57 protein-coding genes (2 of these 57 cut by a window edge) are annotated in these 53,944 nt (G+C 71.0%); 19 read left to right on the forward strand and 38 right to left on the reverse strand.

The features are described 5' to 3' along the window. On the reverse strand, positions 1-1,184 hold the 5' portion of the coding sequence (locus tag H7965_RS09520; protein ID WP_186770338.1) for a serine/threonine-protein kinase. The gene continues 910 nt to the left of window position 1, outside the view; the window shows 1,184 of its 2,094 coding nt (coding positions 1-1,184); the start codon lies at positions 1,182-1,184; its stop codon lies beyond the left edge, outside the window. Between the two features lie 496 nt (positions 1,185-1,680). On the opposite strand from H7965_RS09520, the gene H7965_RS09525 reads away from it, so the two are divergent. Next, entirely contained in the window at positions 1,681-2,661 is a 981-nt protein-coding gene (locus H7965_RS09525; protein ID WP_186770339.1) for a tripartite tricarboxylate transporter substrate binding protein, read from the forward strand. 110 nt (positions 2,662-2,771) lie between these two features. Here H7965_RS09525 and wrbA read toward each other — a convergent pair whose 3' ends face one another. Continuing rightward, on the reverse strand, positions 2,772-3,371 hold the full coding sequence (gene wrbA, locus H7965_RS09530) for an NAD(P)H:quinone oxidoreductase (RefSeq protein WP_186770340.1): 600 nt from the start codon (positions 3,369-3,371) through the stop codon (positions 2,772-2,774). 64 nt (positions 3,372-3,435) lie between these two features. Next, on the reverse strand, positions 3,436-3,840 hold the full coding sequence (locus tag H7965_RS09535) for an ankyrin repeat domain-containing protein (protein ID WP_186770341.1): 405 nt from the start codon (positions 3,838-3,840) through the stop codon (positions 3,436-3,438). Between the two features lie 141 nt (positions 3,841-3,981). On the opposite strand from H7965_RS09535, the gene H7965_RS09540 reads away from it, so the two are divergent. Beyond that, positions 3,982-4,536, forward strand: coding sequence for a pyridoxamine 5'-phosphate oxidase family protein (locus H7965_RS09540; RefSeq protein WP_186770342.1), 555 nt, complete (start codon positions 3,982-3,984; stop codon positions 4,534-4,536). 185 nt (positions 4,537-4,721) lie between these two features. On the opposite strand, the gene H7965_RS09545 is transcribed toward H7965_RS09540, so the two are convergent. From H7965_RS09545 to H7965_RS09570, 6 genes are all read right to left on the reverse strand, one after another. After that, positions 4,722-4,904: a hypothetical protein gene (locus H7965_RS09545; protein WP_186770343.1), complete on the reverse strand. Its 183-nt coding sequence runs from the start codon at positions 4,902-4,904 to the stop codon at positions 4,722-4,724. 65 nt (positions 4,905-4,969) lie between these two features. Beyond that, positions 4,970-5,974 carry an MBL fold metallo-hydrolase gene (locus H7965_RS09550; RefSeq protein ID WP_229682556.1) on the reverse strand — a complete coding sequence of 335 codons (1,005 nt, stop codon included), beginning with the start codon at positions 5,972-5,974 and terminating at the stop codon, positions 4,970-4,972. After that, on the reverse strand, positions 5,971-6,345 hold the full coding sequence (locus tag H7965_RS09555) for a DUF2155 domain-containing protein (protein ID WP_229682557.1): 375 nt from the start codon (positions 6,343-6,345) through the stop codon (positions 5,971-5,973). The genes H7965_RS09550 and H7965_RS09555 overlap by 4 nt, the downstream gene beginning before the upstream one ends. Next, positions 6,342-6,563: a hypothetical protein gene (locus tag H7965_RS09560; protein WP_186770344.1), complete on the reverse strand. Its 222-nt coding sequence runs from the start codon at positions 6,561-6,563 to the stop codon at positions 6,342-6,344. Before H7965_RS09560 ends, H7965_RS09555 begins: the two co-directional genes overlap by 4 nt. After that, positions 6,560-7,075, reverse strand: coding sequence for an outer membrane lipid asymmetry maintenance protein MlaD (gene mlaD / locus H7965_RS09565; RefSeq protein WP_186770345.1), 516 nt, complete (start codon positions 7,073-7,075; stop codon positions 6,560-6,562). Before mlaD ends, H7965_RS09560 begins: the two co-directional genes overlap by 4 nt. Positions 7,076-7,115: 40 nt before the next feature. After that, on the reverse strand, positions 7,116-7,472 hold the full coding sequence (locus H7965_RS09570) for an NADH:ubiquinone oxidoreductase subunit NDUFA12 (protein ID WP_186770346.1): 357 nt from the start codon (positions 7,470-7,472) through the stop codon (positions 7,116-7,118). A 221-nt stretch (positions 7,473-7,693) separates the two neighbouring features. Between H7965_RS09570 and H7965_RS09575 the strand changes: the two genes are divergently transcribed. Beyond that, the gene (locus H7965_RS09575; protein ID WP_186770347.1) at positions 7,694-9,226 is read left to right on the forward strand and encodes a TSCPD domain-containing protein; all 1,533 of its coding nucleotides are present in this window, start codon (positions 7,694-7,696) and stop codon (positions 9,224-9,226) included. Between the two features lie 228 nt (positions 9,227-9,454). Here the strand turns inward: H7965_RS09575 and H7965_RS09580 are convergent, their stop codons facing one another. The 4 genes from H7965_RS09580 to H7965_RS09595 form a co-directional block, all read right to left on the reverse strand. Continuing rightward, on the reverse strand, positions 9,455-10,372 hold the full coding sequence (locus H7965_RS09580) for a dihydrodipicolinate synthase family protein (RefSeq protein WP_186770348.1): 918 nt from the start codon (positions 10,370-10,372) through the stop codon (positions 9,455-9,457). Then, positions 10,372-11,799 (reverse strand): M20 family metallopeptidase, encoded by a 1,428-nt coding sequence (locus H7965_RS09585; RefSeq protein WP_186770349.1) that lies wholly within the window; start codon positions 11,797-11,799, stop codon positions 10,372-10,374. The genes H7965_RS09580 and H7965_RS09585 overlap by 1 nt, the downstream gene beginning before the upstream one ends. 35 nt (positions 11,800-11,834) lie before the next feature. Beyond that, positions 11,835-12,182 carry a Rossmann-fold NAD(P)-binding domain-containing protein gene (locus H7965_RS09590; protein WP_186770350.1) on the reverse strand — a complete coding sequence of 116 codons (348 nt, stop codon included), beginning with the start codon at positions 12,180-12,182 and terminating at the stop codon, positions 11,835-11,837. Positions 12,183-12,387: 205 nt separating this feature from the next. Next, positions 12,388-13,362, reverse strand: coding sequence for a Bug family tripartite tricarboxylate transporter substrate binding protein (locus H7965_RS09595; RefSeq protein WP_186770351.1), 975 nt, complete (start codon positions 13,360-13,362; stop codon positions 12,388-12,390). Between the two features lie 141 nt (positions 13,363-13,503). On the opposite strand from H7965_RS09595, the gene H7965_RS09600 reads away from it, so the two are divergent. Then, positions 13,504-14,049, forward strand: a complete 546-nt coding sequence (locus H7965_RS09600; protein WP_229682558.1) for an ANTAR domain-containing response regulator — start codon at positions 13,504-13,506, stop codon at positions 14,047-14,049. Positions 14,050-14,270: 221 nt separating this feature from the next. Beyond that, positions 14,271-15,389 (forward strand): CmpA/NrtA family ABC transporter substrate-binding protein, encoded by a 1,119-nt coding sequence (locus H7965_RS09605; RefSeq protein ID WP_186770352.1) that lies wholly within the window; start codon positions 14,271-14,273, stop codon positions 15,387-15,389. Between the two features lie 3 nt (positions 15,390-15,392). On the opposite strand, the gene cnbZ is transcribed toward H7965_RS09605, so the two are convergent. Next, on the reverse strand, positions 15,393-16,148 hold the full coding sequence (cnbZ, locus tag H7965_RS09610) for a 2-amino-5-chloromuconate deaminase CnbZ (protein WP_186770353.1): 756 nt from the start codon (positions 16,146-16,148) through the stop codon (positions 15,393-15,395). Between the two features lie 210 nt (positions 16,149-16,358). After that, positions 16,359-18,086 (reverse strand): cation:proton antiporter, encoded by a 1,728-nt coding sequence (locus tag H7965_RS09615; RefSeq protein ID WP_186770354.1) that lies wholly within the window; start codon positions 18,084-18,086, stop codon positions 16,359-16,361. A 111-nt stretch (positions 18,087-18,197) separates the two neighbouring features. Between H7965_RS09615 and H7965_RS09620 the strand changes: the two genes are divergently transcribed. The 3 genes from H7965_RS09620 to H7965_RS09630 all read left to right on the forward strand — a co-directional run bounded on the left by H7965_RS09620 (position 18,198) and on the right by H7965_RS09630 (position 21,318). Beyond that, entirely contained in the window at positions 18,198-19,073 is an 876-nt protein-coding gene (locus H7965_RS09620; RefSeq protein WP_186770355.1) for an MBL fold metallo-hydrolase, read from the forward strand. 3 nt (positions 19,074-19,076) lie between these two features. Continuing rightward, the gene (locus H7965_RS09625; RefSeq protein ID WP_186770356.1) at positions 19,077-20,036 is read left to right on the forward strand and encodes a glutathione S-transferase family protein; all 960 of its coding nucleotides are present in this window, start codon (positions 19,077-19,079) and stop codon (positions 20,034-20,036) included. Between the two features lie 103 nt (positions 20,037-20,139). Next, positions 20,140-21,318 (forward strand): FAD-dependent oxidoreductase, encoded by a 1,179-nt coding sequence (locus H7965_RS09630; protein WP_186770357.1) that lies wholly within the window; start codon positions 20,140-20,142, stop codon positions 21,316-21,318. A 152-nt stretch (positions 21,319-21,470) separates the two neighbouring features. Here the strand turns inward: H7965_RS09630 and H7965_RS09635 are convergent, their stop codons facing one another. Genes H7965_RS09635 through H7965_RS09645 form a run of 3 tightly spaced genes read right to left on the reverse strand, consistent with a single transcriptional unit; the run spans position 21,471 to position 25,782 of the window. Further along, positions 21,471-22,823 carry an LLM class flavin-dependent oxidoreductase gene (locus H7965_RS09635; RefSeq protein ID WP_186770358.1) on the reverse strand — a complete coding sequence of 451 codons (1,353 nt, stop codon included), beginning with the start codon at positions 22,821-22,823 and terminating at the stop codon, positions 21,471-21,473. A gap of 29 nt (positions 22,824-22,852) precedes the next feature. Then, entirely contained in the window at positions 22,853-24,418 is a 1,566-nt protein-coding gene (locus tag H7965_RS09640) for an ABC transporter substrate-binding protein (protein ID WP_186770359.1), read from the reverse strand. An 11-nt stretch (positions 24,419-24,429) separates the two neighbouring features. Then, positions 24,430-25,782, reverse strand: coding sequence for an LLM class flavin-dependent oxidoreductase (locus tag H7965_RS09645; protein WP_186770360.1), 1,353 nt, complete (start codon positions 25,780-25,782; stop codon positions 24,430-24,432). Between the two features lie 115 nt (positions 25,783-25,897). Here H7965_RS09645 and H7965_RS09650 point away from each other — a divergent pair, with 115 nt between their 5' ends. The 4 genes from H7965_RS09650 to H7965_RS09665 are packed head-to-tail and all read left to right on the forward strand — an operon-like array spanning position 25,898 to position 30,543. Continuing rightward, positions 25,898-27,214, forward strand: a complete 1,317-nt coding sequence (locus H7965_RS09650; RefSeq protein ID WP_186770361.1) for an LLM class flavin-dependent oxidoreductase — start codon at positions 25,898-25,900, stop codon at positions 27,212-27,214. 29 nt (positions 27,215-27,243) lie between these two features. After that, entirely contained in the window at positions 27,244-28,908 is a 1,665-nt protein-coding gene (locus tag H7965_RS09655) for an ABC transporter substrate-binding protein (protein ID WP_222440533.1), read from the forward strand. Between the two features lie 42 nt (positions 28,909-28,950). Continuing rightward, on the forward strand, positions 28,951-29,151 hold the full coding sequence (locus H7965_RS09660; RefSeq protein WP_186770362.1) for a hypothetical protein: 201 nt from the start codon (positions 28,951-28,953) through the stop codon (positions 29,149-29,151). 3 nt (positions 29,152-29,154) lie between these two features. Beyond that, a complete protein-coding gene (locus H7965_RS09665) occupies positions 29,155-30,543 on the forward strand; it encodes an amidase (protein WP_186770363.1) in 1,389 nt (462 codons plus the stop codon). Between the two features lie 104 nt (positions 30,544-30,647). Here H7965_RS09665 and H7965_RS09670 read toward each other — a convergent pair whose 3' ends face one another. The 4 genes from H7965_RS09670 to H7965_RS09685 are packed head-to-tail and all read right to left on the reverse strand — an operon-like array spanning position 30,648 to position 33,678. After that, complete coding sequence (locus H7965_RS09670) at positions 30,648-31,586, reverse strand: HpcH/HpaI aldolase/citrate lyase family protein (protein ID WP_229682559.1); 939 nt, start codon at positions 31,584-31,586, stop codon at positions 30,648-30,650. Beyond that, positions 31,583-32,038 carry a MaoC family dehydratase gene (locus tag H7965_RS09675; RefSeq protein WP_186770364.1) on the reverse strand — a complete coding sequence of 152 codons (456 nt, stop codon included), beginning with the start codon at positions 32,036-32,038 and terminating at the stop codon, positions 31,583-31,585. Before H7965_RS09675 ends, H7965_RS09670 begins: the two co-directional genes overlap by 4 nt. Before the next feature lie 12 nt (positions 32,039-32,050). Continuing rightward, positions 32,051-32,497: a Zn-ribbon domain-containing OB-fold protein gene (locus H7965_RS09680; RefSeq protein ID WP_186770365.1), complete on the reverse strand. Its 447-nt coding sequence runs from the start codon at positions 32,495-32,497 to the stop codon at positions 32,051-32,053. Beyond that, entirely contained in the window at positions 32,494-33,678 is a 1,185-nt protein-coding gene (locus tag H7965_RS09685) for a thiolase C-terminal domain-containing protein (RefSeq protein WP_186770366.1), read from the reverse strand. The genes H7965_RS09680 and H7965_RS09685 overlap by 4 nt, the downstream gene beginning before the upstream one ends. A gap of 233 nt (positions 33,679-33,911) precedes the next feature. Here H7965_RS09685 and H7965_RS09690 point away from each other — a divergent pair, with 233 nt between their 5' ends. The 5 genes from H7965_RS09690 to H7965_RS09710 all read left to right on the forward strand — a co-directional run bounded on the left by H7965_RS09690 (position 33,912) and on the right by H7965_RS09710 (position 38,999). Continuing rightward, positions 33,912-35,078, forward strand: a complete 1,167-nt coding sequence (locus H7965_RS09690) for an acyl-CoA dehydrogenase family protein (RefSeq protein WP_186770367.1) — start codon at positions 33,912-33,914, stop codon at positions 35,076-35,078. Beyond that, the gene (locus H7965_RS09695; RefSeq protein ID WP_186770368.1) at positions 35,078-36,265 is read left to right on the forward strand and encodes a CaiB/BaiF CoA transferase family protein; all 1,188 of its coding nucleotides are present in this window, start codon (positions 35,078-35,080) and stop codon (positions 36,263-36,265) included. Before H7965_RS09690 ends, H7965_RS09695 begins: the two co-directional genes overlap by 1 nt. Before the next feature lie 20 nt (positions 36,266-36,285). After that, the gene (locus H7965_RS09700) at positions 36,286-36,774 is read left to right on the forward strand and encodes a MarR family winged helix-turn-helix transcriptional regulator (RefSeq protein WP_186770369.1); all 489 of its coding nucleotides are present in this window, start codon (positions 36,286-36,288) and stop codon (positions 36,772-36,774) included. A 106-nt stretch (positions 36,775-36,880) separates the two neighbouring features. Next, complete coding sequence (locus tag H7965_RS09705; protein ID WP_186770370.1) at positions 36,881-37,723, forward strand: substrate-binding domain-containing protein; 843 nt, start codon at positions 36,881-36,883, stop codon at positions 37,721-37,723. 58 nt (positions 37,724-37,781) lie between these two features. Next, the gene (locus tag H7965_RS09710; RefSeq protein WP_222440534.1) at positions 37,782-38,999 is read left to right on the forward strand and encodes an ABC transporter substrate-binding protein; all 1,218 of its coding nucleotides are present in this window, start codon (positions 37,782-37,784) and stop codon (positions 38,997-38,999) included. Positions 39,000-39,059: 60 nt separating this feature from the next. Here the strand turns inward: H7965_RS09710 and serS are convergent, their stop codons facing one another. The 11 genes from serS to H7965_RS09765 form a co-directional block, all read right to left on the reverse strand. Next, on the reverse strand, positions 39,060-40,334 hold the full coding sequence (gene serS / locus H7965_RS09715; RefSeq protein ID WP_186770371.1) for a serine--tRNA ligase: 1,275 nt from the start codon (positions 40,332-40,334) through the stop codon (positions 39,060-39,062). Between the two features lie 3 nt (positions 40,335-40,337). After that, positions 40,338-41,141 carry a twin-arginine translocase subunit TatC gene (gene tatC / locus H7965_RS09720; protein ID WP_229682560.1) on the reverse strand — a complete coding sequence of 268 codons (804 nt, stop codon included), beginning with the start codon at positions 41,139-41,141 and terminating at the stop codon, positions 40,338-40,340. 11 nt (positions 41,142-41,152) lie between these two features. Further along, positions 41,153-41,740: a Sec-independent protein translocase protein TatB gene (gene tatB, locus H7965_RS09725; RefSeq protein WP_186770372.1), complete on the reverse strand. Its 588-nt coding sequence runs from the start codon at positions 41,738-41,740 to the stop codon at positions 41,153-41,155. A gap of 111 nt (positions 41,741-41,851) precedes the next feature. Beyond that, complete coding sequence (locus tag H7965_RS09730) at positions 41,852-42,898, reverse strand: ABC transporter ATP-binding protein (RefSeq protein ID WP_186770373.1); 1,047 nt, start codon at positions 42,896-42,898, stop codon at positions 41,852-41,854. Next, the gene (gene scpB, locus H7965_RS09735) at positions 42,895-43,581 is read right to left on the reverse strand and encodes an SMC-Scp complex subunit ScpB (RefSeq protein WP_222440535.1); all 687 of its coding nucleotides are present in this window, start codon (positions 43,579-43,581) and stop codon (positions 42,895-42,897) included. Before scpB ends, H7965_RS09730 begins: the two co-directional genes overlap by 4 nt. Continuing rightward, on the reverse strand, positions 43,565-44,323 hold the full coding sequence (locus tag H7965_RS09740; protein WP_186770374.1) for a segregation and condensation protein A: 759 nt from the start codon (positions 44,321-44,323) through the stop codon (positions 43,565-43,567). Before H7965_RS09740 ends, scpB begins: the two co-directional genes overlap by 17 nt. Beyond that, positions 44,320-45,024 (reverse strand): site-2 protease family protein, encoded by a 705-nt coding sequence (locus H7965_RS09745; RefSeq protein WP_186770375.1) that lies wholly within the window; start codon positions 45,022-45,024, stop codon positions 44,320-44,322. The genes H7965_RS09740 and H7965_RS09745 overlap by 4 nt, the downstream gene beginning before the upstream one ends. Next, positions 45,024-46,022, reverse strand: a complete 999-nt coding sequence (nagZ, locus tag H7965_RS09750) for a beta-N-acetylhexosaminidase (protein ID WP_186770376.1) — start codon at positions 46,020-46,022, stop codon at positions 45,024-45,026. Before nagZ ends, H7965_RS09745 begins: the two co-directional genes overlap by 1 nt. A gap of 7 nt (positions 46,023-46,029) precedes the next feature. Next, a complete protein-coding gene (locus tag H7965_RS09755) occupies positions 46,030-46,803 on the reverse strand; it encodes an SPOR domain-containing protein (protein ID WP_186770377.1) in 774 nt (257 codons plus the stop codon). Further along, positions 46,800-48,572, reverse strand: coding sequence for an arginine--tRNA ligase (gene argS, locus H7965_RS09760; protein WP_186770378.1), 1,773 nt, complete (start codon positions 48,570-48,572; stop codon positions 46,800-46,802). Before argS ends, H7965_RS09755 begins: the two co-directional genes overlap by 4 nt. Positions 48,573-48,628: 56 nt before the next feature. Continuing rightward, complete coding sequence (locus H7965_RS09765; RefSeq protein ID WP_186770379.1) at positions 48,629-49,828, reverse strand: deoxyguanosinetriphosphate triphosphohydrolase; 1,200 nt, start codon at positions 49,826-49,828, stop codon at positions 48,629-48,631. Between the two features lie 111 nt (positions 49,829-49,939). On the opposite strand from H7965_RS09765, the gene H7965_RS09770 reads away from it, so the two are divergent. Both H7965_RS09770 and xth read left to right on the forward strand, forming a co-directional pair. After that, positions 49,940-50,290, forward strand: a complete 351-nt coding sequence (locus H7965_RS09770) for a HesB/IscA family protein (RefSeq protein ID WP_186770380.1) — start codon at positions 49,940-49,942, stop codon at positions 50,288-50,290. A gap of 63 nt (positions 50,291-50,353) precedes the next feature. Further along, the gene (gene xth, locus H7965_RS09775) at positions 50,354-51,124 is read left to right on the forward strand and encodes an exodeoxyribonuclease III (RefSeq protein ID WP_186770381.1); all 771 of its coding nucleotides are present in this window, start codon (positions 50,354-50,356) and stop codon (positions 51,122-51,124) included. Between the two features lie 104 nt (positions 51,125-51,228). Here xth and H7965_RS09780 read toward each other — a convergent pair whose 3' ends face one another. The 5 genes from H7965_RS09780 to H7965_RS09800 all read right to left on the reverse strand — a co-directional run. Beyond that, positions 51,229-51,405, reverse strand: a complete 177-nt coding sequence (locus H7965_RS09780; RefSeq protein ID WP_186770382.1) for a hypothetical protein — start codon at positions 51,403-51,405, stop codon at positions 51,229-51,231. A gap of 99 nt (positions 51,406-51,504) precedes the next feature. Then, positions 51,505-51,735, reverse strand: coding sequence for a hypothetical protein (locus H7965_RS09785; RefSeq protein WP_186770383.1), 231 nt, complete (start codon positions 51,733-51,735; stop codon positions 51,505-51,507). Between the two features lie 123 nt (positions 51,736-51,858). Next, positions 51,859-52,770 carry a glycoside hydrolase family 5 protein gene (locus tag H7965_RS09790; protein WP_186770384.1) on the reverse strand — a complete coding sequence of 304 codons (912 nt, stop codon included), beginning with the start codon at positions 52,768-52,770 and terminating at the stop codon, positions 51,859-51,861. A 238-nt stretch (positions 52,771-53,008) separates the two neighbouring features. Beyond that, entirely contained in the window at positions 53,009-53,284 is a 276-nt protein-coding gene (locus tag H7965_RS09795; protein ID WP_186770385.1) for a hypothetical protein, read from the reverse strand. Between the two features lie 182 nt (positions 53,285-53,466). Next, positions 53,467-53,944 carry the 3' portion of an HlyD family type I secretion periplasmic adaptor subunit gene (locus H7965_RS09800; protein ID WP_186770386.1) on the reverse strand. The gene runs 956 nt beyond the window's last position, so only the last 478 of its 1,434 coding nucleotides appear in the window; its start codon lies off the right edge, out of view; it ends in the stop codon at positions 53,467-53,469.

Raw genomic sequence — 53,944 nt, forward strand, 5'->3', positions numbered from 1 at the left:
GCGGCCTCCTCCTGCGCCCGTTGCTCGGAGGCGAGGTGCTCGGCATCCTGCTGTGGCACCGCCTGAGCGATCTGGTCCGGCGGTACCGGCTGGCCGCCGTTGCCGCTGAGCAGCAGGAAGCCGGCGACCCCGGCGGCGATCAGCGCCGCCACGCCGCCGCCGGCAATCAGCGCGACGGGCGCTTTCCTCTTCGGCGGCGGTGCCGGGGCAGCGGGCGGCTGGGGCGGCGGCACCGCCACCGCCGGCGCGGCATCGAAGGGATCGACCAGCCGTGGCGCGGCGGCCGCTGCCGCCGGCCGCGCCACGGCGACCATCGTCGCCTCGGAGTCCTCCGCCTCGGCCGGCGCATCGGCGGGCACCGCTGAAGCGACGGCGGCGTTGCGGATGGCCTCGGCAAAGGCGATGGCGGTTGGCCAGCGATCCTCCGGCCGCTTGGCCAGCGCCTTGGCGACCACCGCGTCGAAGGCCCGCGGCGTGGTGACGGAAAGCTGGCTCGGCGGCACCGGCTCGGTATGCAGCGCCTTGTGCATCAGCGCCGCGAGGCCGCCGTCGAACGGCTTCTCCCCGGTCAGCAGCTGATAGAGCATGACGCCGGCGGCCCAGATGTCGGCCCGCGCATCCACCGTCTCGCCGCGCAGTTGCTCCGGCGCCATGTAGGAGGGCGTGCCCATGATGGTGCCGACCTGCGTCATGGAGGAGTTCTCCAGACGGGCGATGCCGAAATCGGCCATCTTCACCGTACCGTCATGCGCCAGCATGATGTTGGCCGGCTTGATGTCACGGTGCACCACGCCACGGCCGTGGCTATAGGCCAACGCCGCCAGCACCTGCTCCATCACCCGGACGATCTCGGCGACCGGGAAACGTTCCTTCTTGTCCAGCCGGTCCTTGAGCGAGCCGGCCTCGACCAGTTCCATGACGATCCAGGCGGAGTCGGCGTTCTCGCCGTAATCGTAGACGCCGACGATGTTGTTGTGGGAGAGCCGGCCAGCGGCCTGGGCCTCGCGCCGGAAGCGGCCATGCGCCTCCTCGCCCTCGGGATCCCCGGGTGGCGGCCGCTTCACCACCTTGATGGCGACCCGCCGTTCGATCATGCGGTCGACCGCATCATAGACGGTGCCCATGGCACCGGCCCCGAGCGTGCCGCGCAACTCGTATTTCCCGGCGATCTCGTTCGGTAGCATCCGCGCAGCTATCCCGATCTTGCTCTCATCCGCCCACGGGCCGATGGCCCTGGGCAAGCCGCTCGGGAACCGTTCCGTCCCTGGGCCAGAAGCACTCTACAGCCATTGCGCGGAATGCGCGCGTCCTCTCTGCATTGCTGCGCGATCAGGGCGCGTCGGGACGGGAGACAAAATCCTCGCCTCCGCCCCATGGGCGCCAAGCTTGGGCTTGGCTGAAGGGGCAGGTCCCGGGTGCGGACGGTAGCGTTGCTCGCGGCGCACTGGCCTGAGATGGCTGGAGCCATCCCGCGGCAGAGCCACCAGTACGACCAAGAGCCACCAGTACGACCATTTGCATCGTTACATGATTCCAGACCCGGCGCTCATGCGGCGCGGCGCCTGGCCAATCGCGGCAAGGCCTTGCCAAATGCGCCCACCACCCTTCACCGTTTCTGCCAACGTCCAGCATACTGACCAGAACAACATGCCGAACCGGCCAATAATCCAGGAGGAATAGATGTACCCTGTACGGCTTCTTTTTGCCGTCCTCGCCTTCATCGGCAGCCCGCTCTCCGTCCCGGCGGCAGCAGCGTCGGATTACCCCAGCCGCCCCATCCGCCTCATCGTGCCCTACGCGCCGGGCGGCTCGGCCGATGCCGTGGCCCGGCTGGTGGCGCCCGGCCTGGCGGAGCGGCTGGGGCAGCCAGTGGTGATCGACAATCGCTCCGGCGCCGCCGGCTCCATCGGCACCGAAGCGGTGATCCGCGCCCCGGCGGATGGCTACACCCTGCTGCTGCACACCTCGATTCTCGCCATCGATCCTAGCTTCAAGCCGAACCTCCGCTACGACGTGCAGCGCGACCTGGCGCCGGTGTCGATGCTGGTGACCGGCGCCTATCTGGTGGTGGTCAACCCTGCGCTGCCGGTCCGCTCAATCCCCGAGCTGATCGCCCATGCCAAGGCCCGGCCCGGGGCGCTCGCCTATGGATCGCATGGCGTCGGCTCCTCCACCCAATTGGCCATGGAACTCTTCCGCATCTCCGCCGGGCGGCTCGAGCTGCGCCATATCCCCTTCCGCACTGCCGCCCAACTCGTCACCAGCTTGGTGAGCAATGACATCCAGTTGGCCTTCGACACGGTGCCTGGCTCGCGGGAGCTGGTGCTCAACGGGCAGCTCCGGGCCATCGCCGTCTCCGGCCCCAGCCGAACCGCCGCAATGCCCGAGGTACCGACGATCGCCGAGGCGGCGATCCCCGGCTTCGAGGCCAGTTCCTGGCACGGCCTCTTCGCGCCGCGCGGCACCGATGGCGCGATCATCGGCCGGGTCGGCGCGGCAACCGCCGCCATGCTGGCGAACCCCGATGTGCAGGCAAAGCTCCGCCACATCGGCATGGAGCCCGCGCCGAACACGCCAGAGCAATTCGCCGCCCGCCTCGCGGCCGACATCGCCACCTGGGGGCAGGTGATCCGCCAGGCGAACATCCAGCCAGAGGGCTGACCGGCCTAGCTGCAGCGGATTGCATCAGGTCTGAACGCCACTCCGCTGCAGCCTGTTGCCTGGAGAGTGGATCGACGCTCCGGGGCGTTCACGCCCCGCCGCGAACCGCTCTACCGCATCAGCTTGGCGGTAATCTCCGCCACATGCCGCCCTTGGAAGCGGGCCAGCTCCAGCTCATTCGCGCTCGGCTGGCGCTGGCCTTGGCCGCCGGCGATGGTGGTCGCGCCATAGGGGCTGCCGCCGGTGATCTCGTCGAGCGTCGTCAACCCGGCGGCGCTGTAGGGCAGCCCGACCAGCACCATCCCCTGGTGCAGCATCATCGTGTGCATCGCCATCAGCGTGGTCTCCTGCCCACCGTGCTGCGAGGCGGTGGAGGTGAAGCAACTGCCGACCTTGCCGATCAGCGCGCCGCGCGCCCAGAGCCCGCCGGTCTGGTCCCAGAACTGCGCCATCTGCGCCGCCATCCTGCCGTAGCGGGTCGGGCAGCCAATGATGATGGCGTCGTACTGGTCCAGCTCCTGCGGCGCCGCCTCGGGCGCCGGCTGGTTCAGCTTCGCGCCGGATGCCTCCAGCACCTCGCGCGGCACCAGCTCCGCCACCCGCTTCACCGTCACCTCGGCGCCGACGGAGCGGGCGCCTTCGGCAATAGCGCCGGCCATGGTCTCGATATGGCCGTACATCGAGTAGTAGAGCACCAGGATCCGTGCCATCGACTGTCTCCATCTTCAGTTGGGGATGTGCGGCCCGCAGGCCGGGAGGAACGCCCGCCACGGCCTATCGGATGATCCGCTCGGCCTCGGAATCGGGTGCCAGGCGGCGCGCCAGATCGTGGTGGCCGGCGGCGTCCGCCAGGTCAGCGGCGGTGCGCCCCTCGAGATCGCGCAGCGCCGGGTCGGCGCCGTATTGCAGCAGCAGCGCCACCGCATCGGCCGCGCCGGCGGCGGCCGCCCGCATCAGCGGGGTGGGCGCCTGCCGCGTGTCACCCTCGGGCGGGGCGACGCCGCCGGCTTCGAGCAACAGGCGCAGCACTTCCAACCGGCCATGCTGCGCCGCCAGCGCCACCGGGTCGGTGCCATCGCCGCGGGGCGCGGCGAGCTGTGGATCCTCGGCGAGCCTGGCAGCCACGGTCGCAGCATCGCCGGCGATCACTGCCGCCTGGAACTCCTCGGATCTGTCCATGTGCTACACTCCAACCATGCGCTGCTCTCCTTTGTTCGGGGAGAACGCCTGGACCATCGCCGGGATCATGCGCCGCGGCAGGTTGCGTGGTTGCAGGGCGGGCAGAGCAGCGGGACCACATCCGGCTGCCGGGAGGACGAGATGGCGAAATTCTATCCGACGCTGACCGAGGATCATCGCGGCTTTATCTCCAGGCAGCGCATCTTCTTCGCTGCCTCCGCCGCAGCGACCGGGCGGGTGAACCTCTCGCCGCGCGAGGCCGGGGCCTTGCGGGTGCTGGGCGAGGCCAGCGTCTGCTGGCTGGACCAGACCGGCAGCGGCAGCGAGACCGCGGCGCATCTTCGGGCCGATGGCCGGCTGACCCTGATGTTCTGCGCCTTCGAGGGCGCGCCGCTGATCCTCCGCCTCTACGGCCGCGGGCAGTCGCTGCCGCGTGGCGGGGCGGAGTATGCCGAGGTGCTGGCGGAGCACTACGGCGGCGAGGAACCGCTGGGGGCACGGCAGATCGTGCGCCTGGCGGTGGAGCTGGTGCAGACCTCCTGCGGCTATGGCGTGCCGATGTTCGATTTCGCCGCCGACCGGCCGAACCTGCAGCGCTGGGCGCGGGCCAAGGGCGAGGATGGGCTGGAGGCTTACCGGCGGGAGAAGAACGCGGTCAGCCTGGACGGGCTGCCGACCGGGCTGGTGAAGGCCTAGGCGCGGGCCCCTCACCCGGTCACGGCCGGCTTGATCCATGGCTGCCCAACCTTTTGTTTTCGGGCTCAAATTGGGTGCATGGATCAAGCCTGCGTATGACGAGGGTGGTGCGGCCCGCCCTTCGAACGGGGATCGTCAAATCCAGGCCGGGGCTTCAAGGACCGCGGCAGCGCTCCCGCCACCGCTCAATCATCCGGCCCGCCCTTCGCCTCATCGGTCACGCCAGGCGGGTCGGGGTAGAGGTCGGACGGCACCTTGGCCTTCGGATTCTGCGTCGTCCCGCCCTGCTGCACCTCAGCGGTGGTTGTCTTGGAGTTCGGGTCAGCGGTGTTCATCCGCTCCCGGCTGCCTTTGGGGAGCTCGGCCATGGGGATTCTCCGGTTGGTCATCCCGCAACGCGGCAGCACGGCGAAGGTGCAAGGGCCGCGCGATTTCAGCCGCCGGCTGCCATCTCCAGCGTCGCCCCGAAGGGGATGGTCACGAACTCCTCCGCCGCCACGCCCTGCCGCGCCCGCGCCTCGGCCAGCCAGCGCTCCGGTGCGTCGATCGCCTCATCGGTCAGCCCGGCGAAGGTGCCGAAATGCATGCCGATGCTGCGCCGCGGCCGCAGCACCCGATGCGCCGCCACCGCCTCCTCCGGGTCCATGTGCTGGGTGCGCATGAAGAAGCGCGGCTCAAAGGCGCCGATCGGCAGCAGGGCGAGGTCGATGCGCGGGAAGCGGGCGGCGATCTCGGCGAAATGCGGGCACCAGCCGCTGTCCGCGGCGAAGTAGACGCAGGCATGGGGCGCCTCGATGACGAAGCCACCCCAGAGGCTGCGGTGGCGATCGAAGGGAGTGCGGGCGGAGAAATGCTGCGCCGGCACATAGGTCACCCGCAGCCCGGCGAGTTCGACGCTGTCCCACCAATCCAGCTCCCGCGCGCCATGGATGCCGGCCCTGGCCAGGTGCCGTGCATTGCCGAGCCCGGTCGCCGCCGCCGGCTGCCAGCGTTGCCGCACCTGCCGCAAGGTCGCCAGGTCCATGTGGTCGTAATGGTTGTGGCTGACCAGCAGCAGCTCGACGCCAGGCAGCGCGGCCAGCGGCTGGCCAGGACGCCGCACCCGCCGGGGCCCGGCGAAGCGCAGCGGACTACAGCGCGGCGACCACACCGGGTCCAGCAGCACGCAGCGCCCGCCGATCTGCACCAGGAAGCTGGCGTGGCCGATGAAGGTGGCAGCGATCCGGTCTGGCCCGACCCGCGCCGGGGGCGGCTGCGGCGGATCCTCCACCCAGGCCGGCCAGGGCGCCGGCGTCGCGCTCCGGCGCCAGCGCCAGTCGTCGCGCAGCGTCTTCTCGGTGCGGTCGTGGACATTGTGGAAGACCCGGCCGTCGCAGTGGTCGGAGAGCGGCAGCGCCGGGCCTGGCCGGCCGGTGCCCAACCGGTCGGGCGCGGTCACTTACAGTCGAGCACCCGCAGGTCGTAGACCGGATGCTCCAGCATCGAGACGCCGGGCGCATTGGCGAACATCCAGCCGCGGAACACCTGCCGCCCGCCGGCGCCGCGGCGGCTGTCGCTGATTTCCATCCAGGCCACGGCATCCGGTACCTCGTCCGGCGGCCTGGCGTTGCAGGCGGCGACGCGGATGGTCAGCGTGCCGAAGCCCGCCGGCTCGCCGACGGTGGCGCGCAGCACCGAGATCCGCGCCGTTACCTTGTCGAGTAACTGCAGCTCGGCGACCCGCTTCGGCTCCCACTCCTGCGCCAGCGCCGGGGCGGCGCCCGCCAGCAGCAACGCCAGCGCGCCCCGGATCGCCCGGGCACGCATCATCGGGGCGGCCGTTTCGGGCTGGGCAGCGCCTGCACCATCTCGCCGAGGATGCGGCGCATCGCCTGCTCGTCGACACCCATCAGCACCGCATCCTCGAAGGCGTCGCGCATCACCTGGGCCAGCTCGCGGTGATTCTCCGCCAGCACCTTCAGCTTCTCCCGGCAGGAGAGCGGCGCGCCATCGGCGCCCGGCCAGGTGGCGGGCAGTTCGCTCGTCATCGCGGCGGCGTGGCCGGCGCGGCGCTGCCGCCGCCCTGGTTCTGGCTCGGTTGGCTGTTCATCTGCGTGACCGAGAAGATGAACCGGCCGAGCAGGGATTCAAGGCTGACCGACCCTTGCGTCTCGGTGATCCGGCCATTGTCGCCCAGGATCTGCTCGCTGCCGCCCGGCACCAGCGAGACATACTTGCCCCCGAGCAACCCCTCCGAGGTGACCTCGGCCGAGGTGTCGGAGGGCAGCTTCAGGCTGCGGTCCACCCGAAGGGTGAGCTCCGCCGAGAAGCTCTGCGGGTCGATGCGGGTGTCGGTGACGCTGCCCACCTTCACCCCGGCGATGCGCACATCGGCACCGTTCGAGATGCCGTCGATGCGGTCGAACTTCGCCCGCAGCACCAAGCCGTCCGACAGGGACGCGCTGCGGCCGCTGTGCAGCATGGCGTAAGCAAGGAAGATGGCGGCCACCAGCAGCACCACGGCGCCGGTTGCCACCTCTACCAGGCTGCGTCCCCTCATGCGATGCGGATCCCTTGAACGTTCACGGCCTTGGACAGGATCAAGATCCCGGCGTCCAGGCCTCGTAGTCGCCGCCGGTCACCCGCCGCGTGCCGCCGACATAATCGTGGCCGGCCGGGCGATAGGCGTGCGGTGTGCCGGTGAGGTTGGGCAGATGCTCCTGCTGCCAGGGGTAGCGCTTCTGCTCCGCCAGCGGTTCGGCCACGGTGTGGTGCAGCCAGGCGTGCCATTCCGGCGGCACGGTGGTCGGCTCCTTGCCATGGGCGAAGAGCACCCAGCGGCGCCGCCGGTTGTAGATCGGCTGGTCGCGGCGGCCCTCGAAATAGACGTTGCCGAAACGGTCGGTGCCGACCCGGCGGCCAGTCAGCGATGAGGTCAGGCGCAGCAGGAAGGACATGGGGCCGGAACATCTCCTCGGAGCCAGGAAGTCGGACGCAGGTTTCAGAGCAGGAATCGGGCCGGACAATCGCACGCCGCGTGTTGCGGCGCAAAGCAGCACCGGCCAGCCTCGCCCACTTCCCTGTTCCGGGACGATATCCACAGGATGTTGGGTCCCTGGCGGTGAATTGCCACCAGATACGGCTTCCCCCTCCCTGAGCAGCGCCGTAGCATCCCGGCATGACACGCTTCCTGGGCACTCTTTGGGATGGTCTTGCGCTGCGCCGGCAGCGCGTCGGCGCCGATCCGGACGCTCCGTTGCGCGCGGTGGCGCTGCCACCGGACTGGCCGGCCGAGGCCGCGGCGGCGCTGGCCGCCCTCGCCCCCGGCAAAGGGCCGGCAAGCCTGCCGCGCGCCGCCGAGGCCTGGATCAGCCGCGCCGCCCGCGGCGGCCTCAAGGCCGGTACCTTGGACGCGCCCGGGGCGGAGGCGCTTGCCGAAGGGCTGCGCGCCCTGCTGCTTAGCCGTCGCGGCAGCGCCGGGGCCGAGGCCTGGGGCAGCGGCCGCGACACCCGCTTCGTGCTCAACCTGCCGGCCTTCCTGGATCCTGACGGCGGCTTCGACCTTGAAGCCTATGCCGCAGCCTGCGCCCTGGCCGTCCGCGCCCTGGACGCGCTGGCCGGCGGCCGCGCCACCAGGCTCCGACTCGGCTTCGCCGACCTCGCCGGGCTGCTCTGTGGCCTCGGCCTCGCCTATGATTCGCCGGAGGGGCGGGCCACCGCCGCCGGCATCGCCGCCCTGACGCGCGGCGCGGCGGAGGCCGAGTCGGGCCGGCTGGCCACGCGCCTCGGGGTGCGGGAGCCGGTCGCGCTGCTCTGGCCGGCGCCGCCCGCCGAGACGCCGGTGCCCGGCCTCGCCGCTGCCGCCCGTGCCGCGCTGGATGCCGCCGCCGCCGCACCCGGCCTGCGCCACCAGGGGCTGCTCGCCCTGGCGCCGCCCGATGCGGTGGAGGCGCTGCTCGGCGCCGAAACCGGTGGGCTCGCCCCGGCCGCCGGCAGTACCCGCCCGGTGCTGACCGAGGCCGGCGAATGGGCCGAGGTGCCGACCCAGGCCGCGCTGCGCGTCACCCGGCATTACGCCGATCGTGCCAGCGCGTTGCTGGCGCCGGCCACCGAAGCCGCCCGGGCGGCGATGCGGGCGGCGATCGCGCCCTTCCTGCATGCCGCGCCGCCCGCGCCGGTCGCCCTGCCCGCCCCGGCCCGCCCGGCGCCGCGCAGCGCCACCCCGCCGCTGCGCCGCCACGCCGGCACCACCCTGCATGTCGCGGTCGGCGGCCATCGCGTCGCGCTGCGCACCGCCGAGGATGCGGAGGGGCGGCTGCTGGAGATCGCCTTCAGCCTGTCCAAGGAAGGCGCGGCCTTCCGCAGCCTGATGGACAGCTTCGCCCAGGCGGTCTCGCTCGGGTTGCAGGGCGGCGTGCCGCTTTCGGACTACGTCGAGGCCTTCGCCTATACCCGCTTCGGCCCCTCCGGCACGGTGGACGGCGATCCGGCGATCCCGCGCGCCACCTCGGTACTGGACTGGGCCTTCCGCCGGCTGGCGCTGGATTACCTCGGCCGCAGCGACCTGCCGCAGCCGAGCGAGGAGGATTGCGCCGGGGATACCGTGGGCAGCGCCGCCCAGGTGGCGCCGCTGCTACCGCTGGATTTGCCGGAGTTGCCGGCCGCGGCCAGTCCGCGCGGGCGGAGGCGGGCGTTGCGGCTGGTGGGGTGAAGACGGGGGCTTTGCCCCCGCGTCCCCGCCGGGGCCGAAGCGCGACCCCGGACTCCGCACGTAAGGCAGCATTGGAATTGCGTTTCCGGGTAGCCTCAAGGAACTCGTCGCGTCCACGGCGCTGCATGAGTAGGGAAGAGGCTCCAGGTGCCCCAAGCCAAGGCCGGGGCCTGGGGGGACGCTCGTCCCCCCAGCGAAGGCACGGAGGCAGCGCCCCGTTCTTCCCCCCTACCCTCTCTCACCCCGGCCAAGCCGTTCCAGCAGGAACTCCACCTCCGCCTGCGTCTCCGCCGAGAGCTTCGGACCTGGCGCCCGCAGCGCCGCGCTGGCGATGAAGCCACGCCGTTGCAGCACGTATTTCCGCACCGCGAGGCCGAGGCCCGGCTGCAGCTCGGTGCGGATCAGCGGCAGGTGCGGGTCGAAGGCGTCGTGGGCCGCGGCGCGGTCGCCGGCGGCCATCAGTCGGCAGACCTGCACCAGCATCTCGGGGAAGGCGTAGCCGGTCATGATGCCGTCTGCGCCACGGTGCAGCTCCTCCGGCAGGAATTGGCCACCATTGCCGCCGAGGATGCTGATCCGCCGCATCCGGCCCTCCGCGGTCAGCCGGCGCAAAGCCGAGAGCTTGTCGAGCCCCGGCCAGTCCTCGGCCTTCAGCATCACCAGTCGCGGATCCTCCGCCATGCGGCGGATCATCTCCACCGACATGAAGGTGCCGGTCGCCTGCGGGAAATCCTGCAGCACATAAGGCGCGTCACCGACCACCGCCGCGGCCTGGGCGATGTAGCCGACCACCGCGTCATCGCCGCGCAGCCCGGCGGGCGGAGCGATCATCACCCCGGCGGCGCCGGCGTCCATCGCCCCCGCCGCCAGCGCCTTCATGCTGGCGAAGCCGGGCGAGGAGACGCCGACGATCACCGGCACCCGCCCGGCGACGCGCTTCAGCACCCGGGCGGTGAAAGCAAGCGCCTCGGCGCCGTCGAGCTTCGGCGCCTCGCCCATGATGCCGAGGATGGTCAGGCCCGAGGCGCCGGCGGCGAGGAAGCCATCGACCATGCGGTCGGTGCTCGCCTCGTCCAGCGCACCGGTGTCGGTGAAGGGCGTCGGCGCGATGACGAAGACGCCACGCGCGGTTTCATCGAGGCGCATCAGGCGGCTCCCGTGGACATGTTGAAGGGTGGTTGGACGTCCGGCGACAGCACCGGCTCATAGGGGTTGCCCTCGGTGCGGGCGGCGAGCTCGGCCTTGGCGGCGGCGACCAGTTCCGGGTCGCGCAGCGCATCCACCGCGGTGCCGGCCATCACCTTCGCCACATGCACCATGCCCTTATGCGCCGCCGGCAGCATGCCCTGGGCGGTGAGCTGCCAGGAATGGCCCGGCGTGCCGATGGCATGGGTGGCGCCGCGCGCCTGCACCGTCGGCACCACCCAGGAGACATCGCCGACGTCGGTGGAACCGACCATCGGCGCGCCCTTCACCTCCAGCGGCACCACCACATCGCAGAGGGTCACGCCCTTGCGCACCGGCAGGCCGATCCGTCGCCAGGAGGCGGCGATGTCCTCCTCGCTCAAGGTCGCCTGGAATTCGGCTGCCTTGGCGCGATCGGCTTCGTCGAACGGCGGCGGGCCGAGCCGCTCGAGGTTGGCCTGCATGGCGCGTTCCAGCGGTGCATTGCCGAGCAGGTTGGAGACGCCGCTGACCACCTTCGCGGTGACCTGTGTCTCGGTCATCAGCGCCGCGCCCTCGGCGATCCTGCGGACGCGGGCGATCAGCGCCCGCAGCTCCACCAGGTCCCGGGCGCGGATCAGGTAGCGGACCTTGGCGGTGGGCTGTACCACATTCGGGGCGACGCCGCCGGCATCGAGATAGGCGTAGTGGATGCGCGCGTCGCTCGGCATGTGCTCGCGCATGTAGTTCACGCCGACATTCATCAGCTCCACCGCATCCAGCGCGCTGCGGCCGAGGTGCGGCGCGGCGGCGGCGTGGGAGGCGCGGCCGGTGAAGCCGAAGTCGATGCGGGTATTGGCCAGCGACACCGCTTCCTGCACCGCGGCGAAGGCGGCGGGGTGCCAGGAGATGGCGATGTCGACATCGGCGAAGGCGCCGTCCCGCACCATGAAGCCCTTGGCGGCGCCACCCTCCTCGGCCGGGCAGCCATAGTAGCGCACCCGTCCGGGCAGCATGTTCTCTTCCAGGTATTCCTTCACCGCCGTCGCCGCCAGCAGCGACGCCGAGCCGAGCAGGTTGTGGCCGCAGCCATGGCCGAAGCCCGGCCCCGGCAGCGGCCGCGGCTCGGCCACCCCGGCTTCCTGGCTCAGCCCCGGCAGCGCGTCGTATTCGCCGAGGATGGCGATGACCGGCCCGCCCTCCCCCGCCTCGCCCATGACGGCCGTCGGGATGCCGGCAACCTGCTCGGTGACCCGGAAGCCCTGGTCGCGCAGCATGGCGGTGTGCTCCGCGCAGGAGCGGGTCTCGGTATAGGCGAGTTCCGGCATGCCCCAGATCCGGTCCGATAGCGCGGTGAATTCCGGTGTCCTGGCGTCGACCAGCCGCCACACCGCCTCGGTGTTCCGCATCAAGCCCTCCTTCATGCCGTGGCCACCGCGGGACGTCATCCCCGGCGCGCCCTCAGGCTGTCCAAGTCATAGCCGGCGACGCGCTTGTAGCCAGAGGTGATGGCCAGCATTTCCGCCTGCGACATCACATCCTCGATGCGGTCGAAGGGCTGGTCGCCCGTGCGCTCGAACACCTCGCGCAGGATGGCGTCGGGCGGGGCACGGCGATTGGTCAGCACCACCTGGGTGGTCGCCGGCAACCGCTCCGCTTCATAGGCCCGCAGCGCTACGCGCGGGTCGTCGGCGTGGCGGGCGAGCTGGTCGGCGAGGCAGCGGGCGTCGAGGGGCGCGAACGCCCCGGAGCGTGAAGCCGCTCGACAACGCAGGCTACAGCGGATCGGCATGCAGACGTGAACGCAATCCGCCGCAGCGGGCGTGGCGCGGGGCGGCGCGCCAATCATGCCCGCTGCGGCCAGCCTCATACTGGCGGCATGAATGTTCCATTCATGCCGGTGCCGCGTAGCCAAGTGTTCCGGAGGATCGCGCCTATTGGTGCGACGTCCGGCGATTGCGGCGCGGTTGACCGGTCACGAAGAACCGCCGCCAGTGTCAATCAGCCTTGATGCGGGCGGCGGCCACGACGTCGCGCATCTCGCCGACCTCGCGGCGCAGGAAGGTAGCGAAATCCGCCACCTGCAGCGGCGCCGGGATGGCGCCCTCGGCCGCCAGGTAGCGGCCGAAGCCGGCATCGGCCAGCGCCGCGTTGGTGGCCGCGTTGATGGCGTCCCGCAGCGCCGGCGGCAGGCCGCGCGGGGCGAAGAGGCCCCACCAGATGCCGGCCTCGTAGGGGATGCCGGCCTGCTTCACCGTCGGTGCCGGCGGCGAGCCCTCCGGCCGCTCGTCGCCGGTATAGGCGATGATCCGCAGCAGCCCGCCGCGGATCTGGCCGGCGGCGCTCGCCATGGTGGTGAACATCAGATCGACCCGGCCGGCGGTGAGGTCGGTCAGCGCCGGGGCCGTGCCGCGATAGGGCACGTGCTGCAGCCTGGTGCCGGCCCGCAGGTTGAACAGCTCGGCCATGATATGGGTGGTGCTGCCGGGGCCGGAGCTGGCGTAGTGCAAGGTGCCGGGCCGTGCCCGATCCGCCGCCACCAGCGCGGTGATGCTGTCGATCGGCGAGGCCGGCGGCGTCAGCGCCACCAGCGGCGCCCGGGCGAGCAGCGCCACCGCATCCAGCTCCGCCGCCGGATCGAAGCCGGTGCCCTGCACCGCGCCGATGGCGGCGATGGAGGAGGTGGTGACCAGCAGCGTATGGCCATCCGGCGGCGACTGCGCCAGCACGCCGACACCAACGGCGCTGCCGGCGCCGGGTCGGTTCTCGATGACGAAAGGCTGGCCGAAACGGGCGTGCAGGCGTTCGGCCAGCGGTCGGGCCATGGCGTCGTTGCTGCCGCCCGGGGTGAAGGGGACGATGATGCGCACCGGCCGCGTCGGCCAGCCGGCGGCCTGCGCATCGGCGCGGCGCATGGTCAAGCCGGCTGCCGCCACGGCGGGCAGCAAGCGGCGCGGAATGCCGTTACGCATGGCGTTTCCAGTCTGCTTCCTTGGCTGGCCAGCTTGCCCCAGCGACGCCCACCCGACAATCCGTAACGCGGCACGATCCATGCTTTCTCGCCTGATCGGATGACTCTCGATCAAGGAACAGCCACCCTGCGCGTTCTGCTTGTGGACAGTGACCTGGACCGTGCCGCGGCGGTGGAAGAGGGGCTGGCCGCGGCTGGCTGCACCGTCGTCGCCATCGCCGCCGGCGTCGAGGAGCTGACCCGCCGGGTCCGGGATACCGGCGCCGAGGTGATCGTCTGCGGCCTCGATGATCCCTCGCGCGACGAGCTGGAGGGCATGCGGGCGCTGCATCGAGATGAGCCGCGACCGGTGGTGCTGTTTGCCGAGAAGGCCGCGCCGGAGCAGATCGAGGCGGCTCTGGAGGCCGGCGTCGCCGCCTATGTGGTCGAGGGCTTGGCGCCGTCCCGCGTCCGGCCGGTCATCGAGGTGGCGATCCGCCGCTTCCGTGCCCATCAGGCGCTGCGGCGGCAGCTCGCGCTGGCACAGAGCGACCTCGAAGAACGCAAGCTGGTGGATCGCGCCACCGGCGCGCTGATGCAGCGGCACCGGCTCAGCGAGCCGGAGGCGTATCGGCGGCTGCGGCGGATGGCGATGGACCAAGGGCTGCGGCTGGCGGCGGCAGCCACGATGGTGTTGGAGAAAAAATAGGCGAATCGCCTATATTTGGTCCCAACTCATGGCAATTCTGGCGCATTGCCTACGACATCAGCATTTTCCTTGACCCGCTGTCCTTGGCCTGCTGAGGTTCGCATGGCGCGGTGGTGTGCAACGGTGTGCATCACCGCGGGCCCTTGGCCCGCGACGGCGCCCCCTTCCCCGGCGGTCCAATGGCGGTCCGTGTCTGGCCTGATCGCCGGAGGATCGTCCGCGTGCCCGGAGTTCTGGAATCCCCCTCCCGCCTTGCCCTGAAGCGCCCGGTGCTGCGTACCCTGCGGCTCGGCTTCGTGCCGCTGACCGATGCGGCGCCGCTGCTGGTGGCGGAGGAACTCGGGCTGTTCGACGCGGTCGGCTTGCGGGTCGCGCTCTCGGCCTGCACAGGCTGGGCAGCGGTGCGCGACCGGCTGGCCTTCGGCGCGCTGGATGCCGCGCATCTGCAAGGGCCGATGCCGCTGGCACTCGCCGCCGGGCTGGATGGGGTGCAGGCGCAGCTCATCGTCGGTGCCGGGCTTGGCGCCAATGGCAGCACTCTCACCTTGTCGCAGCCGCTGGCCGCGGCGCTCGGCCGCTTCACCCTGCCGCTGGCGGCCGGCGCCTTCGCCGCGCTGCTGCGCCGGCGGGCCGACGCCGGCCAGCCGCCGCCGACCCTGGCAGTGGCCTTCCCCTATTCCACCCACAACTATCTGCTGCGCCACTGGCTGGCCTCGGCCGGGCTCGACCCGGACCGCGACCTGCGGCTGGTGGTGGTGCCGCCGCCGCTGCTGACGCAGCGGCTGCAGGCCGGGCTGATCGACGGCTTCTGCGCCGCCGAGCCCTGGGGCAGCCATGCCGCGGCGCTTGGTATCGGCACCATCGCGCTGTCCTCCGGCGACATCTGGCCGAACCATCCGGAGAAGGTGCTGGCCTTCGCCGCCGATTACGCCGCGCAGGACCCGGAAAGCGCCATCGCCTGCACCGCCGCCATCATCGCCGCGACCCGCTGGCTGGAGGAGCCGGCGAACCAGGCCGCGGCGGTCGCCATGCTGCGCCGCCGCGCCTTCCCCGGTCTGGCCGCCGCCGAGATCGCCGCCGCCTTCGAGGGCATGGCGCAGGGCCTGCCGCTGGCCGCGCCGCTGCGCTTCCGCACCGCCACTTTGCCGCGTCGCGACCAGGCTGCCTGGTTCCTGCGGCAGATGCGCCGCTGGGGGCACCTGCCGGCCGGCGTCTCCGACAGCGCCGCCCTCGCCCCCTGGCGCCAGGACATCTGGCGCGCCGCGGCGACCCGGCTGCGGGAGGTCGAGCCGCCCATCGCCTCCCAGCCGCCGGCCGATCCGCCAGAAGCAGTAGGTTGATCCTCAGCCCGGCAGCACGCGCTCCAGCGGCAGGCCGCGCACATCCATCTCGTACTCCAAGTCGATCACCGGCGGCCGGCAGAAATGCCAGGTCACACCATGCCGCCCGGCGCCTCGCCGCACGATCTCATTGCCGAGGAAGGGGTGGATGTCGTGCACGCTATAGACCTGCACCGCCGTCGCCATCGACCAGGCGCCGCCGAGCGCCTCCATCCGCCGCTCCATCTCGCCGAGCACGAATGCCGCCTTCCGGCGCAGCCCGGCGGGCGAGAGGTCGCCGAGGGCGATGGTCTTCTCGGCGTAGCTGCCCTTGCCCTCGGTGCTCTCGCCGCTGCCGGCGTTGACGAAGCTCGGCGCCGCATCCGCATCGGGGATGGTGTAGCTGAAGGCATGGAAGCCGGGGGCAGCGGGCGGCGCCAGCTCCGGGCAGACGTTGCTGCGGGCGACCGGGTTCGGCCCGGCGGCGAGGATGCCCCATTCGCCCAGCACCTTGGCGTAGCCGAGGTTGAACTCACGGAAGCCGGCTTCGGTGAACTGCCCGGGGGAGCGCAGCTCGCAGGCGCAGAAGGCGGTCAGCGGCCGGCCGATTGCGGTGAGGTAGGCGGCGATGCGGGCGAAGCCCTCGGCCATCGGCACCGGCTCGGCGAAGCGGGCGCGCTCGATGCGGTGGCCGGGCAGCGCGGAGACGCCGCCGGAATACTGGAAGACGGCGGGGATGAAGCGGTAGCCGTCCGCCGGACGCTCAATGGTCTCGTACATGGGTCTCTCCCGGAACGGCGCGGCTCGCGGAGCGGAGGGTCCGGTCGGCTGGCCTGCCTCTCGATCCTGCCATGGTGCCATCGATTCGGCCGCGCGAAACGTCTTCCTGCGCCGGCGATGCCGGGCTTCACGCTGCCGGGCTCCCAGGCCACTCCGCATTCCGCTGCGGCAGGCTGCAACCGCCCGGCGGCGCATGACCGAAGCGGCGTCCTAATCTGCCATAAGTTCGGCCGGCCCGCCGCGCAGCATCTCAATCGTCCGCTGCACCGCCGATGCCTCGACACCGAGGCGCAGCAGGGCGAAATCGGCGATGCCGAGGGCGATCTCCCGCTCTCCCATCACCGCCAGCCCGACCGGATCGTCGCCGGTCAGCGCCGCCATGGCGTCGTCGTCATGCACCCGCGCCGCGACCAGGATGCCGGGGTTGGCCTGGCGGGCGAGCTGCAGCACCTGCTGCGCCAAGGCCGCATCCGGCAGGGCGAGGATCAGCAGCTCCGCCGTGCCGGGCCTCGCCGCCGCCATCACCTCCGGCCGCGAGGCATCGCCCCAGATGGTCGGCAGGCCGGCAGCCATGGCGGCCTCGGCGACCCGGCGGTCGGCTTCCACCACCACCAGCGGCAGGCGGTGGCGCTGCAGCGCGGCCGCCACCACCCGCCCGACCCTGCCATAGCCCACCACGATGGCCTGGCCGGCGCCGATGCTGCCCTCGAGCGGCCGGATCGCCGGCCCCTGCGTCGCCGCCTGCCAGCTGCGGTAGCCCGGCCGCTGGTCGATCCGCGCCGCACACCACAGCAACATCCGCTGCGACAGCGGAGTCAGCAGGATGGCGCCGAAGGCGGCGGCGATGAGCGGCGCGTTCGCCGCCGTCGGCAGCACCCCCTCCATGATCGCCACCTTGCCAAGCAAGAAGGAGAATTCGCCAATCTGCGCCAGCGCCCCGGCGACGATCGCCGCGGTCGCCGTCTCCACCCGCAGCGCCAGCAGCAGCAGGAAGGTCGCCAGACCGGTGCCCAGCAGCACCGCCAGCAGCGCCGCGGCCGAGACCAGCGGAGTCGCCAGCAGCGCGGCCGGGTCCAGCAGCATGCCGACCGAGACGAAGAACAGCGCGGTGAAGACGCGCTGCAGCGGCATGGCCTCGGCCGCCGCCTCGTGCCCGAGGTCGCTCTCGCCGAGCAGCACGCCAGCAAAGAAGGCGCCGAGCGCGAAGGAGACGCCGAACAGCACCGCGGCGCCGAAGGCGACGCCGAGGGCGGCGACGATGACGCCGAGGGTGAACAGCTCCCGCGACCGGCCACGGGCGAGCGCCGTCAGCAGCCAGGGCAGCCCGCGCCGGCCGAGCAGGAAGACGCAGGCGCCGAAGCCGAGCAATTCCAGCACCACCCGGCCCAGCGCCCGCGGCAGATCCGCCAGCCCCGAGGCCGCCGCGGCCGGCACCACCACCAGCGCGATCACCGCCACCAGATCCTGCATCACCAGCCAGCCGAGTGCGATCCGCCCGGCCTGGGTGCTGAGGTGGCCGCTCTGCTCCAGGGTGCGGGTGGCGACCGCGGTGGAGGCGATGGCCAGCACCAGCCCGAAGGCCAGCGCCGGCCCCATTGCGAGGCCAAAGCCGGAGCTGCCCACCAGGGCGCCGAGCGCGGTGCCCACGGCCACCTGGGCCGCGGCGCCGGGCAGGGCGATGCGCCAGACCGCCAGCAGGTCCTGAAGCCGGAAGTGCAGCCCGACGCCGAACAGCAGCAGCGCCACCCCGACCTCCGCCAGCATGGCAGTCAGTTCGGCATCAGCAATGAAGCCCGGGGTATGGGGCCCGACCAGCACGCCTGCGACCAGGTAGCCGAACAGTGGCGGAAGCCGCAGCGCACGCGCCGCCACCCCGAGGCCGAGGGCGAGCGTCAGGGCGACAACCAGCGTCGCGAGCATCGGCGGGACATGGTGCATGGCTCGCTTTTAGCCGTCGCCGGCAACGGCGTCTCCGGCTGGCGTTGGCGCCCGAGGGCGCTACCATACCCGTGGGCGGTCCCGGCGAGGGCCGCGGAGGAGACGACACCAATGGCAAACGGCTTCCAGCTCGGCGACCTCACCATCCATCGCATCATCGAGGAGGAGCGGCCGCTCTTCGATCCGCTGGAGTTCTTGCCCACGCTGACGCCGGAGCTGCTGGCCGAGAACCGCAGCTGGCTGGAGCCGGATGCGATCGACCCCGCCACCGGCAAGCTGCGGCTCTGCATCCAGAGCTACATCGTGCAGACACCGCACCACAACATCCTGGTCGACACCTGCGTCGGCAACCACAAGGAACGGCCGAACCGCCCCTTCTGGCACCAGAAGACCGACGACACCTGGGAGAAGAACCTGGCAGCGGCCGGCTTCTCGGTGAACGACATCGACTACGTGATGTGCACCCATCTGCATGTCGACCATGTTGGCTGGAACACCAAGCTCGAGAATGGCCGCTGGGTGCCGACCTTCCCGAAGGCCCGCTACATCTTCGGCGAGCGCGAATTCGCCTATTGGAACGCCGAGCACGCCAAGGCGCCGAATCCGGTGATCGAGGACAGCGTGCTGCCGATCGTCGCCGCCGGCAGGGCCGACCTGGTCTCGACCGACCATGCGATGAACGACCATGTCCGGCTGACGCCGACGCCCGGCCATACGCCGGACCACTACGCGGTGGAACTGGGCAAGGGCGAAACCATCGCCGTGCTGAGCGGCGATCTGATCCACTCGCCGATCCAGGCCCGCTACCCGGAGCTGTCGATGCGCGCCGACTCCGATCAGGCGCAATCCGCCGTCACCCGGCGGAAATTCCTGGAATGCCATTGCGACACCGGGCGGCTGATGTGCACGGCGCATTTCCCCTCCCCCTCCACCGGGCATTTCACCCGCTGGGGGGACGGCTTCCGCTTCATGCCGACGAAGAGCTGAACCATGGGGGTGATGCGGGACGGCACCTGGCATGCGGTGGAGCCACCCTCGACAGGCGGCGCCTTCGAGCGGCCGGAGACGCGGTTCCGCGAAGTGATCGCGCCCGGCGGGCGGTTTCCGCCGGAGGCCGGGCGCTATCACCTCTATGTCTCGCTGGCCTGCCCATGGGCGCATCGCACGCTGATCTTCCGGGTGCTGAAGCGGCTGCAGGGCATGATCGGCGTCTCCGTCACCCATTGGCTGATGGCCGACGCCGGCTGGAATTTCGCCCCTGGCGAGGGGGTGGTGCCGGATACGGTGAATGGCGTGCAGGCGATGCACGAGCTCTACCGCCTCGCCGACCCGCGCTATTCCGGCCGGGTCACCGTGCCGGTGCTATGGGACCGGGTGCGGCGCACCATCGTGAACAACGAAAGCGCCGAGATCATCCGCATCCTCAACAGCGGCTTCGACGGCATCGGCGCGGCGCCCGGCGACTGGTACCCGGCGGCGCTGCGGCCGGAGATCGAGGCAGTGAACGCGCGGGTCTATGCGACGCTGAACAACGGCGTCTACCGCGCCGGCTTCGCCCGCAGCCAGGCCGCCTACGACGCCGCGGTGCAGCCGCTGTTCGAGACGCTGGACTGGCTGGAGGCGCGGTTGCAGACCCAGCCCTATCTCTGCGGCACGCGCTGCACCGAGGCGGACTGGCGGCTGTTCACCACGCTGATCCGCTTCGATTCCGTCTACCACACACATTTCAAGTGCAACCGCCGCCGGGTGGTGGACTATCCGGCGCTGTGGGACCACACCCGCTCGCTCTACCAGGTGCCGGGGGTGGCGGAGACGGTCGACCTCGGCCACATCACCCGGCACTACTACGGCAGCCACCGCCAGCTGAACCCCTTCGGGATCCTGCCGATCGGGCCCGTGCTCGACCTCGACCGCCCGGGCGGCCGGGTGCCGTCGCTGCCGCCGGGGTGATGCGGCGCGGCGCTATTTGCTACGCTGTCGTCAAGTCTCGCCGCCCAGGCGGTCAGCCGCCAGCGCGGCCGGCCCCTGGCGCGGCCCGGGGGGAGCGCGGCGGGTGAGGATCGGCATCATCGGCACCGGTGTCGCCGGCTGCGTGCTGGCGGAGATGCTGGCGGCGGAGCCCGGCGTCCAGGTCGACGCCTTCGACCTGCGGCCGGCAGAGGCGGTGGCGGCCGCCGGCACCGGCCTCGCCCTCGCGCCGAATGCGCTGAAGGCGTTGCGGCTGCATCTGCCGGCGCGGCATGCGGTGGTGCGGGCGTCGTCGCTGCCCTGGCGCCGCTGGAGCATCGCGACCGCGACCGGGGACCGGCTCTGCGCACTCGACCTGCTCAGCCTGGCCGAGGAGCCAGGCGCCCGGCTTCGCTGGTCCACGCTCTTTCGGCTGGTGCAGGCGCCGCTGGCCGGCCACAGCCGCCATGGCCTGGCATTGGAGAGCCTGGAGGAAGATGCGATCGGCCGCCTCGTCCCGATCCTGCGCACGCCGAGCGGCGCGGTGGTACGGCCCGCCGCCTATGATCTGCTGGTGGCCGATGACGGGCGCCACTCGCGGCTGCGCGCCATCACCGCCGGGCTGGAGCGGCCGCGCCGGCCGGGCGTGGCGCTGACCCGGCTGCTGGTGCCGGATGCCGAGGACTGCCCCTTCGACGATTACGGCCAATGGTTCAACGGCCAGCGGCAGCTGCTGTCCTACCGCCTGCCGGAGGGCGCGGCGCTGATCGCCGGCACGGTGCCGCTGCCGGAGCCGGAGGCCGAGGTGGCCGAGGCCGCCCGCACCGCCGAGCTGCAGCAGCAGCTCTACGCCCCGGCCAGCGCCGCGCCCTGCGAGGCCGTCGCCTGGATGATCGCGGCGTTGCAGCGGCATGTGACGCGGATCCGCTGGGGCTGGATGCAGGAGTCGCCGCTGCGGCGCAGCGCACTCGGCGGACGGGTGCTGTTCCTGGGCGAAGCGGCGCAGGTGATGGTGCCGACCCTTGGCCAGGGCACGAGCCAGGCGATCGAGGATGGCGTCGTCGCCGGGGCGGTGCTGCGGCGTGGCGGCACCACGGAGGATGTCGCCGCCTGGCGCGACGCGCGGGTGGCGTTCGTCCGGCGCTTCAGCCTGGAGGCCTCGGATACGCTGCTCCCGGGCGGCGACCCGGTGGCCGGCAGCATCGCCAAGGGCAGCGGCGCCTTCCGCGAGCGGCTGCAACGCCTCTACACCGATGTGCCGGAGCCCGCAGATTTCAGGGGGTAGGGCGTTCGGCGGGCCGGCGGAGGAAGCGAGAGGTGCCCCTTTGCGCCTCCCTGTCCGTCAGGCGCGGGCTTGACCCGCGCATCCGAATCAGGTCCGGCCATGACGCTGCGGCGGTACGAGGGAGACACTTCCGAAGTGTGCCGGCAATCCGCTCACGCCGGGGCGTAGCGGTTCCGCGGCACCGGGACGCCAAGGTTCTCCCGCAGCGTCTTCCCCTCATAGGCGGTGCGGTAGATGCCGCGGCGCTGCAGCTCCGGCACCACCATATCGACGAAATCTTCGAGCGGCTTCGGGAAATGCGGGAACATCAGGTTGAAGCCGTCGCAGGCGCCGGCCTCCAGCCATTCCTGCATTCGGTCGGCGATCATCGCCGGTGTGCCAACCTGCAACTGGTGGCCGAGCGAGGTGCCGAGATAGCGCGCCACCTGGCGGATACTGAGCTTCTCCTTCCGCGCGAGATCGACGATCAGCTGTTGCCGCGCCTTGGCGGCGTTGCTCGGCGGCAGGGGCGGCAGCGGGCCGTCGATCGGGAAGGCGTGGATGTCGAGGTCGCCGCAGAGCCGCGCCAGCAGCCGCATCGCCGCCTCATCCGAGATCAGCGCCTGCAGCGAGGCCAGTTTTTCCTGCGCCTCCGCCTCGGTGCGGCCCACGATGGTCATCAGCCCCGGCAGGATCTTGACGTCGTCCGGGTGGCGGCCGTGCCGCACCGCCCGCGCCTTGACGTCGTCGTAGAAAGCCTTGCCCTCCTCCAGCACCGTCTGGGCGGTGAAGACCAGGTCGGCGGTGCGCGCCGCCAGCTCCTTCCCCGCCTCCGAGGACCCGGCTTCCGAGACCACCGGCCTGCCCTGCGGGGTGCGCGGCAGGTTGAGCGGGCCGCGCACCTTGAAGTGCTTGCCCTGGTGGTGCTGGAAATGCAGCTTCGTGCCATCGATGTAGGTGCCGCTCGCCTTGTTGCGCAGCAGCGCGCCATCCTCCCAGCTGTCCCAGAGGCTGGTCACTACATCCCAGAATTCGCCGGCCCGCTCGTAGCGCAGCCCGTGTTCCATGTGCCGTTCGGCGCCGAAATTTCCCGCCTCATCCTCGACCTGGGAGGTGACGAGGTTCCACCCTGCCCGGCCGCCGCTGATGTGATCAATGGTGGCGAAGCGGCGGGCGAGGTCGTAGGGCTCGGCATAGGTGGTGGTGGCGGTGGAGACCAGGCCGATGTTCTCCGTCACCGCCGCCAGGGCGGCGATCAGGCTGACCGGCTCCAGATAGACCTGCCGGCTGACCCGCGGCCGCACCGCGCCGGCGCCGTCGAGGTTGGCGCTGCCGCTGACCGCGGCAGTGTCCTGGAAGAAGACGCAATCGATCAGACCGCGCTCGGCGGTCCGGGCCATATGGACGTACCAGGCGAATTCCATGTCGGTCTCCGGCACCGCATCCGGGTGCCGCCAGCCGGCGGAATGGCTGCCGGGCGTGTAGAGGAAGGCCCCGAGCTTCAGCTGCCTGCGTGATCCGCCCATTCCCGCGCCACCTCCTGCCGCCTGCGGCATCATGGCGCCGCCCTGGTGGTGGTGGCCATGGTGAAGCTGTCGGCTCGCGGCACCATGGTCAGCCCTCGGCGGATGCCCCAGGAGGCGCGGACGAAGAAGATCGGCAGCAGCGCCTGCTGGTCCACCGCGTAGCGCGCCGCGGCCTGGATGCCCTTCTCCCGCGCTGCATCGTCGAAGATGCCCTCGGCTTCTGTCAGCAACCGGTCCAACTCCGGGTTGGAGTAGCGGGTGCGGTTCCAGCCGCCATGGCCGAGCTTCGGGTCAATGGTGCGGATCAGGCTGGTGAGCGACTCGCTGGCGATGCCGAGGGTGGAGCCGAACATCGACAGATGCGCCGAGAGCTCCGGCTCGCCGCCCGGCGCCGATTGCGTGCCACGGCGGAAGTAGACTGCGATCGGCAGCGCCTCGATCGAGGCCTTGATGCCGATGGCGGTCAGCATTTGGCCGATCGCCTGGCAAGTGCGGGCATCGCCGGCGAAACGGTCGCTGGTGCATTGCAGGTTGAGGCCGAAGCCCTGCGGGTAGCCCGCCTCGGCCAGCAGCCGGCGGGCCAGGGCGGGGTCGTAGGCGATGGCCGGCGCAGCCGGGTCATGGCCGATCAGCCCCGGGGCCGCCACCTGATAGGCTGGGGTGGCGCCGCCTTCCATGGCGCGCTCGGCCAGCGCCACGCGATTGATGGCGTGGCTCATCGCCTTCCGCACCCGCTGGTCGCGCAGCGGGTTCTGCGGCAGCGGCTGGCCGTCGGCGCCGGTCGCATTGGCGACGCGGGCCGACATGCTGTCCATGTAGAGGTAGTGGGTGAAGATGCTCTCGGTGGAGACCAGCTTCGTCCGGTCGCTCTCCCGCACCCTCGCGTGCAGCCCGGCCGGGACGGTGTCGATCACGTCGACATCCCCGGCGAGCAGCGCGGCGACGCGGGAGCTGTCGTTGGCCATCGCCCGGAAGGTGACGCGAGCCCAGGGCTCCGGCGTGCCACGCCAGGTGCCGGCGCGTTCAAGTACCACCTCGGTGCCGGGGGTCCAGCGCACCCAGCGATAGGGGCCGGTGCCGATGGCGGCGCGGCCGCCGTTGAAATCGGCCTCCGCCGCATCGGTGGCGGCGCGGGCGGAAACCATGCCGATGGAAGCGATGTGGTGCGGCTGCATCGGCGTCGGCACGCGCATGCGAAGGATCAGCCGGCGGGGATCCGGCGTCTCCACGGAGGCAACGTTGCGCACCGCACTGGCATAGGTGCGGGCGCCGGTCACAGTCTGGGCGCGGCGGATGGAGAAGGCGGCATCCTCGCTGGTGAAGGGCGTGCCATCGTGGAAGCGCACGCCTTCCCGCAGGGTGAACTCCCAGGTCAGCTCATCGATGGCGCGCCAGGATTCCGCGAGGCCAGGGACGGGGCGGAGCGTCGGGTTCAAATCGGTCAGCGTCTCGAAGACATGCAGCCCGACATTGCGGTTGGGTGTGTAGGTCAGGTGCGGATCGGCGCTGTCCACCGCCGCCTTCATGCCGATGCGCAGTTCCTGGGCGGCGGCGGGGGTGGCGAGCATCAGCAGGGCGAGCAGTGGGCGTAGCATGGGCGGGGTCCTCATTCGGCCGCGCGCCGCGCGGCGCCGGCGTGGCGGTTGGGGGCGGGCGCGGCGCCGAGGATGGCGCGCAGGGTTCGGCCCTCGTAGGCGGTGCGGTAGAGGCCGCGGCGCTGCAGTTCCGGCACCACCTGGTCGACCACTTCCTCGAGCCCGCCGGGCAGCCAGGGCGGCAGGATGTTGAAGCTGTCCGCGGCACCCTGGGTGAACCACTCCTCCATCGCATCGGCGATGTCGGCGGGGGTGCCGATGATGGTGCGGTGGCCGTTGCCGCCGGCGATGGCGAGGTAGAGCTGGCGGATGGAGAGGTTGTCGCGCCGCGCCATGTCGAGCAGGATCCTAGCCCGGCTCAGCATCCGCGGATTGGTCGGCTCCGGCACCGGACCATCGAGCGGGAAGGCGGAGAGATCACCGAGCGAGCCGGCGATGGCGGCGAGGCCGACCACCGGATGGATCAACTCCTGCAATATCTCGTAGCGGTCATGCGCTTCCTGCCGGGTGCGGCCGGGGATGGCCATGAGGCCGGGCATGATCTTCAGCGCATCGGGGTGGCGGCCGTATTTCGCCATGCGGCTTTTGACCGAGGCGTAGTAGGCCTGCGCATCCTCCAGTGTCTGCGCCGCGGCGTAGACCACATCGGCGGTCGCCGCCGCCAGTTCCCGCCCCGGCTCGGACGCGCCGGCCTGGACGATCACCGGCGCGCCCTGCGGCGTGCGGGCGACGTTGAGCGGGCCGCGTACGGTGAAATGCCTCCCGCGGTGGTTCAGGATGTGCAGCTTCGATGGGTTGAAATTGATTCCCGACGCCTTGTCGCGCAGGAAGGCATCATCCTCCCACGTATCCCACAGGCCGCGCACCACCTCGACGAATTCCGCGGCGCGGTCGTAACGGTGGTCGTAGTCGGGCGGCGCCTCATGACCGAAATTCTGCGCTTCCTGCGCGGTCACCGAGGTGACGACATTCCACCCTGCCCGGCCGCCGCTGATGTGGTCGAGTGAGGCGAATTTGCGGGCGACGTGATAGGGCTCGTTCCAGGTGGTGCTGGCGGTGGCGATCAACCCAATATGCGTCGTCACCATCGCCAGCGCCGAGAGCAGGGTCAGCGGCTCGAACTGCACGTTCTTCGAGGAGCGGGCGAGCGCGCCGGGCGGCTCGTCGTACATCCGGATGCCGACGCCATCGGCCAGGAAGAACATGTCGAACAGGCCGCGTTCGGCCGCCTGTGCGCTGCGGATGAAATGAGCCAACTCCATATTGCCGCCGGGAGAGGCATCCGGGTGCCGCCAGGCGGCGATGTGGTAGCCCATGCCGATCGCCGATACGCCAAGCCTGATCTGCCGTTTCGGCTCGCCCATCCCGCCCTCGCCACCCCTGCTGCGCGCGGGCTAAGATGCAATCCGCATGCCGGCACGGGCAGGCATGCAATTTGCTGCGTCGCCATCCGTTACGACCACCGAGGAGAATTGCCGCATGCCCGAGTATCCCCGCCAGATACATCTCGGCGTCTTCGTACTGGGCACCGGCAACCACATCGCCGGCTGGCGCTACCCCGGCGCGGCGCAGAGCTTCGAGGATCTGTCGGTGGTGCAGGAGATCGCCCGCATCGCCGAGCGGGGCAAGTTCGACCTCATCTTCCTCGGCGACAACCTGGCCAGCGAGCCGGGCATGCACCCAAGCTTCGCCGCGCGCTTCGAGCCGCTGACCATGCTGGCGGCGCTGGCGGCGACGACGACCCATGTCGGCCTCGGCGCCACCGCCTCCACCACCTATGCCGAGCCTTACAACGTGGCGCGGATGTTCGCCTCGCTCGATCATCTGAGCGGCGGCCGCGCGGCGTGGAATGCGGTGACGAGTTCCGGCGGCAAGGCGGCGGAGAATTTCGGCCGCATCCATCCGGAGCATGACGCACGCTACGAGGTCGCCGAGGAGTTCGTCGATGTGGTGCGCGGCCTTTGGGATTGCTGGGATGACGGCGCGGTGGTGCGCAACCACGCCACCGGCCAGTACATCGATCCCGCCAAGGTCCGTCCGCTGAATCACGAAGGCCGCTTCTTCAAGGTGAAGGGACCGCTGCCCACCAGCCGCACGCCACAGGGCCAGCCAATCATCCTGCAGGCGGGCTCGTCGGAGCCCGGGCTGAACCTCGCCGCCCGCACCGCCGATGTGGTCTTCGCCGTGGTGCAGGATCTGGAGGAGGCGAAGCAGGGCTATGTCGCGCTGAAGTCGCGCATGCCGCGCTTCGGCCGGGAGCCCTGGGAGATTGCGGTGCTGCCCGGCGTCATGCCGGTGGTGGGCCGCACCGAGGCCGAGGCGCGGGCCACGCTGAACACGCTGCAATCCTTCGTGAACCCGGCGAATGCGCGGGCCATGCTGTCCTCGCGCATGGGCATGGATGTCGCCGGCCTGCCGCTGGACGAGTTGGTGCCGAAGGACTTCCCCCTGCCCGATACCTCGCACGGCTTCGCCAAGGCGATGCTGGCCAAGGCCTGGCGCGAGCGCATGACCTGGCGCGACATGCTCAACCTGGCCGGCGCGGCGCGCGGCCATTGGGTGATCTGCGGAACGCCGGTGCAGATCGCCGACACGCTGCAGGAATGGTTCGAGGCCCATGCCTGCGACGGCTTCAACATCCTGCCGCCCTATTTCCCCGGCGGCTTCGACGATTTCGTCGACCTCGTCGTGCCGATCCTGCAGGAGCGCGGCCTCTATCGTGCCGACTACACCGGCACGACCTTGCGGGAGCATCTCGGCCTGGAACGGCCGCGCAGCCGGTTGTTTCACGACTGACCTATTGCGCAGTGCAGCATGGCCGCGCCATGCTGCCGCCCGAGGACCACGCCAGCGCGACGCACGGCCCCACCACCTTGCCGGGGGTGCCCATGCTGCGACGCCATTTCACCACAGGACTGACTGTCGCCACCTTGGCCGGCGCGCTACCGCGCCGTGCCGAAGCTGCGGAGAAGGTGCTGCGCGTCGGCATGACCGCCGCCGACATCCCCTCCACCACCGGCCAGCCGAGCCAGGGCGCCGAAGGCATCCGCTTCGCCGGCATCACCGGCTATGACGGGCTGACCAACTGGGATCTGTCGCGCGGCGACCGCAAGGCGCGGATCCGTCCCGGCCTCGCCGAGAGCTGGTCCACCGATGCGGCCGACCGCAACCGCTGGACCTTCCGGCTGCGCCAGGGCGTCACCTTCCACGACGGCTCCGAGTTCAACGCCGAGGCGGTGGTCTGGAACCTCGACAAGGTGATGAACAAGGACGCGCCGCAATACGACAGCGCCCAGGCGGCGCAGGCGGCGACCTTCGTCGCGCCGATCACCAGCTACCGCGCGGTGGACGGCAGCACCGTGGAGATCACCACCCGCGAGCCGAACGCCAACCTGCCCTGGAAACTGGTCAGCGTGTTCTTCTCCTCGCCGGCGCGCTGGCGCGAGCTGGGCGGCAGCTGGGCCCGCTTCGCACAGAACCCCTCCGGCACCGGCCCGTGGAGGTTCGACAAGGTCGTGCCGCGCGAGCGCATCGAATATGTTCGCAATGCGCATTACTGGGACAGCGCCCGCATTCCGAAATGCGACCGGCTGGTGGTGGTGCCGATGCCGGATCCGCTGACCCGCGGCGCCGCGCTCCTCTCCGGGCAGGTGGATTGGATCGAGGCACCCTCGCCCGACATGATCCCGCGGCTGCGCAACGCCGGGATGAACATCGTCACCAACGGCTACCCACATGTCTGGCCCTATCTGCTCTCCTGCCTGCCGGACAGCCCGTTCCGCGATGTGCGGGTACGCCAGGCGATCAACCTCGGCATCGACCGCGAGGGGCTGGTGGCGCTGCTCGGCGGCACGGCAATGGCAGCGAAGGGCGCGGCGCTGCCCAACGATCCCTGGTTCGGCCAACCGCAATTCCAGCTCCGCCACGACCCGCGGGAGGCGAAGCGGCTGTTGCAGGCCGCCGGCTACGGCCCGCGCAACCCCTGCAACGCGACGGTGCTGATCTCCACCAGCGGCTCCGGCCAGATGCAGCCGCTGCCGATGAACGAGGCGATCAAGCAGGGCCTCGCCGAGATCGGCATCAATCTCCGCCTGGAAGTGCTGGAATGGGAGACGCTGCGGGGGCGGCGGCGCAGCGGCGCGGCGGCGCCGGAGAATCGCGGCATGCATGCGCTGAACAACTCGCTCGGCACTGCCGACCCTTCCTCGCTCATCGATACCACCTGGTCGAAGCGCAATCCGCCGGTCGGCGTCAACTGGGGCCTGTTCAATGACCCGAAGGTCGATGACCTCGCCGCCCGCGCCGAGGTGGAGTTCGACAGCGAGAAGCAGGACCTGCTGCTGGGCGAGCTGCATGCCGCCTTCGTCGACAACGCGCTTTGGGCCTTCATCGTGCACGACCTCAATCCGCGCGCCATGTCGCCACGGGTGAAGGGATTCGTGCAGGCGCAGAGCTGGCAGCAGGACCTGACCACCGTGGACATCGCCTGACCAGCGCCCGCACACTGCCTCACCCCTGACGGAGACACCACCATGACCGCGACCACCGAGGAGGAGTTGCGCCTGCTCGCCGCGAAGGCCGGGCTGGGCGCGCTGCCGGCCGCCTACCAGGGTGAACTGCTCTCGGCCTATCGGCACCTGGAGGTGATGCTCGCCCGCATCGCCCAGGACCGACCGCATGGCGACGAGCCGGCCCATGTCTTCAACGCCGCGACCTTCGCGCGGCAGGGCTGAGCCATGACCGAGTTCCTCAGCCTCGCCGAGGCGGCGCGGCGGATCGAGAGGCGCGACCTCTCGCCGGTGGAATTGCTGGACGCCTGCCTCGCCCGCATCGATGCGGTGGATGCACGGCTCGGCAGCTTCGTCACCCTGACACGGGAGCGCGCACTGGCCGAGGCCAGGGCCGCCGAGGCCGCGATCATGGCCGGGCGCTACCGCGGCCCGCTGCACGGTATCCCCTACAATCTGAAGGACATCTTCGAGACGCGGGGCATCCGCACCACGGCGCAGTCGAAGCTGCTGGCGGACAACATTCCCGCAGCGGACTGCGACGCGCAGGAGAAGCTGTCAGCCGCCGGCGGCGTGCTGCTGGGCAAGGCGGCGACCTGGGAATTCGCCCATGGCGGCCCCTCCTGGGACGTGCTCTTCCCGCCCTGCCGCAATCCCTGGGACCTCGACAAGGATCCGGCCGGATCCTCCTCCGGCTCCGGCGCCTCCATCGCCGCGGGGTTGGTGCTCGGCAGCATGGGGTCGGACACCGGCGGCTCGATCCGCGGGCCGGCGGCGGCGAATGGCGTCGCCGGGCTGAAGCCGACCTATGGAAGGGTCAGCCGCCGCGGCGTACTGCCCAATTGCTTCACCCATGACCACGCCGGACCGCTCGCCTGGACGGTGGAGGATGTGGCGATCCTGATGAACCTCGTCGCCGGCTTCGACCCGCGCGACCCCGGCAGCGTCGAGCTGCCGGTGCCGGACTACACCGCGGCGCTGACCGGCGAGGTGAAGGGGCTCACCATCGGCGTGCCCTATCGCTGGATCGAGGAGGAGGTGCCCGCCTCGGCGCCGACCCGCGCCGCGCTGGATGCCGCGCTCGACACATTCCGCGCCCTGGGCGCCACGCTGCGCCTGGTGGAACTGCCGCCGCTGCACCGCTACGAGGATGCGAAGAAGATCATCGCCATGGCAGAGCTCTACGCCATCCATGGCCCCGATCTGCGCAAGCGCCCGGAGCTGTTCGGCGCCAGCCTGCGCTACCGCATCATCGCCGGCGGGCTGATCCGCGCCGAGGACTACATCCAGGCCATGCGGCTGCGCACCGAACTCGCCCGCGCCATGCAGGCGGTGTTCGCGGAGGTCGACCTGATCATGCTGCCCTCTGGCGAGCCGGCGAAGACGCTGCAGCCGCAGCCGCCGGAAAGCCTGTTCACCAGGATAGGCTACACCACCGCCTTCAATGTCGGCGGCAATCCGGCACTGTCGCTGTGCATGGGCTTCAACGAGGAGGGCATGCCCTTCTCACTGCAAATCGCCGGCCGGCTGTTCGACGAGGCAACGGTACTGCGCGCGGGCGACGCCTATGAGCGTGTCACGCCGTGGCGTGATCGGCGGCCGGCGTTGGTTGGGTGAACATCTTCGGGGGCTTCGCCCCCGAGCCCCTAACGGGGACGAATCTCATCCCCGCCCCCCGCCGTGGGTCGGTTGTTCGAAGGGGTAAGCCCAGACTCGGCGCTTCACCCACCGAACGCCGCATCCATCGCCAGCACCCGCTGCGCCTGGCGTAGATGCGGCATGTCGAGCATTCGCCCATCCATCCCCACCGTGCCGATGCCGGGGTTGGCGGCGAAGGCCTCGACCACGCGGCGGGCGAAGGTCACCTCCTCCGCGGTCGGGCGGAAGCCCTCGTTGATCGGGCCGACCTGGGCCGGGTGGATGGCGACCTTGCCGGTGAAGCCTTCCCGCCGCGCCGCCGCGCAGGCGGCCCGCAGCGCCGCCTCGTTGCGGAAATCCTGCTCCAGCGTATCCACCGGCTGGGCGCCGGCGGCCACCGCGGCGAGCAGGCAGGCGGAGCGGGCATAGCGGTAGGTCAGGGCGAAGCCGCCGCTGGCATCCTGGTTGCCAGTCGCGCCGAGCGCGGCCGGCAAATCCTCCTGCCCCCAGGTCAGTGCCGCCAGCCGCGGCACCGGGGTGCGGGCGTATTCGGCCAGGCGCAGCACCGCCGCGGCAGTCTCCGTCGCCACCGACAGCAGGCGGATGCCGCCCGGCGGCAGCCCGTCCCGCGCCTCCAGCGCATCCAGCCAGTGGGACAGCCGTAGCAGCTCGTCCGGGCCGTTCACTTTCGGTACCACCAGCCCGTCCGGCGCCGCGCGCACCACCGCGGCGGCATCGGCCAGGCCGCCTTCGTCCAGCGGGTTGATGCGGACCCAGAGCTGCGGCCGGCGCGCGGGATGGGCGCGCAGGTACTCCGGCACCATCTCCCGCGCCACCGGCTTGCGGGCCGGTGCGACCGAATCCTCAAGGTCGAGGATCAACGCATCGGCGCCGCTCTCGCCGCCCTTCGCAAGCTTGCGCTCGCTGTCGCCGGGGACGAAGAGCCAGGACCGAACAGGCGTGTTGTTTGGACGCGGCCGATTCACGCTCTCGCTGTCGCTCAAACGATCGGACGCGCTCACTTCGGCTTCCCCAGCATCAGTCCGGAGCGCCGGCAATGCGCCACCAGCTCGTCCTTCTGGTTGTAGGCGCGGTGGTGGAACTCGACGATGCCCTGTCCGGGGCGCGACCTGCTCTCGCGCTTCGACAGCACCTCCGTCTCTACCCGGACGGTGTCGCCGTGGAACAGCGGCTTCGGGAAACGCACCTCATCCCAGCCAAGGTTGGCGACGGTGGTGCCAAGCGTCGTGTCGCCGACGGTGATGCCGACCATCAGCCCCAGGGTGAAGGCGCTGTTGACGATGCGCTGGCCGAACTCCGTCTCGGTGCGGCAGTATTCCTCATCCAGGTGCAGCGCCGCCGGGTTGTGGGTCAGCGCGGAGAAGAAGGTGTTGTCGGCCTCGGTGATGGTCCGCCGCATGCGGTGCTTGAACACCTGGCCGACCTCGAATTCCTCGAAATACAATCCGGACATCTCGCGTCTCCGTCAGCCGACGACCCGCCATTGCACCAGCGTGTAGGGCGGCGTCGCCTCGTCATGCGGCTCGAACACCGCCTCCACCTCGGCGCCGATCCGCACCTCCTGCAATGGATCACCGATGAGGTTGCCGACCATGCGCACATTGTCCGCGCCCGGCAGTTCGACCAGCACGATGATGTAGGGGCCGTGGCCGTTCAGCGCCGGATGCACCGGGTGGTGCGGCCGCTGCCAGCTGTAGATGCGGCCGCGCGGCGCCACCTCCGCCCAGCCAAGGTCGAAGGAATGGCAGCGGTGGCAGACCCATTCCGGGCCCCATTGATGCTTGCCGCAGCCCCGGCATTTCTGGATCACCAGACGACCGGCACGGGTGCCTTCCCAGTACGGCAGGGCGACGGGTTCCTGCGCCGGCGCGGGCAGCCCCGGCGGCAGGACGTGCGAAATATTGGCGCTCACAGGGTTGCCTCCGTGCCGAGGATCAAGCTGCTGACGGGTGTCACCATCGGGCCGCCGATGACCATGGCGACCTGCGGGTCCTTCACCTGGTTGCAGGCGTCGCCGCGCAGCTGGCGCACCGCCTCGTTCACCATTTCGAGCCCATGCATGTAGCATTCGGCGAGGTTGCCGCCGCTGGTGTTCAGCGGCAGCTTGCCGGTGTCGAAGCGCAAATTCTCCGGCACCAGGAAGTCATTCGCCTCCTCGGCGCTGACCATGCCGTGCTCGACCATGCCGAGCAGCACGCCGCCGGTGAAATTCTCATAGGCCTGCAGCACGTCGACGTCCTTCGGCCCGAGCTTCGACATCGCCCAGAGGTTTCGCGCGACGGTCGGGAAATGCGCCGAGGCATAGTCGGGCGCATTGTGCACCGGCGCTGCGCTGCGGTGGTGGCCGCCCTGCGCCGCGCCCAGCAGGTAGGTCGGCTTGTGCGGCAGGTCCTTGGCGCGCTCCGCCGGCACCACCAGCACCGCGCCGGCGCCGTCATTCTCCATGCAGCAGTCGAACAGCCGGTGGAAGGGCTCGATGATCCAGCGGGAGGCCTCGTACTTCTCCACATCCAGCGGCCGCCCGTTCATCACCGCGCGCGGGTTGGTCTGGGCGTGGTGGTAGGAGGTGAGCGCGATGGCCCGCAGCGCCTCATGCCGGATGCCGTGCTCGGTCATGAAGCGGGTGATCTTCATGGCGAAGCGCTGTGCCGGCGACATCAGCCCGTAGGGGGCGAGGAAGGCGTCATCCCCCGCCGCTGCCGCCTGCTGCGCGCCGCGGCCGTAGCGGGCGAACTGCCCCTGGGCGAGGGAGCGGAAGGCGATGACGCAATTCGCCATGCTCGAATGCACCGCCGCCCCGGCATTCGCCACCGCCGCGGCAACGCCGCCGCCGCCGCCGCCCCAATGCATGTTGGAGAAGCGCAATTCCCTGATGCCGAGTGCGGCCGCCAGCCGCGGCGCATCCGACCGGTCATTGCCGTAGGAGGCGAAGCCATCCACCTCGCGCGGGTCGATGCCGGCGTCGCGGCAGGCGGCGAGCACCGCCTGCAGCGCCAGCTTGAACTCGGCATCGGGCGATTTTCCGTGCTTGTAGTAGGTGGTCTCGCCGATCCCGGCGATCGCCACCTTGCCCCGCAATGTGCGCTCACTCATGCGCCCGCGTCCCTCCCCTGCTGCCGGCTGGCCCGGTGGCCAGCGATCTGCGTCATCCTCGCCGCGGCGCCCGATGGTGGCAGCGGGAGACCCTGGTTCATGGCGAGGCGGCGCGACCAGCCGGGCATTCGGCCCCTCCCAGGGTTCCCCCACGGCCGGGCCGCGGGTATTTATTCGCTTGCTTATGGTAAGCCTGTGTACGACCGTTGCGCATTTCCCCGGGGAGGACAAGCATGGATTTCGGCCTCTCGCCTGAGCAGTCGGCGATTGTCGATGGCGTCACCGCCACCGTCCGCCGCTTCGGCGACGACTACTGGCGCGACTGCGAGGCCGAGGCGCGCTTTCCGCGCGAGTTCCACCGTGCCATGGCCGAGGGCGGCTGGCTCGGCATCACCATGCCGCAGGAATATGGCGGCGCCGGCCTCGGCGTGACCGAGGCGGCACTGGTGATGCACAGCGCCGCCCGCCACGGCGGCGGCATGGGTGCCGCCTCCTCGCTGCACATCAACATGTTCGGGCCGCACCCCATCGTGGTGCACGGCACGCAGGAGCAAAAGGCGCGCTTCCTGCCGCCGCTGATCGCCGGCACCGACCAGGCCTGCTTCGGCTTCACCGAGCCGAATGCGGGCCTCGACACCACCAGCATCACCACCTTTGCCACCAAGGTCCCGGGCGGCTACCGGGTGAATGGCCGGAAGATCTGGACCTCCACCGGTCAGGTGGCGAACAAGATCATGCTGCTGACGCGGACCACGAAAAAGGAGGACGCGCGGCGGTCGTCGGATGGCATCACCCTGTTCTACACCGACCTCGACCGCAGCCGGATCGAGGTGCAGCGCATTCCGAAGATGGGCCGCGCCGCCGTCGATTCGAACATGGTCTTCATCGATGACCTCTTCGTCCCGGAGGAGGATCGCATCGGCGAGGAAGGCCGCGGCTTCTCCTATGTGCTCGACAGCCTGAACCCGGAACGCGTGCTGGTCGCCGCCGAGGGGGTGGCGATCGGCCAGGACGCGCTGGAACGCGCCGCCCGCTACGCCCAGGACCGCACGGTGTTCGGCCGGCCGATCGGCCAGAACCAGGCAATCCAGCACCCGCTGGCGGAATGCTGGGCGGCGCTGGAATCCGCCTGGATGATGGTGATGAAGGCGGCCTGGCTCTACGACAACAAGCGGCCCTGCGGCGCCGAGGCGAATGCCGCCAAGCTGCTGGGCGGCCGCGCCGGCTACGAGGCCTGCCTGCGCGCCGTCATGACCCATGGCGGCATGGGCTACGCCAAGGAATATGTGGTGGAGCGGCTGCTGCGGGAGGTGATGATCACCCGCATCGCCCCGGTCTCCGAGCAGCTCATCCTTTCCTTCATCGCCGAGCGGGTGCTCGGCCAGCCGAAATCCTACTGATGCAGCCGCTGGCCGGTGTCCGGGTCCTCGATTTCTCGAAGGTGCTGGCCGGCCCGCTCTGCGGCCAGTGGCTCGGCGACCTCGGCGCCGAGGTATTCAAGATCGAGCCGCCGCAGGGCGACGACACCCGCGGTTGGCCGCCCTTCCGGGGTGGCGAGGGCGCGGTCTACCTCAGCGCCAACCGCAACAAGCGGAGCCTCGTGCTGGACCTCAAGACCGCGGCCGGCCAGGCGGCGGCGCAGCGCATGGCGGCGCAGGCGGATGTGCTGATCGAGAGCTACGCGACCGGCGTCGCCGAACGCCTCGGCATCGGCGCTGAGGCGCTGCGGGCGGCGAATCCGCGGCTCGTCTATTGCAGCATCTCGGGCTTCGGCCGCACCGGGCCGCTGGCCCATGGGCTCGGCTACGATGTGATCCTGCAGGCCTTCAGCGGCATCATGGCGATGACCGGGGAACGCGGCGGCGGGCCGATCCGCAGCCCCTTCTCGCCGATCGACCAGTCAACCGGCCTCAACGCCTTCTCCGGCATCCTCGCCGCCCTGCTGGAACGCCACCGCACCGGCCAGGGCTGCCGGCTGGAGGTCTCGCTGTTCGAGACCGCCGCGGCGATGCTCGGCTACAATGCCCAGATCTTCTGGGAGAAAGGCGCAGTGCCGGAGAAATTCGGCTCCGGCCATGAATCCCTCTGCCCCTACCAGGCCTTCGAGACAGCCGACCGGCCGGTGCTGGTGGGCATCGCCAACGACAACCTCTGGCGGAAGTTCTGTGCCGGCATCGGCCGACCGGAACTCGCGGAGGATCCCCGCTTCCGCACCAACGCCGACCGCGTGGCGCATTTCGCCGAGACGGTGGCGCTGGTGCAGGGCATCATCGCCACCCGCGGCGCCGATGACTGGGTCGCGTTCTGCGGCGGCATCGGCATCCCCTGCGCCGCGGTCAACAGCCTGGCCGACATGCTGGCGCATCCGCATACCGCAGCGCGCGGCATGGTGCTGGAGTACGCGCACCCGACCCTCGGCCCGTTGCGGACCATGGCCCAACCGATCCAGTTCGACGGCGCGACCCGCCGCGTCGCCGCGCCACCGCCACGGCTCGGCGAGCATTCGGCGGAGGTGTTGGCGGCCTTCGGCCATAGCGAGGCGGAGATCGCCGCGCTGCGCGCCGCCGGCGCGCTGGGACCGGCCTGATGCGACCGCGGGCGTAGGGCATGCCGCCGGATGCGCCCCAGCCCGCCGGCCGCCGCGGCAGCAGCGAATTCCGCATTGGCTTCCTGGTGCATGACGTCTCTCGCCTGCGGCAGATCCTGTTCGACCAGGCGATGCGGCCGCATGGGGTGACCCGGGCGCAATGGTGGCTGCTGGCGCAGCTCTCCCGCAGCGGCGAGGGCGGCATGGCGCAGGCCGAGCTGGCCCGGTTGCTCGGCCTCGGCAAGGTCGCCACCGGCAGCATGATCGACCGGCTGGAAGCCGCCGGGCTGGTGCGGCGCGAGGCCGATGCGCTGGACCGCCGGGTCAACCGCATCCTGGTGACGGCGGAGGGCCGGGCGATCCAGGAACGTCTGGTCGAAGTCGGCCGGCAGCTCAACGGCCAGGTCATGGAAGGGCTGTCGCCGAAGGAGCTGGCGACCGCCGACCGGGTGCTGACGGCGCTGAAGCGTAACCTCCGCCGGGCGCTGCGCGAGGAAGAGCCAGGCTGAAAGCGCCGGCAGATTCCGGCAGATGCCGCCACCATGCCGCCGCTGCTGCCGATTGACCCGCTGCCGGGCCCGCCGCATGTCGTGAAGGCCACCGCCGGAGGGTGCCATGCAACGCCGCCTGCTTGTCCTGATCCTGCTCGGCTCCGGCATCGCCTTCGGGCGGCCCGCGGATGTGGCGGCGCAGGAGCGCAGCATCACCGTCGCCTCCACCACCTCCACCGAGCAATCGGGGCTGTTCGGCCACATCCTGCCGGCGTTCACCCGCGCCACCGGTATCGCGGTGCGGGTGGTCGCCCTCGGCACCGGCCAGGCGCTGGATGTCGGGCGGCGCGGCGATGCCGATGTGGTCTTCGTGCATGACCGGGCGGCGGAGGAACGCTTCGTCGCCGAGGGCTTCGGCGGGCCGCGGCGGCATGTGATGTACAACGACTTCATCCTGGCCGGACCCGCCGCCGATCCGGCCGGCATCGCCGGGCTGCGCGACACCGCGGCGGCGCTGCGCCGGATCGCCGCCGCGCGGGCGCCCTTCGTCAGCCGCGGCGACCGATCCGGCACCCATGCGGCGGAGCTGCGGCTGTGGCAGCGCGCCGGCATCGACCCGCTGGCCGGGCGCGGCGCCTGGTACCGCGAGATCGGCCAGAGCATGGGGCCCGCGCTGAACACCGCCGCGGCGCAGGATGCCTATCTGCTGGCCGACCGCGGCACCTGGCTGGCCTTCCGCAATCGCCAGGGGCTGCGCATCCTTGTCGAGGGCGATGCGTCGCTGTTCAACCAATATGGCGTCATGCTGGTGAATCCGCAGCGCCACCCGCAGGTGAAGGCGGTGGAGGGCCAGGCCTTCATCGACTGGCTGGTCTCGCCAGCCGGGCAGACCGCCATTGGCGGCTTCAGGCTCGGTGGCGAGGCGCTGTTCTTCCCCAACGCGACGCAGCCTGAACCGACAGCCTGATTGCCGCAACATTGCCGCTCAACGGCGGAATGCTATCTTGGCGCCTGGAGGAAATTCCATGCACCGTAGAATGTTACTCGCCGGCGCCGCCGCGCTGCCGCTGTTCCGCATCCTGCCCGGCCGGGCCCAGGGCGCCATCTCGGACGGCGTGATCAGGATCGGCGTGCTGAACGACATGACCGGTGTCTTTTCCGACCAGCAGGGCATGGGCGAGGTCGTCTCCGCCCAACTCGCGGTGGAGGATGCCGGCGGCAAGGTTCTCGGCGCCCCGGTCGAGATCCTGCATGGCGACCTGCTGAACCGCCCCGATGTCGGCATGGGCATCGCCCGCCGCTGGTTCGACCAGGAGAAGGTCGACATCATCACCGGCGTTGGCAATTCGGCGGTGGCGCTGGCGGTGCAGAACCTGTCGCGTGAGCGGCAGAAGATCACCATCCCGATGTCGGCCGGCACCACGGATCTGACCGGCAAGGAGTGCTCGCCCTACACCGCGCATTGGGTCTACGACAATTACTCGGCGGCCAAGGCGCCGGTGACCGCACTGGTGCGGGACGGCAAGACGAAGTGGTTCTTCATCACCTCCGACTACGCCTTCGGTCATTCGCTCGAAGCCAATGCGATGGCGATGGTGCGCAGCCTCGGCGGGACGGTGCTCGGCAGCGCGCGGGCGCCCTTCGGCGAGAGTGACTACTCCTCCTACGTGCTGCGCGCGGCCGCCTCGGGCGCCCAGGCGGTCGGCATCTGCGCCGGCGGCGGGGACATGATCAACATCGCCAAGCAGATGGGCGAGTTCGGTCTGATCCGCCGCGGCATCGTGGCAGCGGGGCTCGCCAGCTCGCTGACCAATGTCCGTTCCGTCGGGCTGGAGACCGGCCAGGGCATGGTCCATGCCGAGAGCTACTACTGGGACCAGAATGACGCGACCCGGGCCTTCTCCGAGCGCTTCGCCCGCATCCACGGCCGCCCGCCGACCGCCTTCCAGGCCGGCAGCTACGGCGCCGTCGCGCATTACCTGAAAGCGGTCGAAGCCGCCGGCACGGATGCGACCATCCCGGTGATGGCGAAGATGCGAGAACTGCCGATCAACGACTTCATGACCTCGGGCGGCCGCATCCGCGCGGATGGCCGGGTGATCCGCGACGTCTATCTGATGCAGGTGAAGGCGCCGCGGGAATCGCGCGGCGAATGGGACCTGCTGAAGGTGACCCAGACCATCAAGGGCGAGGATGCCTTCCGCCCGCTGGCCGAGGGCGGCTGTCCGCTGGTCCGCGGGTAATCCCGGCGGCCCTGAAGCCTGACCGCTTCAGGGCCCCTAGGACGCCGGGCGTCGCCCGGCTCAGGCGGGGCCGATACGCTCCGCCCCGCCCATCCAGTGCATCAGCACCTCGGGGATCAGCACGCTGCCATCGGCCTGCTGATGCGTCTCCAGCACCGCAATCAGGGCACGGCCCACGGCAACGCCGCTGCCGTTCAGCGTGTGGAGGAGGAGGTTGCCCTTTCCCTCGGCTGGCTTCATCCGGGCGTTCATCCGCCGCGCCTGGAAATCCCGGCAGTTGGAGCAGGAGGAGATCTCGCGCCAGGCCTGCTGGCCGGGCAGCCAGACCTCCAGGTCATAGGTCCGCGCCGCGCCGAAGCCGGTGTCGCCGGCGCAGAGGAAGACGCGGCGCCAGACCAGCCCCAGCTCGGTCAGCACCCGCTCGGCGCAGCCGGTCATCCGCTCATGCTCGGCGTCGCTGTCCTGCGGCCGGGTGATGGAGACCAGCTCCACCTTCTGGAACTGATGCTGGCGCAGCATGCCGCGGGTGTCGCGCCCGGCGCTGCCGGCTTCCGAGCGGAAGCAGGGGGTCAGCGCGGTGAAGCGGTAGGGCAGCGCGGCCTCAGGGATGATCTCGTCGCGCGCGAGGTTGGTCAGCGGCACCTCGGCGGTCGGGATCAGGTAGCGGCCATCGGTGGTGCGGAACAGGTCTTCCTCGAATTTCGGCAGCTGGCCGGTGCCGTAGACCGTCGCGGCATTCACCAGATAGGGCACGGTATGCTCGACATAGCCGTGCTGCTCGGTGTGCAGGTTGAGCATCCACTGGCCGAGCGCGCGTTCCAGCCGGGCCAGCGCGCCGCGCAGCACGGTGAAGCGGCTGCCGGCCAGCTTCGCCGCGCTGGCGAAATCCATCAGCCCGAGCGCCTCGCCGATCTCGAAATGCTGGCGCGGGGTGAAATCGGGGCGGGACGGCTCGCCATGCTGGTGCAGCACCACATTGGCGCTCTCGTCGCGGCCCTCGGGGACATCGGCGTCGAGGATGTTGGGGTAGCCTTCCAGCACGCCCTTCATCGCCGCATCCAACGCCTGCGCCTCGGCCTCCAGCGCCGCGATCTCGTCGCGCAGCGCCGCACCCTCCGCCTCCAGTGCGCTGCTGTCGGTGCCGCTGCGCTTGGCCTGGCCGATCTCCCGAGCCAAAGCGTTGCGCCGCGCCTGCTTCGCCTCGAAGGCCTGCAACGCGGCGCGGCGGCTGGCGTCCTGGGCCACGAGCTGCCGGGCCACCGGCTCCAGCCCCCGCCGCGCCATCGCCGCGTCGAAACCCTCCGGATCCTGCCGGACCAGGCGAATGTCATGCATGGATCAGGTCTTCGTCGTGGTGGTGGCCGCGGCTGCCGGCTTCCGCGCCATCCAGCTCGCCGCAAGGATCGAGATCTCGTAGAGCAGCAGCATCGGCACGGCGAGGCCGATCTGGCTGATGACATCGGGCGGGGTGATGATCGCCGCCACCACGAAGACCCCGACGATGGCGTAGCGCCGCCCCTTCCGCAGCGTCGCCACGTCCAGGATGCCGACCCGGCACAGCAGGGTCAGCAGCACCGGCAACTGGAAGGCCACGCCGAAGGCGAGGATCATGTGCATGACCAGCGAGAGGTATTCGCTGACCTTGGCCTCCAGCTGAATCGGCAGCGCCCCCTCGCCCGGCGGCGTCTCGAAGGTGATGAAGAAGTGCCAGGCCAGCGGGAAGATGAAGTAATAGGCCAGCGCCGCGCCAAGCACGAAGAGGAAGGGCGAGGCGATCAGGAAGGGATAGATCGCCCGCTTCTCGCTGCGGTAGAGCCCGGGTGCCACGAACAGCCAGAGCTGCGTCGCCCACATCGGGAAGCTGAAGAAGACGGCACCGAAGAAGGCCACCTTCAGATAGGTGAAGAAGGCCTCGTACAGCGCGGTGAAGATCATGCGCCGCTCGCCGCCGCCCTGAGACTGCAGGATGTCCGCCAGCGGCCGTGCCAGGAAGCCGTAGATCTGCGCGGAAAAATAGTAGCAGACCACGAAGGAGATACCGAAGGCGCCGACCGACCAGAGCAGCCGCGTGCGCAGCTCCATCAGGTGATCGAGCAGCGGCATCGGCTTGTCGTCGATAGGGTCGTCTTGGTCGCGCGGCACTGGTGCGGTACTCAGATCTTCTGGGTGTGTGGCGCCGTCCGGTCCGCCATCGCCGCGGGCACCGGCTCAGCCGGCGGCACGAAGGCGGGGGGCGGGGGCGGCGCAGGCGGCTCGGCCGGCGGCGGAGTCGCGTCAACTGCCGGGGGCGGCGCGGCGGCCGAAACCGGCAACGGTGCATAGGCGGGCGGGATGAAGGCCGGCGCCGCGGGCGTCGCGCTGCCCTGCGGGGCGCCGGCGCCCTCCAGCTCAGCCGGCGGCGGCTCGGTCGCCGGCGGCGGGGTATAGACCGGCGGCGTGTAGCTGTCCTTCAGCGGGTCCTCGGTGAAGGTCTTGCGGATCGAGCCGTCCTTATCGACGTGCTTCTCGATCTCGCCGCGGATGTTGAAGTTGCGGATCTCGTTGATCGAGTTGCGCACCTCGTCGAGGTTGGCCTCGCGCACCAGCTCATCCGCCTGCCCCTGGAACTCGCTGGCCATGCGGCGCAGCTTGGCAATGCCGCGCGCTACGCCGCGGATGGCTTCGGGCAGATCCTTCGGGCCGATGATGACAATCGCCACCACTCCGATCAGCGCGATCTCGGACCAGGCAAGGTCGAACATTCCGTCTCCGGCAGCGGCACGGAACCCTGAATCGGGTATCTCCTCGCCGCAAGGCCGCCTCCGTTAGCAGGAACCAATGGGGGTGTCGACGCCGCCACCCCGCCTCGTAATCTAGGCTGCCTGGGGCGGGAATACGAAGGCGCGTTCGGGGTCCATCGCAACTGTCACCCGCTGTCCACGCTCCAGCGCGACTCCAGGTGGCAGTCGGGCATGCAGGTGCAGCACGCCGCCGGCGCCATCGGCGACGGCCAGGTGCACCAGGGTGGTGGCGCCGAGCAGCCGGCAGGCCTCGACCTCTGCGGCGGTGCCGCTGCCATCGGCCAGCACCCGCAGCCCTTCCGGCCGCAGCAGCACCTCCGCCGGGCCATCCGGCAGCGGCGGCGACGGCAGCGGGCCGATCGGGGTTTCCACCCGGGCGCCGGCGACGCGGGCGGGCAGCCGGTTCACCTCGCCGAGGAAGGTGGCGACGAAAGGCTCGGCCGGGCGCAGGTAGAGTTCCTCCGGCGTGCCGAGCTGCACCACCTGGCCGGCCCGCATCAGCGCGATCCGATCGGCGAGGAACATCGCCTCCTCGGCATCATGGGTCACGATCAGGGCGGGGATGCCGGCAGTCTGCAGCACATGCAGCGTATCGTCCCGCACCTGCTCCCGCAGCCTGGCATCGAGGCTGGCGAAGGCCTCGTCCAGCAGCAGCACCTGCGGTCGTGGCGCCAGGGCGCGGGCCAGCGCCACCCGCTGCTGCTGACCGCCCGAGAGCATGTGCGGCCAGGCGTTGGCGTAGGTTTCGAGTCCGACCCGGGCCAGCGCCTCCGTCACCTGCCAGCCGCGCTCGCCGCGGGGCGTCCGGGTGAGGCCGAAGGCGACGTTCTCGCTGACCGTCAGATGCGGGAACAGCGCGTAATCCTGGAAGACGAAGCCGACATGGCGCTGCTCCGGCGGCACCTCCCGCCCCGGCTCGGCGACCACCACGCCGCCCAGCTCGATCCGCCCGGCCTGCAACGGCTCCAGCCCCGCCACCAGCCGCAGCAGCGTGGTCTTGCCGTCGCCGGAAGGGCCGAGCAGGCAGAGGATCTCGCCGCGGCCGACGCTCAGCTCGATGCCGCGCAGCACCTCATGTCCGCCATAGGCGTGGCGGATGCCGGTGAGATGGAGGGTCATGCCGGGCCGAGCGGCGCGGGCGGCGGGCCGAACATCGGGCCAGGCTCGTTCACCAGCTCCTCCCGCCGCGGCAGATCGCTCAGCGCCCGCAGCCCGAACTGCTCGAGAAAGCGCGGCGTGGTGGCCCAGAGGCTCGGCCGCCCCGGCACCTCCTTCCGCCCGCGCGGCGCGATCAGCCCCAGCTCCAGCAGCGATTCGAGGGTGGTCTGGGAGAGGCTGGCGCCGCGGATCTCCTCCACCTCGGCCCGGGTCACCGGTTGGTGGTAGGCGATGATGGCAAGCGTCTCCATCGCCGCCCGCGGCAGCCGGCGCGGCACCTCGACCACGCGGGTGATGGCCGGGGCCAGCTCCGGCGCGGTGCGGAATGCGAAGCCGCCGGCGACCTCGGCCAGCTGCACCGGGCGGCCGGCGCATTGCGCCGCCAGCGCGGTCAGCACGGCGCCGGCCTCGACGCCGGGCGGCAGCGCCTGCTGCAGCCGGGCCGCGGGGATGGGCCGGTCGCTGGCGAAGATCAGCGCCTCGGCGATGCGCAGCGCATGGTCGAACAGCGCCGGATCGGGCGCGGGCGCCAGGGGGGTGTCAGGTGCGGGCTCGGGCGCGGGCGGCCCGTATTCGAGGGCGGCGCGGCTCGGCTCCGGGGCGGGCGGCCCGTATTCGAGGGCGGGATCAGGCGGCTCGGTCATGGGCTTCGGCTTCGGCGCGGCGGCGGATCAGGATGGGGGCGAAGTCGCGGTCCTGGCGCAGCTCGATCCCGCCGCCGCGGGCGGTCTCCAGCGCCGCCACCAGGGTGCTGGCGATGGCGGCGCGGCGTTCGACCGGGTCCAGCAGCCCTTCCGGCAGGAAGCGCTGCAGCACCGCCCAGCCCGGCAGGGCGCCGACCAGCCGGCCGAGCCGGGCCAGCGCATCCTGCACCGACCACAGCTTGCGCGGCTTCGGCGCATAGGGGCGGCGGGCCAGGGCGCGCCGGCGGGCGGCGGCATAGGCCTGCAACAGCGCCGGCAGGTCGGCGGCGAGGCCGCTGCGGTCCTCGATGCGAAGGGATTCGGCAACGCCGCGGCCGAACACCTCATGCCCCAGCTGCTGGCGGGTGCCGAGCCAGGCAACCGCCGCGCGCATCCGCTCCAGCTCCGCCAGCCGGTCGGTCAGGGCGGTGGCCAGCGCCTCGGGGTCCTCGCCCTCGGTCTCCTCCTCGGGCAGCAGCAGGCGGGATTTCAGCCAGGCCAACCAGGCGGCCATCACCAGCCAGTCGGCGGCGAGTTCCAGCCGCACCGCCCGGGCCTGCTCCACCACCGCCAGATACTGGTCGACCAGGGCGAGGATGGAGATCCTGGCGATGTCCACCTTCTGCGCCCGGGCGAGTTCCAGCAGCAGGTCGAGCGGCCCCTCGAAGCCGTCCAGCCGCAGGTGCAGCACCGGCTCGGTCATGTCGCATGCCCCGAGAGCAGCAGCACCAGGTCGAAGGCGTTGGCGATCACCCGGCGCAGCGCCCAGCCGACCGGGTCGAAGCCCTGCACCAGCCGCGGCAGCAGGAAGACGGCGAAGAGCACCAGCAGGATGCCCCAGCGTTCCAGCCGCAGATAGGGCAGCGCCAGCGACCGCGGCAGCAGCCCGGCCAGGATGCGGCCGCCATCGAGCGGCGGTATCGGCAGCAGGTTGAACAGGCCGAGCACCAGATTGGCGAGGATGGACAGCGCGAGGAAGCGATAGGCCCAGGTCATCGAGTCGGGCGAAGCGGAATCGCCCAGCACGGCCAGATGCAGCAGCATCCCGGCGAGCCATGCCAGGAAAAAATTCATCGCCGGCCCGGCCGCCGCCACCAGCATCATTCCCTGCAAAGGGTTGCGCAGCCGGCGCATGTCCACTGGCACCGGCTTGGCCCAGCCGAACATGAACTCCACCCGGCCGATGGTCAGCAGTTGGCCGAGAAGCAGCACGCCGGGCACCAGCACCGTTCCCACCCGGTCGACATGGCGCAGCGGGTTGAGGCTGAGCCGGCCCGCCTCCCGCGCCGTCGGGTCGCCAAGGCCAAGCGCGGCATAGCCATGCGCCGCCTCATGCAGGGTGATGGCGATGACGGTGGCCAGCACCGCCGCCAGAAGCTCCTGCAGCCATCCCGGATCGGGCATCAGGCGGCAGCCGAGAGCCAGGCATCGCGGTCGGCCGCCAGCGCCACCGCATCCAGCGGCCGGCGGTGCCGCTGCATCCGTGCCTGGGCCAGCGCCAGCCGTCGCTCCGCCGGCTCGGACAGCGGCGGGCAGTCGCGCAGCAGGGCGGCGGTGTCGGCCGCCTCGCCGTTGCAATGCAGCACCAGATCGCAGCCGGCGGCGATGGCCTGGCGGGCCAGCGCCCCCGGTTCCCCGCGCAGCGCCTGCATGCAGAGGTCGTCGCTGACCAGCACGCCCTGGAAGCCGATGGCGCCGCGGATCACCTGGCTGATGAGCCGGGGGGACAGGGTCGCAGGCAGCTCGGGGTCCAGCGCCTCGTAGAGGATATGCGCCGTCATCGCCCAAGCACCGCTGCTGGCGAGCGCGGCGAAGGGGCCGCAATCCTCGGCCAGCGCGTCGCGGCTGGCATCCACCCGTGGCAGCGCCAGATGGCTGTCCACCATGGCGCGGCCATGGCCGGGGATGTGCTTGATCACCGGGATGCAGCCAGCCTCCTGCAACCCCCGCACCCAGGCGCGGCCGAGCCGGGCGACCTCCGCCGGGTGGGCGGAGAAGGCGCGGTCGCCGATCACCCGATGTGCGTCGGGCAACCGCAGATCGAGCACCGGGGCGCAGACCACGTCGAAGCCGGCCTCTCGGCAGGTGAGGCCGAGCAGCGCCGCGTTGGCCTCCGCGGCCTCGGCCGGGCGGGCTTCGAAGCCGGCGGCGGCGGGGAATTCCGGCCAGCCCGGCGGCCGCAGCCGGGCGACCCGGCCGCCCTCCTGGTCCACCAGGATCGGCGCCTGCTCCCCAAGCAGTTCCCGGATCGCCGCGTTGAGGGCCTGGACCTGGCCGGGGGTGGCGATGTTGCGGGCGAAGAGGATGACGCCGAGCGGCGGCATGGCCCGGAACAGCGCGGCCTCCGCCGCGGTCAGTTCCGGGCCGGCGAGGCCGACGATTGCGGCGCGCGGCCGTTCCATGCCGTGCTCAGCCACCAAAGGCGGTGCAGGCGCCGCCCTTGGCCCGCACCGCCTCGCACAGGCTGCGGGCGGCGGCGGCATCGGCAAGGCCGCCGGTGCGGAGCCGGTAGAGCGTCGCCTGCCCCTCGCGCTCTAGCCTGGTGATGCGCGGATGGAAAGCGGCCAGTTCCGGGACGCGGCGCGTCAACCGCTCCCATTCGCTGCGGGCGGCTTCCTCCGAAGCCAGGGCGCCGAGCTGGACGAGTGCCCTGCCCTGCGCCACCGGCGCCAGCACCGGGGCCGCTACGGCCGCGACCGGCTGCGGCGCCACGGGGGCGGCGGCGACCGGTGGCGGCAGCGCCGGTGCCGGCGCCGACGGCGCCACCGCGACCTGGGCGGGAGCATCCGGGGCCGCCGCGACCGGCGGCGGCAGCGGCGCGGCGGGTGGCGCCGCCTGCTGGCGGAGCAGGTCGAGTGCCGGGGCTTCCGGCCCGCGGTCGAGCCTGGCATTGGCGCCAGTGCTGCGCTCGGCGGCACGGCGCACCGCGGCGGGCTCCAGCACCAGCTGGTCCTGGTTGGGCACCCGCAGCCCGCCCGGATCCTCCGGCCGCACCTTCACCGGCCGGCTATCGGCCTCGATCACCGGGATGGTCCGCGGGCCGCTGCGCGAGACGCCCCAGACCACCGCGCCACCCACCGCGATGACCCCCAGCGCGCCGCCGGCGAAGGCCAGCATGCGCCATGACACCGGGGCCGGCCGTTCCGGCCGGGCCCGCCAACTTGGAACCGTGATATCGCTCACCGCATCTCCTCGACGGGCGTGACCCCCATCACCGCGAGGCCCGAGCGAATGACCGTGGCGGTGGCCGCGACCAGGGCAAGCCGGGCGCGGGTCGCCTCGGGCTCCTCCGCCCGGATGAACCGAAGGGTCGTGTCCTCACGCCCCCTGTTCCACAGTACATGAAAGTCGCTCGCCAAGTCATGGAGAAAAAAGGCGATCCGGTGCGGTTCGCGGGCCAGCGCCGCGGCTTCCACGGTGCGTGGCCAGGCGGTGATGCGGCGAATCAGGGCGAGTTCCGCCGGGTCGTTCAGCTGGTCGAGCGGCGCCGCAGTCAGCACCTCCGGCGACGGGTCGTTGTCGCTGCGCAGCACGCTGCGGCAGCGGGCATGGGCGTATTGGACATAGAAGACCGGGTTGTCGCGCGACTGCTCGACCACCTTGTTCAGGTCGAATTCCATCTGCGCATCAGCCTTGCGCGTCAGCATGGTGAAACGCACCGCGTCGCGGCCAACCTCGTCGATCAGGTCGCGCAGGGTGACATAGGTGCCGGCGCGCTTGCTCATCCGCACCGGCTGGCCGTCCTTCACCACATGGACGATCTGCGCCAGCACCACGTCCAGCGGCACCCGCCTGTCCGACAGCGCGGCGACCGCCGCCTGCATGCGCTTGACATAGCCGCCGTGGTCGGCGCCCCAGACATGCACCAGCTCGGCGAAGCCGCGTTCCAGCTTGTGCAGGTGGTTGGCGATGTCATTGGCGAAATAGGTGCCGCTGCCGTCCGACTTGCGCAGTGGGCGGTCCACCTCGTCGCCGAATTGGGTGGCGCGGAACAGGGTCTGCTCGCGCGGCTCCCAGTCCTCCGGCGTCTTGCCCTTCGGCGGTTCGAGGACGCCGCGGTAGATCAGCCCCTTGGCGGCGAGCAGCGCCTCGGCCTGCTCCAGCTTGCCCTCGCGGACCAGCTGGGCCTCGGAAATGAAGACATCCTGGGCGACCCCGAGGGCGGCGAGATCGTCGCGGATGCTCTCCATCATCCGGGCGACGGTGAAGTCGCGTACCGTCTCCAGCCAATGCGAGGTGCCGGCCGGCAGCCCGCCCGGCTCGGCCAGGGTCGTGCCGAAGCGCTCGCGCAGTGCCTCGCCAACGGGAATCAGGTATTCGCCACGGTACTGCAGCCCGCCGGGGACGGACTGGGCGAATTCCTCCTCGGTCAGGCTGGTGCCGAGCGCCTGGAGGTAGCGCCAGTAGGCGGCCCAGGCGAGCGCCAGCACCTGCGCCCCGGCGTCGTTGATGTAGTATTCCTTGGTGACCTCGTAGCCCGCCTTGGCCAGCAGGTTGGCCAACGCATCGCCGACCACCGCGCCGCGGCAATGGCCGACATGCATCGGCCCGGTCGGGTTGGCGGATACGTATTCGACATCGATCCGCTTGCCGGCGCCGGCGCTGCCGTCGCCGTAATGCTCACCGGTGCCGAGCACCACCGGCAACTGGGCGCGGAGGAAATCCTCGCGCAGCCGCAGGTTGACGAAGCCCGGCCCGGCTGGCGCAGCACTCTCCACCTCCGGCAGCGACGCCAACCGCTCGGCCAGCGCCGTGGCCAGCTTCGGCGGCGGCTGCTTCGCCAGCTTGCCGACGACCAGCGCAGCATTGGTGGCCATGTCGCCATGCGCCGGGTCGCGCGGCGGCTCCACCTGCACCCGGGCGAAGGACTCGGGCGGCAGCTCGGGCAGCAGGGTGCCGAGGGCGTCGATCACGCGGGCGCGGAGGGCCGCGAAAATGTCATGGGTTGGCATGGTGCCAGAGGTTTAGCGCGGGTGGGGCGGCGCCGCCATCGCCGGGTGGGTCAGCCTTATCCCGGAATGTTCGGGTCGGTCAGCCGCCGGTGCTCCTCCAGCGCGTAGCGATCGGTCATGCCGGCGATGTAGTCGCAGACCAGCCGCGCGCATTCGGGGCTGCCCGGCTCCCCTGCCCTCGCCCGCCAGTCGTCCGGCAGCATCTGCGGCCCGCCGTGCAGCAGCTGGAACAGCAGCTGCGCCACCCGCTTCGACTTCTGCATGGCGCGGTTGACCCGCCAGTGGCGGTACATCCGGCCGAACAGGAACTCCCGCACCGCCTGGTTCATCGCCTGCATCGGCGCCGAGAAGCCGACCACCGGCTCCGGCGCGGCGCGGATGTCGTCGGCGCTCCGCGGGGCGAGCACGGCGATCCGGCGGCTGGTCTCCTCCACCACATCCTGCACCATGCGGTTGATCACCCGGCGCACCGTCTCGGTCACCAGCCGGTCGCGGGTGATGTCGGCATGGGCGGCGCGGGCTTCCTCATAGGCGTCGCCGATCAGCGGCAGGGTGGCGGCTTCCTCCAGGGTGAAGACCCGGGCGCGGACGCCGTCGTCGAGGTCATGGTTGTTGTAGGCGATGTCATCCGCCAGCGCCGCCACCTGCGCCTCGGCCGAGGCGTGGCTGGTCAGCTCCAGCGGATGCAGCCGGTCGTATTCGGCAATATACGGCGAGGGACGGCGGATCGGGCCATTGTGCTTGGCCAGCCCCTCGAGCGTCTCCCAGGTCAGGTTCAGCCCGTCGAAGGCGGCGTAGCGGGCCTCCAGCTGGGTGACGACCTTCAGCGACTGGGCATTGTGGTCAAAGCCGCCATAGGGGCGCATCTGGCTGTCCAGCGCCTCCTCCCCCGCATGGCCGAAGGGCGGGTGGCCGAGGTCATGCGCCAGCGCCAGCGCCTCCGCCAGATCCTCGTCGAGGCCGAGGCGGCGGGCGATGGCGCGGGCGATCTGCGCCACCTCGATGCTGTGGGTCAGCCTCGTGCGGAAGTAGTCGCCCTCATGGAAGACGAAGACCTGAGTCTTGTACTGCAGCCGGCGGAAGGCGCCGGTGTGGATGATCCGGTCGCGGTCGCGCTGCCAGGGGGAGCGTGGGTCGCCGCCCGGCTCCGGGTGCAGCCGGCCGCGGGAGGCCGTGGGATCCACCGCCCAAGGGGCGCGGGCCAAGGGGCGGCCCAAGGGAGGGACCGGGGATGGGGCGCGGGGCGCATCGGGCATGGCACGAGTCTGGCAGCCGGGCCGATCCGCGGCAATGGCGACGCCTTCGGGGCGGTGCCGGTTGGAAGCCGGCCCGGTGCCGCCTATCTTATCAAGCCAGGAGATTGCCCGATGCCCGACGGTTCCGACCTGCCCCGCTTCCGCGTCACCCCCCGCGCCGCTGCCGAGGTGGCGAGCATCGCCGCCCGTGAGGGGCGCCCTTCGGCCGGGCTGCGCGTCTCCGTCAGCGCCGGCGGCTGCTCCGGCTTCCAGTACGGCTTCGCGCTGGAGGACACCGCCGCCGAGGACGATCTGGTGATCGAGGCCGGCCCGGCGCGGGTCTACATCGATGCCGTGTCGCTCGACCTGCTGGCCGGGTCGGAGCTGGACTGGAACGAGGCGCTGATCGGCGCGCATTTCACCGTGCGCAACCCGCAGGCGGTTTCCGGCTGCGGCTGCGGAGTCAGCTTCGCGGTCGCCTGAGCCCAAGGTGGGACGCTGCGTGGGAGGCTTCGCAGCAGCGGCGGAAGCAGCGATGCTGCGGGCATGACCCGCATCGCCACCTTCAACGTCAATTCGATTCGCCGGCGCGTGCCGCATGTGAAGCGCTTCCTGGCGCGGCACCAGCCGGAGCTGGTGTTCCTCCAGGAGCTGAAATGCCGGACCGAGGAGTTCCCGGCGCTTGAACTTGCCGATACCGGCTACCGGATCCATGCCGTCGGCCAGCCCGGCGGACGGAATGGCGTCGCGGTGCTTGGCCGTATTCCCTTCGAGGTAACGGCCGAGGCGCTGCCGGGTGAAGCCGAGGATGACCATGCCCGCTTCATTGCGGTGTGGGCGGCCGGGGCGGAGATCGCCGGCCTTTACCTGCCCAACGGCAATTCCGGCGGCGAGGCCGGCTTCCGGTACAAGCTGCGCTGGCTGGAGCGGCTGGCGGAATGGGCGGAGGCGCGGCTGGACGCCTTCACGCCGGTCGCCTTGCTCGGCGATTTCAACGTCTGCCCGACCGAGGCCGATCTGGCGCCGGGCGCCCTGCCGCCGACCGATGCGCTGGTCCGGCCGGAAAGCCGCGCCCGCTTCCGCGCCCTGCAATTCCTTGGCCTAACCGATGCATTGCGGGCGCTGCATCCGCAGGACGCGCCCTTCACCTATTGGGACTACGGCCCGGCCTTCAACATGAATCGCGGCCTGCGCATCGACCATATCCTGCTCAGCGCCGAACTGGCCGAGCGGCTGACCGGATGCGGCGTCGACACCGATGCCCGGTCCGAGGACCAGCCGAGCGACCATGCGCCGGTGTGGTGCGATCTTCGGTAGCGGCGGCGGGTTTGCTGAATATTTGCCAAGGATGAGTGGTTGGACCGAGGCCAGTGCTCGGTCCAACCATGACCCTAGCCAGGACCCTCTGCGGCAGACCCTCCTCAGTAGCTGGGACGGACCGTGACCGTTGGCGGTGCCTGCATCGGCATGACAGTGGTCGGCGCCGGTTGCTGCTGCAGCACGACCGGGGGTTGGGCCGGCCGATCGCGCTCGACATAGGTGCAGGCGGTCAGGGCAAAGCCGGCCCCAATGGCGGCAAGCAATGGCAGGACGCGCATGTGTCTCCCTCCTCGCAAACGATCCTGCACGACAACGGATAAAGGGGCGTCCGGACGCGCCTCGAAATGGTGACGCCTGCGTGAGCCGCCCCGGCTTGGCTACCAGCGCCGCCAGCCGTAGCCATAGCCGTAGGGACGATACCCATAGCCGTAAGGGCGATACCCGTAGCCGTAGGGCCGGTATCCGTAACGATAGGGCCGCGCATGGTAGGGCACCGGCGCCGGGGCGACATAGGCCGCCGGCGGCCCGTAGTAGCCGGCAGGGTAGACCGCGCAGCCGCCGAGGCCGACCAGCACCGAAAGGGCGAGCAGGACGCGCAGCTTGGCCATGTGAGGCACTCCTTTCGTCGGCCATTGCAGCACCATGGATGCGGCGACACCGGGGCGGAACCAAGGCGGCGGCCAGGCGGGCGCTGGCGTCACGATTGGCCCGGCGACGCCTCCCGGCCGGCGCTACGGGCGGTAGGCCCTGCGCAGTTCCTCATGCGGTGCAGCGGCATCGCCGGGCTGCATCCGCCACCAGCCGCCATGGCTGTAGGACCAGAGCGTCGCCGGCAGGCCGAGGCTCCGCAGCACCGGCAGCGCCACCCGCAGGTCCCGGGTCCAGGCCGGGCGGTTGGTTTCATGGCCCTTGGCACCGCCCAGCTCGGTCACCAGCACCGGCAGCCGGTACCGGTCGCGCCACGCCGCCAGCGGGGTGAAGCGTCCGCGCACCGCACCCGCATCGCCACCCTCGTAGTCATGCACCTCGGCGATGGTCGCGGGGTCGGCCGGCGGGGTCGCCGGCAGCAGCGACCGCCCGCTGCACCACTCATGCCCGCCCCACATCAGCAGGTGCCGCGGCGCCGCCTGCCGCAGCGCCGCCAGCAGCCGGTCGCGCACCGGCATCCAGGCCACTGCGTCGGGGAAGACCGGCTCGTTGATTGGCGCCAGCACCACTTGGCCGGGATCGGTGCGCGGGGCGAAGAAGCGGGCACGCTCCGCCAGCGCCGCCCAGTCGCGGCGGTCCCAGCCAGGGTCGGCATGGAAGAAATCGGCCATGCCAAGCAGCACCACCAGCCCGGCGCCAGTGGCATCCTCCACCGCCTGCTGGAACATCGCGGGAATCTCGGTACCGCCACCGGTGGCCGAGACCGCGGGCAAGAACATCCGCACATGGTCGAAGCCGGAGGCGCGGAATTCCCGCCACCAGCCGGGGCCGAGGCGGCGCGGCTGGTTGTCGCGGGCAACCGGGTACCAGCGTTCCAGATTGGCGCCGAGGCGAAGCTGGCCGAGCCGTGCCCGCAGCCCCTGCGACTGGCCCGCTGCCCCATGCGGCAGCAGCGCCGCGGTCGCCCCGGCGAGGAGCAGGCGGCGCGCTACCATGGGCGGGAGCCCTGGCCCGCATCAGCGGGTTCCATGGGTCCAGGCAGCGAAGGTGCCCAGTGCAGCCCGGCGCCTGTCGCGGCACATCGCCGCTTCCGGCGACGCGCGCCGGCTAGGCTACAGCGGACTGCGTTCATGTCTGAATGCCCATTCGCTGCGGGCTGCTGCTTGTCGAGCGGAGGCACTCTCCGGCGCATTCGTGCCCCTCGGCGACCCGCGCCATGCCATCCGCACCGCGTCAGCCGAAGCGGAAGGATCCCGGCACCGCGGCAGGCGCCTCCGGGGCAGCGGCGCCCTGCTGCGCCTGCTGCTCCTTCATCCGGGCCTCCACCTGCTTCAGCAGGCCGAGCAACCCATTGGCCATGGCCGGCAACTGGACCAGCGGCACCACCAGCTGGCCGGCGGCCACCGGCTTGCCGTCCGCGCCGGTCTGCGCCAGCGTCAGCCTGGCCACGCCGTAATGGACGCTCGCATCCATGATGCCGTCGGCGAAGATGCTGCGGGTGTCGGTCATGGTGGTGCTCCGCGAAAGGGTGTTGGGCGAAGGACAGAGCGGATCGCGGAGGGGCGTGACCGCCCCGGAGTTTCGATCCGCTCTGCAAACAACAGGCTGCGGCGGCCGCCTGAACCGGGACGGCCCGGGGTGCGGCGGCCGGGCCGGGCCGCCCCCCTGCCGGCAGGGGGGCGGCGCCTGGCTTATTGCTCGCGGAAGGCGCGGTTGAAGCTGTCCCGGATCGGCTGGGTGATGTAGCGGAAAAAGGTCCGCTGGCCGATCTGGATATGCGCCTCCACCGGCATGCCGGGGGTGAGGAAGACATTTGGCAGCCGCGCCAGCTGGTCCCGGTCGATGAGCACATAGGCCCGATAATACTGCTGCCGGGTCTGTTCATTGGTGGTCACGTCGGCGGCGACCCAGGTCACATGGCCGTGCAGGTAGGGCACCAGCCGCTGCTTGAAGGCCGGCAGCCGGATTTCGGATTGCAGCCCGGGATAGACCACGTCGATGTCCATCGGCTGGACATTGACCTCGGCCACCAGCCGGTCGTGGTCGGGCACCAGCTCCAGGATCGGGTCGCCCGGCCGCAGCACCGCGCCAATGGTGAAGACCTTGAGGTTCACCACCGTGCCGGATTCCGGCGCCACCACGTCGCGCCGGGTGGCGACGTCGGTGGCG

The organism is Siccirubricoccus deserti (assembly GCF_014283215.1).
GTDB lineage: Bacteria > Pseudomonadota > Alphaproteobacteria > Acetobacterales > Acetobacteraceae > Siccirubricoccus > Siccirubricoccus deserti.

What these genes read in the sequence shown, in the direction of transcription:
- H7965_RS09525 (WP_186770339.1), top strand. Translation starts at nt 1,681, where the DNA reads ATGTACCCTGTACGGCTTCTTTTTGCCGTCCTCGCCTTCATCGGCAGC.
- wrbA (WP_186770340.1), bottom strand. Translation starts at nt 3,371, where the DNA reads ATGGCACGGATCCTGGTGCTCTACTACTCGATGTACGGCCATATCGAG.
- H7965_RS09535 (WP_186770341.1), bottom strand. Translation starts at nt 3,840, where the DNA reads ATGGACAGATCCGAGGAGTTCCAGGCGGCAGTGATCGCCGGCGATGCT.
- H7965_RS09540 (WP_186770342.1), top strand. Translation starts at nt 3,982, where the DNA reads ATGGCGAAATTCTATCCGACGCTGACCGAGGATCATCGCGGCTTTATC.
- H7965_RS09545 (WP_186770343.1), bottom strand. Translation starts at nt 4,904, where the DNA reads ATGGCCGAGCTCCCCAAAGGCAGCCGGGAGCGGATGAACACCGCTGAC.
- H7965_RS09555 (WP_229682557.1), bottom strand. Translation starts at nt 6,345, where the DNA reads ATGATGCGTGCCCGGGCGATCCGGGGCGCGCTGGCGTTGCTGCTGGCG.
- H7965_RS09560 (WP_186770344.1), bottom strand. Translation starts at nt 6,563, where the DNA reads ATGACGAGCGAACTGCCCGCCACCTGGCCGGGCGCCGATGGCGCGCCG.
- mlaD (WP_186770345.1), bottom strand. Translation starts at nt 7,075, where the DNA reads ATGAGGGGACGCAGCCTGGTAGAGGTGGCAACCGGCGCCGTGGTGCTG.
- H7965_RS09570 (WP_186770346.1), bottom strand. Translation starts at nt 7,472, where the DNA reads ATGTCCTTCCTGCTGCGCCTGACCTCATCGCTGACTGGCCGCCGGGTC.
- H7965_RS09575 (WP_186770347.1), top strand. Translation starts at nt 7,694, where the DNA reads ATGACACGCTTCCTGGGCACTCTTTGGGATGGTCTTGCGCTGCGCCGG.
- H7965_RS09580 (WP_186770348.1), bottom strand. Translation starts at nt 10,372, where the DNA reads ATGCGCCTCGATGAAACCGCGCGTGGCGTCTTCGTCATCGCGCCGACG.
- H7965_RS09585 (WP_186770349.1), bottom strand. Translation starts at nt 11,799, where the DNA reads ATGCGGAACACCGAGGCGGTGTGGCGGCTGGTCGACGCCAGGACACCG.
- H7965_RS09590 (WP_186770350.1), bottom strand. Translation starts at nt 12,182, where the DNA reads ATGCCGATCCGCTGTAGCCTGCGTTGTCGAGCGGCTTCACGCTCCGGG.
- H7965_RS09595 (WP_186770351.1), bottom strand. Translation starts at nt 13,362, where the DNA reads ATGCGTAACGGCATTCCGCGCCGCTTGCTGCCCGCCGTGGCGGCAGCC.
- cnbZ (WP_186770353.1), bottom strand. Translation starts at nt 16,148, where the DNA reads ATGTACGAGACCATTGAGCGTCCGGCGGACGGCTACCGCTTCATCCCC.
- H7965_RS09615 (WP_186770354.1), bottom strand. Translation starts at nt 18,086, where the DNA reads ATGCACCATGTCCCGCCGATGCTCGCGACGCTGGTTGTCGCCCTGACG.
- H7965_RS09620 (WP_186770355.1), top strand. Translation starts at nt 18,198, where the DNA reads ATGGCAAACGGCTTCCAGCTCGGCGACCTCACCATCCATCGCATCATC.
- H7965_RS09625 (WP_186770356.1), top strand. Translation starts at nt 19,077, where the DNA reads ATGGGGGTGATGCGGGACGGCACCTGGCATGCGGTGGAGCCACCCTCG.
- H7965_RS09635 (WP_186770358.1), bottom strand. Translation starts at nt 22,823, where the DNA reads ATGGGCGGATCACGCAGGCAGCTGAAGCTCGGGGCCTTCCTCTACACG.
- H7965_RS09640 (WP_186770359.1), bottom strand. Translation starts at nt 24,418, where the DNA reads ATGCTACGCCCACTGCTCGCCCTGCTGATGCTCGCCACCCCCGCCGCC.
- H7965_RS09645 (WP_186770360.1), bottom strand. Translation starts at nt 25,782, where the DNA reads ATGGGCGAGCCGAAACGGCAGATCAGGCTTGGCGTATCGGCGATCGGC.
- H7965_RS09650 (WP_186770361.1), top strand. Translation starts at nt 25,898, where the DNA reads ATGCCCGAGTATCCCCGCCAGATACATCTCGGCGTCTTCGTACTGGGC.
- H7965_RS09655 (WP_222440533.1), top strand. Translation starts at nt 27,244, where the DNA reads ATGCTGCCGCCCGAGGACCACGCCAGCGCGACGCACGGCCCCACCACC.
- H7965_RS09660 (WP_186770362.1), top strand. Translation starts at nt 28,951, where the DNA reads ATGACCGCGACCACCGAGGAGGAGTTGCGCCTGCTCGCCGCGAAGGCC.
- H7965_RS09665 (WP_186770363.1), top strand. Translation starts at nt 29,155, where the DNA reads ATGACCGAGTTCCTCAGCCTCGCCGAGGCGGCGCGGCGGATCGAGAGG.
- H7965_RS09675 (WP_186770364.1), bottom strand. Translation starts at nt 32,038, where the DNA reads ATGTCCGGATTGTATTTCGAGGAATTCGAGGTCGGCCAGGTGTTCAAG.
- H7965_RS09685 (WP_186770366.1), bottom strand. Translation starts at nt 33,678, where the DNA reads ATGAGTGAGCGCACATTGCGGGGCAAGGTGGCGATCGCCGGGATCGGC.
- H7965_RS09690 (WP_186770367.1), top strand. Translation starts at nt 33,912, where the DNA reads ATGGATTTCGGCCTCTCGCCTGAGCAGTCGGCGATTGTCGATGGCGTC.
- H7965_RS09695 (WP_186770368.1), top strand. Translation starts at nt 35,078, where the DNA reads ATGCAGCCGCTGGCCGGTGTCCGGGTCCTCGATTTCTCGAAGGTGCTG.
- H7965_RS09700 (WP_186770369.1), top strand. Translation starts at nt 36,286, where the DNA reads ATGCCGCCGGATGCGCCCCAGCCCGCCGGCCGCCGCGGCAGCAGCGAA.
- H7965_RS09705 (WP_186770370.1), top strand. Translation starts at nt 36,881, where the DNA reads ATGCAACGCCGCCTGCTTGTCCTGATCCTGCTCGGCTCCGGCATCGCC.
- H7965_RS09710 (WP_222440534.1), top strand. Translation starts at nt 37,782, where the DNA reads ATGCACCGTAGAATGTTACTCGCCGGCGCCGCCGCGCTGCCGCTGTTC.
- serS (WP_186770371.1), bottom strand. Translation starts at nt 40,334, where the DNA reads ATGCATGACATTCGCCTGGTCCGGCAGGATCCGGAGGGTTTCGACGCG.
- tatB (WP_186770372.1), bottom strand. Translation starts at nt 41,740, where the DNA reads ATGTTCGACCTTGCCTGGTCCGAGATCGCGCTGATCGGAGTGGTGGCG.
- H7965_RS09730 (WP_186770373.1), bottom strand. Translation starts at nt 42,898, where the DNA reads ATGACCCTCCATCTCACCGGCATCCGCCACGCCTATGGCGGACATGAG.
- scpB (WP_222440535.1), bottom strand. Translation starts at nt 43,581, where the DNA reads ATGACCGAGCCGCCTGATCCCGCCCTCGAATACGGGCCGCCCGCCCCG.
- H7965_RS09740 (WP_186770374.1), bottom strand. Translation starts at nt 44,323, where the DNA reads ATGACCGAGCCGGTGCTGCACCTGCGGCTGGACGGCTTCGAGGGGCCG.
- H7965_RS09745 (WP_186770375.1), bottom strand. Translation starts at nt 45,024, where the DNA reads ATGCCCGATCCGGGATGGCTGCAGGAGCTTCTGGCGGCGGTGCTGGCC.
- nagZ (WP_186770376.1), bottom strand. Translation starts at nt 46,022, where the DNA reads ATGGAACGGCCGCGCGCCGCAATCGTCGGCCTCGCCGGCCCGGAACTG.
- argS (WP_186770378.1), bottom strand. Translation starts at nt 48,572, where the DNA reads ATGCCAACCCATGACATTTTCGCGGCCCTCCGCGCCCGCGTGATCGAC.
- H7965_RS09765 (WP_186770379.1), bottom strand. Translation starts at nt 49,828, where the DNA reads ATGCCCGATGCGCCCCGCGCCCCATCCCCGGTCCCTCCCTTGGGCCGC.
- H7965_RS09770 (WP_186770380.1), top strand. Translation starts at nt 49,940, where the DNA reads ATGCCCGACGGTTCCGACCTGCCCCGCTTCCGCGTCACCCCCCGCGCC.
- xth (WP_186770381.1), top strand. Translation starts at nt 50,354, where the DNA reads ATGACCCGCATCGCCACCTTCAACGTCAATTCGATTCGCCGGCGCGTG.
- H7965_RS09780 (WP_186770382.1), bottom strand. Translation starts at nt 51,405, where the DNA reads ATGCGCGTCCTGCCATTGCTTGCCGCCATTGGGGCCGGCTTTGCCCTG.
- H7965_RS09785 (WP_186770383.1), bottom strand. Translation starts at nt 51,735, where the DNA reads ATGGCCAAGCTGCGCGTCCTGCTCGCCCTTTCGGTGCTGGTCGGCCTC.
- H7965_RS09790 (WP_186770384.1), bottom strand. Translation starts at nt 52,770, where the DNA reads ATGGTAGCGCGCCGCCTGCTCCTCGCCGGGGCGACCGCGGCGCTGCTG.
- H7965_RS09795 (WP_186770385.1), bottom strand. Translation starts at nt 53,284, where the DNA reads ATGACCGACACCCGCAGCATCTTCGCCGACGGCATCATGGATGCGAGC.